Here is a 41,170-nt window from a genome sequence, read left to right as displayed (position 1 = left end):
CCCAGGTCGCCGGATTGCCCACCGTCGCCTGGCCCTTCCAACGCGACTTCGACTGGGCCACCATCCGCGCCGCCCGTCACTGGCTGCGCGAACACAAGCCGGCAGCCGTCCTCGTCACCACCGGACGCGACATCCGCACCGTCGGCTGGGTCGCGCGCCGGCGGCACACCCCCGTCGTCTGGCGCATGGGCCCCAAGCCCAAGGACAATCTCGTTCACCGCCTCACCGGCCGCCTGATTTCCCGCGTGATCGCCCCGTCGGAAACCGTCCGTCAGGAACTGCAACCCTTCGCCTGGCTGTGCGAGAAGATCACGGTCATCCCCAATGGCATTGCGCTGCGCCCACGTCCCTCTGAGGAGGCGATCGCCGCCGCGCGCTCCCTTCTGGGTCTGCCACCCGATACGTTTCTGTGCCTCTATGTCGGACGTTTGATGCCCGGCAAAGGGATCGACACTCTGATCTCCGCCTTCGCAACCGTCAGCCGTCGCCATCCCCATGCCCGCCTCTGGCTGGTGGGGACCGGCCCCGATGAGGGGAAAGTCCGCGCCCGGGTGGCCGCCCTCGGCCTGACCGGAACCGTCGCCCTCACCGGCTATTCCAGCGACCCAACGGTCTACTTCACCGCCTGCGACCTGTTTATTCTGCCATCGCGCTACGAATCCTTCAGCTATGTTTTGCTCGAGGCGATGCTGCACGCCAAGCCCTGCATAGCGACCCATGTCGGCGCCATCCCCGAAGTGGTCGGCGCCGATGCCGTCTGGCTAGTTCCGCCCGATAATGCCTCGGCGCTCGCCGACACCGTGATGCAACTCATCGGGTCTCCCGACCGTCGAAGAGAATTGGCCGAACGGGGACATGCGCGCGTGATCGACACCTTTGACCTGAACAAGACCGTCGATGCCGTCGAGGCACTTTTCGGCGAGCTGGGCGCAACCGCGACGTGATGGACCAGACGCCCATCGATCCGCTCACCGCGCAGTTGCGCGGGCGCCCACGCCCCCCGCGGGTCTCCGCCTGTGTCATCGCCCGCGATGCCGCCGCCACCATCGCCGCCACGCTGCAATCGCTGCGTTTCTGCGAGCAGATCATCGTTATCGTCGATGCCGCCACCACCGACAACACCGAGGCCGTCGCCCGCTCGCTGGCCAATGAGGTCGAACGCCGCCCCTGGGAGGGCTTCGCCCGCGCCCGCGCGTATGCGCTCGGCAAGGCCGCCGGCGAATGGGTGCTGATGATCGACGCCGATGAAGTCGTCACACCGCCGCTCGCCCAGTCGATCATCGAGGCGGTGACACGCGATCAGGGCGAATGCGATGGCTTCCTCGTGCGCCGCCGCACCCGCTTCCTCGGACGCTTCCTCGCTCATGGCGACTGGGGGCGCGATGTCATCCTGCGACTGGTGCGCCGCAGCCGTTGCGAAATCAACGACGCCCTGATCCACGAGTCGCTGAAAAACCCCGGACGCACCCGCATCCTCGATGGTCTCCTGCTGCATGAGGGCGAACGCACCATCGAGGAGCATCTGGCGCGCCAGAATCTCTACACCACGCTCGCCGCCCGCCAGATGCTGGCGCAGGGGAGAAGCGTCTCGGCCCTGGCGCTGGCGCTCAAGCCGCCCTTTCGGTTCCTGCGCTCTTACATTCTGCGCCTCGGCTTCCTCGATGGCTGGCCGGGGTTCGTCCAGGCCTGGTATTCGGCTGTATATGTCTTCACCCGCTACGCCAAGTTGGGCGAACTTCGCCGCCGGGCCGGGACCCCCTGATGCCGCACATTCTCTTCTGTGACAGTTCCGAGGGCTGGGGGGGCCTGCAACAGTGGATGCTCTCCGCCGCCACCGGCATGAAACGCGCCGGCTGGCGCGTGACCGTCGCCGGACGCGCCGGCAGCGTGCTTCTGCCGCGCACCGCCGCCGCCGGCATCCGCACCCTCGTCTGGCCCTTCCGCTGGGAACTCGACCTGCTCACCTTTGCCCGCGCCCGCGGCTTCTCCCGCGAAGACCGTCCCCAGCTGGCCGTGGTCGGCTCCGGACGCGACATCCGCTCGCTTGGGTTGGCCGCCCGGCAATTGGACATCCCGGTGATCTGGCGTGTCGGCGGACGCCCCAAATTCGCCTGGTTCCAACGTCTCACCCGCGACCGCCTGGTCGACCATGCGCTCGTTCCCTCCGAGTACTCGCGCGAGCTTTTGTGTCGGGCCGGCTGGAAGCCCGAGTCCATCACCGTCATCCCCAACGGCATCGTTCCGGTCGACCCTCTGCCTCCGGCCGAAGTCCTCAACCTTCGTCACCGTCTGGGAATCGTCGATCATGTCTTCCTGCCGCTGTTCGTCGGCAGTCTGCGACGTGTCAAGCAGGTCGATGTCCTCCTGCGCTCCTTCCAGATCGCGCTGAAGACACTGCCGCAATCCCGGCTGGCGATTGTCGGCAACGGCGTCAAGGAGAAGGAGCTGCAGGCCCTGGCATCGCAGTTGGGGATCGCGGCGCATGTCGATTTCCTCGGCTTCCGCAGTGATCCTGCCGATTTCCTCAACGCCTGCGATCTCCTGGTTCTTCCGTCTCGCGAAGAGACCTTCGGTTGGGTATTGTTGGAAGCGATGACCCGGGCCAAAGCGGTGGTCGCCTCCGATGCCGGGGCCATTCCCGAGGTGGTCGGACGCGACGAGGCCGGGCTGTTGGTCCCGTCGGGCGATGTCGCCGAGCTGGCCGCCGCCATCCAGTCACTCGGCGCCGCGCCCGCCCGCCGCGAACAACTGGGGCAGAATGGCGCGCGACGCGTGCGCGCGATGTTCACCGAGGATCTGATGCTCGAACGGCTCGAACACTACTTCCAGGGACTCCTGCCATGAAGATCCTCGTGTCGGCCACACTCGGCGGCGGCTCGGCCGGAACCTGGTATGCCATCGAGACCGCCAAACGCCTGCAGGCGCGCGGCCACCAGGTATGGTATCTGTCGCGACGCGGCCACTCCGCCCTCGAACGCGCCCGCGCCGCCGGTCTGCCGGTGATCGACCAGCTTGATTTCGAGGAGAAATCCCCCGGCCGCTTCTATCACAACCTGCGCGCCGTCACGGCGTTGATCCGCGAAAAGGGTCCCGATGTCGTCCTTGCCCATGGCGGCGAGGATCATGCTCTCTGGGGGCTGGCGAAAGCCCTGCGCGCGCCGAAGCTGACGGTCATCCGGGTACGCGCCCTCGATCCCAAGCCGCCGAAACGCCACCCGCTGGCGGTGTGGTTGCATCGACGCGCCACCGACCTGATTGTCACCGCCAACAGCCGCCACTTCGCCGCCTACCACAATCGCTTGGGCATCGCGCCCGAGCGCATGCGCATCATCGAAGCCGGCATCGAACCGGCTGATTACGCCGACCTGTCCGCCAATGCCCTGCGCGAAAACGGCCTCACTCTGCCCGAGGGGGTGCCGCTGGTCATCATGGTCGCCCGCTTCGCGCCGATCAAAGGCCACCGGGTCCTCATCTCCGCGGCCGGCATCCTCAAACGCCGCAACATTCCGGCGCACTTCCTGCTGGTCGGCTACCCCAAAGACTACACCGCCGACCAGTTCAAACGCTGGTTTGTCGAGGGCAACCTGGTCGATGACTTCACCGTGATCGACCGCCGCCTGCCGCGTCTGCCGGCCCTGTTGGCGCGCTGCGATCTCGGCGTGATTGCCTCGTTGGGCTCGGAGACTGTCTCGCGATCGTTGCTGGAGAACCTTGCGTCCGGCCTGCCGACCGTCGCCACTGATGTCGGCGGCATTTCCGACCTCATGGCCCGCGGCGCCTTCGGCGCGCTGGTCCCGCCCGACAATGCGCCCGCGCTGGCGGACGCCATCGCCGCCCTGCTCGCTGACGACAACCGCCGTCTGCGCATGGCCAGCGCCGCCCGCAACTATGTCCACTCCCACTGCACCTGGGACCAACGCCTCGACCAATGGGAGCAAACCCTCTACGAGACCGTCGCCCGCGTCCGCGGCGCCTCCCTGCCCACCCTGCAATCCGAGACTCCGCAAAGCGACCCCGCCGCCTAGCCCCAATCGTTGTTACCTCGCGTGCACGTGATGAAGAAAGAGCGTGCTCTTCGCCTCGCTACACCCCCGCGAGAGAAGGGGCTTTCAGCCCTTCGTCCGCGCACAACCGCCATTGCTGAAAGCCACCCGCCATCCCATCTTATCGATTCACCGTCGTCGACCGACGCGTCGAAAGGACCCACCCATGCCCTGGCTTCAACTCCTGATCGCCGCCCTCCTCGAAATCGTCTGGGCGGTCGGCCTCAAGTACACCCGCGGTTTTTCGCGCACAATCCCGTCCATGATCACCGTCGGCGGCATGCTCGGCTCATTCTACTTTCTCTCCCTCGCTGTGCGCGCCCTCCCGATCGGCACCGCCTACGCCGTCTGGACCGGCATCGGCGCCCTGGGGACCGCCATCTTCGGCATGATCTTCTTTCATGAATCCCGCGACCTGATCCGTCTGGCCAGCATCGGTTTGATTCTGCTGGGCGTGGTTGGCCTGCGGTTGTCCACGCGCTGAGCGCCCGGCCCGCCGGCAAGGGGCGGCTGTCATAACCACGGTTGTTCGCGTATACTTACAGAGACGTCCCGAACGGCCGATCTAAAGAATAATGAAGCCCGACTCGACCATCCCCAAACCCGACACCGGCGCCGCGATGCCGCGTCCGCTGGAGAACCGGCCGCCCGATCTGAATCTGGCCGAGTTCATCATCCGGGTGGAGGCCGAGAACGCCAACGTCGACATCCCGCTGCTGCGCCGCGCCTATGAGTTCTCGGAGATGGTTCACGCCGGCCAGAAGCGCGAATCGGGCGAACCCTACATCAACCATTGCCTCGCCGTGGCGATGATCCTCGCCGAGCAGCACCTCGACACCGCCACCATCACCGCCGGCCTGATCCATGACGTGGTCGAAGACACGCCCTACGGCATCGATGCCGTCCGCGAACGCTTCGGCGAGGAAATCGCCCACTTAGTCGACGGCGTCACCAAGATTTCCGGCGTCAAATACCAGAGCCACGCCGAGCAGCAGGTCGAGTACTTCCGCAAGATGCTGATCTCGATGGCGCGCGACATCCGCGTCATCATCATCAAACTCGCCGACCGGCTGCACAACATGCGCACTCTGGAATATCTGCCGGCGGCCAAACGCGAACGCATCGCCCTCGAAACCCGCGAGGTCTATGCCCCGCTCGCCCACCGCTTCGGCATGGCTAAGATCAAATGGGAGCTGGAAGACCTCTCGCTGAAGTACCTCCATCCCGACGCCTACCGCGACATCGCCGAGAAGGTCGAACTCAAGCGCGAGGAACGCGAGGCCTACATCCAGGAAGTCATCACGCCGCTGAAGGCCGGGCTGGACAAGGAAGGCATCCAGACCGAAATCTCCGGACGCGCCAAGCACCTCGACTCGATCTACCGCAAGATGGTCAAACGGCGCAAGGCCTTCGAGGAAATCTACGACCTGTTGGCCATTCGCGTGATCGTCCCCTACGAACGCGACTGCTACCATGCCCTGGGCGTGATCCACACCCTCTGGACCCCGGTGGTCGACCGTTTCCATGATTACATCGCCACCCCCAAGACCAACATGTACCAGTCGCTGCACACCACCGTGATCGGCCCGCGCGGACGCATGGTCGAAATTCAGATCCGCACCCGCGAAATGCACTACACCGCCGAGTTCGGAATCGCCTCCCACTGGCTCTACAAAGAAGGAAAAAAGGAGTTCGACCGCTCCGACCGCCAGATGTCCTGGCTGCGTGAGGTTCTCGAATGGCAGAAGGACACGCGCGATCCCAAGGAGTTCCTCGAGCTGTTCAAGACCGATCTCTTCCACGAGGAGATCTATGTCTTCACGCCCAACGGCGACCTGAAGCCGCTCCCGGCCGGCGCGACCCCCGTTGATTTCGCCTACGCCGTGCACACCGCCGTCGGCCACCGCTGCGTCGGCGCCAAGGTCAACGGACACATTGTCCCGCTGACTTACCAGTTGCACTCCGGCGACGAGGTCGAAATCATCACCAGCAACCAGATCCGTCCCTCGCGCGACTGGCTCTCCTTCGTGGTCACCTCGCGCGCCCGCTCCAAGATTCGCCAGCACTTCAACAAGGTCGAATTCGACCACTCGGTCGAACTCGGACGCGACCTGCTGGCCCGCGAGGCCAAACGCACCCGGGTGCCGATGCCCAACGAGTCCACCCTCCACCAGTGGGCGCTCGAGCTGAATCACTCCGGCGTCGACAGTCTCCTGGCCGCGCTCGGCTCCGGCATCATGGCCGCCAGCACCCTGCTCAACCGGTTCCAGCCACGGCCCGCCGGGCCCGAACTCCCCGCCGCCGCCGAGACCGTCGAACGCCCCCATCCCGTGCGCGGCGTCCGCATCCATAACCTCGACAACATGATGTTCCGCTTCGCCAACTGCTGCCAGCCGGTCCCCGGCGAAGCGGTGGTCGGCTATATCACCCGCGGACGCGGCGTCACCGTGCACCGCGCCAACTGCGTCAATGTCCTTGCCCTGCGCGACCGCGCCGAACGCAGAATCGAAGTCGAGTGGGATGTTTCCCCCGACCAGTCCTTCCTGGTCCGTCTCAACCTGACCATGGAAAACCGCAAACACCTGCTGCGTGACATCACCCAGGCCATCGCCGACGCCGAAACCGACATCCAGGGGGTCTCGCTCTCGGCCGACCGCGCCACCGGCATGGGCTCCATCGATATTCAGGTCCGCAACCTTCAGCACCTCTCCGACATCATGCGACGCATCCGCGGGGTCGCCGGGGTCCTCGGGGTCGAACGCGCCTCCGGCAAAGACGGCCAACGGAACCCCCGCCGCCCCCGTGATGTAGATTAGGATGCGCCCCGCTCGCGGACAGGGAATGTCCGGCGCCCTCATCGGTAATCAGTCCGGCAGGGGAGATCCCCGACGATTCGACTTGCCCCCGTCACGGACTGCACGCGCCGAGACATTCTGACGACAATCTGAAGTAGACCCGATGCGCCGCCTCCACCACCAGAATCCGTGCCGGATGGGCCGCCTGATCGCGGCCGCCCTCCTGGTGGCCGTCTGTGCCGCCCCGGTCGACGCGCAGTACTACTTTGGCAAGAACAAGGTTCAGTACACCGACTTTGAATGGCAGGTCCTCGCCACCGACAAGTTCGACATCTACTTCTATGACGCCGAACGCGAGCTGGCCGAAATCGCCGCCGAGGCGGCCCATGACTCCTACGACTACCTGGCCGACCGCTTCAACCACGAGTGCAACGACCGGATTCCGCTGATCATCTACTCGTCGCCGCGCTTTTTCACGCAGACGAACGTGATCTCGTCGCTCCTGCCCGAGAACGTCGCCGGATTCACCGAATTCTTCAAGGGGCGGGTCGTGCTGCCGTTCAACGGCTCCTATGAGGATTTCCGCCGCGTCCTGCAACATGAGTTGGTCCATGTCTTCACCTACTCGAAGCTGTCCGCGGTCGCGTCGAAGTACAAGAAGCTGAACGTTGCCGCGCCGCCGCTCTGGTTCACCGAGGGGATCGCCGAGTACTTCTCGCGGCCGTGGGAATCCGACGCCGAGATGATCTTAAGCGACCTGGTTCTGACCGGCCGCTTCTTCAACCTCGAACGCATCGACGCCATCGCCGGCACCTACCTCATGTACAAGGAGGGGGAGTCGTTTTGCCACTTCGTCGCCGAGACCTACGGCGCCGAGTACCTGATCTACCTGCTCGACAACTGCTGGCGCGCCCCCGACTTCTACGGCGTGGCAAGGTACACCTTCGGCAAGAGTCTGGAGGAGATCGGCCGCGAGTGGGAATATTGGCTGAAGAAGAAGTACTTCCCGACCATTCAGTCCCGTGAACTTCCCGACCGCGTCTACGAACCGCTCACCAAGCCCGGCTACAGTGTCAAACCGGTCCCGGTGCGGGCCATTGAGGGCGCCGACACCGTCGACCAGATCATCTTCAAGGCGAACCGCCTCGGCTACGCCGGCATTTACCGCACCAATGCCGCCCCCGGCGGCGCGGAACGCGACGTCGAGGTCCTGCTCAAAGGCGAGCGCTCGCCGCGCTTCGAGTCGCTGCACCTGCTGGGCTCATCGTTGGATGTCCACGATGGCCGGGTGGTCTTCTCCGGCCAGCGGCATGAACGCGACGTCCTCTATGAACTCGACGCCGCCACCAGAAGAATCGTCGGCGAGCACCGCTGGGATTCGCTCTACAATATCAGCTCGCCGCACTACTCCGCCGATGGACGGCGCGTCATCTTCGCCGGCTCCGGCAAGGACGGCGTCTATGATCTCTACCACCTCGATCTGGCCTCCGGCGCGCTCGACCGTCTGACCGATGACTGGTTTTTCGACATTGATCCGGTCTTTACCCCCGATGGATCGGCGGTTCTCTTTGCCTCCGATCGCGGCGCGCATGGCGCCCGGGGGTTTCTCAATCTCTTCCTCTATGATTTCAAGACCGGCCGCATCAGCCCCTACCTGACCGGCGCGCACAACCTGCGCGGCCCCTCCTATGCTCCCGACGGCGGGTCGATGGTCTACACCTCCGATGAGGAAGGGGTGCTGGACATCTACCGTCACTTCGCCGATGGCCGCCGCCAGAAGCTCACCCATCTGGCCACCGGCGCCTTCGATCCGCACCTGATGCCCGACGGCCAAAGCATCGTCTTCACCGCCTACCAGAACAGCGGCTTCCAGATCTACCGCATGGATCTGCCCGACACGCTGCCTTCCGAGCTTCTGGCCGCCGGCAATGGACCGTGGGAGCCCACCTGGCAGCCCGAGGCCGGCTCCGGCGAGATGACCAAAAGCGCGGTGAAATACGAACGTGATTTCTCCTTCGACATTGCCCAGTCGGCGGTCTCCTACGATGCCTTCTATGGCACCGTCGGCGGTTTCCAGACCGCGCTCACCGATGTCCTCGGCGACCACCAGTACTTCTTCCTGCTGGCCAACAACGCCGACACCAAGGATGAATTCCTCCAGAGCTTCAACGTTGCCGTCTCGTACTTCAACCGCGAGAACCGTCTCAATTACGGCTACGGCGCCTACCATCTGTTCTATGACTACAACGATCCGGTCGAAGGCCCGATCGAGGAACGGCAGATCGGCGTCGCCGGCTACCTCGCCTACCCGCTCTCGAAGTTCCGCCGCATCGAGAGTTCGCTGTACCTGCGCCACTCCGACCGCGCATCGATCCTCACCGACACGCGCAAGGCGGTGCTGGCCACGCAATTCCTCTCGCTGGTGCATGACAATTCGCTCTGGGATATCTCCGGGCCGATCGATGGCTGGCGCTTCATGCTCACCGCCGGCTACACCGCCGATCTGTCGAACTTCCGCAGTTTCAACCGACTGGTGATCGCCGACGCCCGCAAGTACTTCCGGCTCGGTCGCTACTCCGCCTTCGCCATGCGCCTGATGGGGCATTTCTCTTCCGGCCATGAACCGCAACGACGCTACTTCGGCGGCAGCTGGGACCTGCGCGGCTATGATCGCCGCGATGTCTATGCCCGCAATGTCGTGCTCGCCTCCAACGAGCTGCGCTTCCCGCTCATCGATGCGCTCTTCGTCGGTTTCCCGGTCGCCGATCTCGGCTTCCAGGCCATCCGCGGCGCGCTGTTCTTCGATGCCGGCAACGCCTGGGAGGAGGAATTCGGACGCATGGAGGGTTCGCTGGGACTCGGCGCCCGCGTCGCGCTCGGCTACCTGGTCGTGCTGCGCTTCGACTGGGCGCGGCGCACCGACTTCCGCACCATCGACAAGAAGACCCGCTTCGAGTTCTTCTTCGGGTGGAACTTCTGATGCGACGTTTCCTGCCTGCCCTCGCGCTGGCCGCCCTCGCGCTGGCCGCCTGCTCCGGCGGACGGCCCAAATTGTGGTATCCATCGCCCGGGGCCGCCGGCTGGCCGACCCCGCGCGCCGATCAGGCCAACTCCGGACGCGCCCCGCAGGCGCTGCCCGATGTGCCGTACACCGTCGCCTGGTCGGTCAAGACCGGCGGCGTCGCCGCCTCCGAACCGGTGGTGCGCGATGGACTGGTCTTTTTCCCCGGGCTGGACCGGCGCATCGAAGTCTATGACCTGGCCAGCGGGAAGAGGCGCTTTCGCAAGCGTCTCGATGGCCCGGTGCTGGGCGTGCTGGCCTTCGCGACCGACTTCGCGGTCCTCACCGATCAGGAGGACCGACGGTTCGTGCGCTTCGACATGAAGAAGGGGAAGGAACGCGCCGATTTCCGCGTGCACTCGGCCAGTGCCCCGCCGCGGTTGCTCAATGACTCCACGATCCTGATCTCGACCTGGAGTGCCCAGGTGCGCGCGCTGACGCCGCGGGGCGAGATCCTCTGGGAGACCGAGTGTGAGGGACCGATCCGCACCGCGCCGGCGGTGGTCGATTCGGTTGTCTATGCCGCCAGCGGACGCTCCCTCTTTGCGCTGGCGGCCGATGATGGCTCCATCCTCTGGCAGCATGGGGTCTCAGGAGCGATCGAGGGCGTGGCGGTCGATGGCGGCCAGTTGTTCTTCGGCGGCGCCGACTCGTTCGTCACCGCGCTGGATTGCCGCGATGGCCATCTGCTGTGGAATATCCGCCTCGGCGGCGGGATCTTCGCCACACCCGCGGTCGGCTCCGATCTGATCTATGTCGCCGCCAACGATGGCCGCATCACCGCGCTGGACCGTCAGAATGGCCAAATCCGCTGGGATTACGCGCTCGATGCGATCGCCAACCTCTCTCCCACCCTCAGCAACGATCTGCTCCTGGTCACCGCCCGCAACGCCCTGGTGACCGCATTATCCGCCGCCACCGGCGAGGTGGTCTGGGCCGACACCACCCTCTCCGGCCAGGCGGTCATCGCCCCGATCATAGCCGGCGACCGCATCCTACTGGCCGACTCCAAACGCAATCTGATCTGCCTCGCCCCTGCCACATCGACAGCCAACTGAACGGTTGTTATGCCATTGTGGCGCTATTTTCTGCCAAATATGTCATATTGGCCATGTTGGTCATGAGTCAATTGTCATATTCTATTACTCCCCAACGCCTTACGGGATTTGGCACGCCTCCTGCATACATGATGGTCGGAAGCGGCCGCAAGGCCGCATGGATGAGTTAACTCAGAAGAAAGGGGGTAATGCGTATGTCACTGGTCAAGTATGAACCCACGCGCAACGCGGTCCCGCTCTCGCGGGCCATCTCCAGCATCTTCGACGAGTTCTTTAACAACTCGCCGTTGGCCAATCTCGATCTGCCGGTCCTGAACATCCGGCCGTCGGTGGACATTGTCGAGGAAGATGACAAGGTTCTGCTGAAGGCCGACATGCCCGGCATGGAGAAAGACAACATCAAGGTTGTCGTCCAGGACGGCATCCTGACGATCGAGGGCGAGCGCAACGAGTCCCGTGAGGAGAAGCGCAAGGGCTACACCCGCACCGAGCGCTTCATGGGCACGTTCTCGCGCTCGTTCAACCTCCCGGCTTGGGCCGATGAATCCCGAGTGAGCGCCGACTATACCAACGGCGTCCTGACCGTCACCATCCCCAAGACCGAGAAGGCGATGCCCAAGCAGATCGAGGTCAAGGTGAGTTGACAACCCCTGTTCCGAGAAGGTCCCGCGGGGGCGCTCGGCTTCCGCGGGACCGCTCACATCAGGGGAAAGTGAGTGATGCCGATTGAATTCGAGCCGCTATTCCGATAACTTAATCATCTGCCGCGCCCGCCGGCGCGGGGGAGATGATCGCCATGCCGACCTACGACTATCGCTGCCGCGTCTGCGGCCACCGCTTCGAGGCCTTTCAGACCATGACCGAAAAGCCCCTGGCTGTCTGCCCCAATTGCGGCAAGCCGGATGTCGAACGGCTCATCTCGCCCGGCGGCGGCCTGCTGTTCAAGGGCTCCGGCTTCTACATCACCGACTACCGCAAGCCAGACTACAAGAACGATTCGAAGAAAGACTCCGGCGACTCGGGCGCGTCGAAATCCCCCGACACCAAACCCAAAGCCGCCATTTAATCAGCATTGTAAAACCACAAGTATTGCTCGCGCTGGCACGGTCCTCCCGGGGCGTGCGGCACGACGCGCTGTCAATGGCGTAAAGGATACGAGAGGAGTCGACCATGATCTCCTTGGACCGTTGGACCGACAACGCCAAACTCATCCTGCAGTCGATGCTGCAGTCCGCGCAATCGGCCGGGCACTCCGAGCTGACCCCGGCGCACCTGCTGTCCGCGTTGATCGATGAAGGCGGCATGGCCCGCGCCCTCCTGCAGAAGGAGGGCGCCGACCCCGACCGTCTGGCCGGCGAGTTAAGCGTCGCGCTGTCCCGGTTGCCGCGCGTCGAAGGCGCAACGCAGCCGCCGGGTACTTCCAGCGCGCTGGCGGCGATCTTCTCCGCCGCGCAGAACCGCGCCGGCAGGTCGGGGCATCAGTTTGTCAACGCCGCCCACCTGCTCTGGGCGGTTTTCGACAAGCCCGACCGCGCCATCCGCGATGCCCTCGCCGCGCTCGGCGCCGATGCCAACCGTCTCCGCGACGCCGTCGATGAGATGCTTAACCGCAAGGGTGCCGGCGAGGAAGGGGCGGAAAACCGCATGATGGCCCTCGATCGTTTTGGACGCGACCTCACCGCGATGGCCCGCGAGGGCAAGCTCGACCCGGTGATCGGGCGCGACGAGGAAATCCGCCGTGTGATGAAGGTCCTCTCCCGCCGCACCAAGAACAATCCGGTGCTGATCGGCGAGCCGGGCGTGGGGAAAACCGCGATTGCCGAAGGGCTGGCGCGCAAGATCGCCGCCGGCGATGTCCCCGAGCCGCTCAAGAACCGGCGCCTCATCGCCCTCGACCTCGGCGCGATGGTTGCCGGGGCCAAGTTCCGCGGCGAATTCGAGGAACGATTGAAGGGCGTGCTCGCCGAAGTTGAGGAATCGGCCGGCGGCATCATCCTCTTCATCGATGAATTGCACACCGTCGTCGGCGCCGGCGCCGCCGAAGGCAGCGTCGATGCCTCCAACCTGCTGAAACCCGCGCTCGCCCGCGGCCAATTGCGCTGCATCGGCGCGACCACAATCACCGAGTATCGCAAACACATCGAAAAAGACGCCGCCCTCGAGCGCCGCTTCCAGCCGATCCTGGTGGCCGAGCCGACCGTGCCCGAGACCATCTCGATCCTGCGCGGGCTGAAGGAACGTTACGAGCTGCACCACGGCGTCCGCATCCAGGACGCCGCCCTGGTTGCCGCCGCCACGCTCTCGGAGCGCTACATCGCCGACCGCCAGCTCCCGGACAAGGCGATCGACCTGATCGATGAGGCGGCCGCCGATCTGCGCATCCAGATCGACTCGCGTCCCGAGGAACTCGACCGTCTCGATCACCAGATCATGCAGCTGGAAATCGAACGCGAGGCGCTGCGCCGCGAGCCCGACGCTGCCGTCCGCCTGCGCCCGATCGAGGAGCAACTGGAGAGACTGAACGCTCAGCGTGTCGAACTGGAAAGCCGCTGGGCCGCCGAAAAGCAGTCCGTGCAGATCATCCGTGACGCCAAGGAAAAGATCGAACGCCTCAAACTCGACATGGAACTGGCCTCACGCCAGGGACGCTATGAGGATGCCGCCCGCATCCGTTACCAGGACATCCCCGACCAGGAACGCCTGATCAAAATCGAAACCGCCAAACTCCACCAGGGAACACACCGGGAGGGCGGCAACCTTAGCGAGGGCGGGGCGTCCGCCGAGCCGGCTCCTCAGGGCCGCCTGCTCAAGGAGGAGGTCGACGCCGACGACATCGCCGAGATCGTCTCCAAATGGACCGGCATTCCCGTCGAACGCCTCTCCACCAGCGAGATCCAGCGCCTGATTCATCTGGAAGAGGAACTGTCAGCCCGCGTGATCGGCCAGCCCGAGGCGGTCGCGGCCGTCGCGGGCGTGGTCCGCGCCTCGCGCGCCGGTCTCAATGAGCCCCACCGTCCGCGCGGCTCCTTCATCTTCCTCGGTCCGACCGGCGTCGGCAAGACCGAGCTGGCCAAGACCCTCGCCGCGACGCTGTTTGGCTCGGTCGAGGCGATGATCCGCATCGACATGTCGGAGTACTCCGAGAAACACTCGGTCTCGCGCCTGGTCGGCGCGCCGCCGGGGTATGTCGGCTACGATGAGGGGGGCCAGCTGACCGAGGCGGTCCGTCGCCGGCCTTACTCGGTTGTCCTGTTCGATGAATTGGAGAAAGCGCATCCCGAGGTCTTCAACATTCTCCTGCAGGTTCTCGATGATGGCCGTCTGACCGACAACAAGGGGAGAACCGTCTCTTTCGAGAACACGATCCTGATTATGACCTCCAACCTCGGCGCAACGGAGATCGCGCGCGCGTCGCAGGACTCGCTCACCGAAGAATCCCGCCGCGCCGCCATCCGCGAGGGCGCCATGGAGGCGCTGCGCCGCGCCGTGCGCCCGGAATTCCTCAACCGCATCGACGAGATCGTGGTCTTCAATCCGCTCTCGCCCGAAGCGATCGAGCAAATCGCCGAACTGCAGTTTGCGGCGTTGAAGTCGCGCCTGGCCGAGCAGGGGATCACCGCCGAGCTCTCGAGCGCCGCCCGCGCCGCGCTGGCCGCGCGCGGCTACGATGCCGTCTATGGCGCGCGTCCGCTCCGCCGTCTGGTGCAAAAGGATGTCGCCCAGAAGATCGCAGCCGCGCTGTTGCGCAACGAGTTCGGCCCCGGCGATCACCTGACCGTCGATTTCGAGGACGGCGACTTCATCATCCGAAAGACCTCACGCCCCGAACCCGACGTCATCGACGCCGAAGTGATCGGCTGACCGAAATACCGCACACAAACAGGGGCAGGTCGCCGACCTGCCCCATTCACCACGCGAATATCCCCATTCCGGACAAGGGGCTTTTGGCCCCTTGCCTCCACCGACCCGACACGTCCCGCTTTGTCATTCCGAACCCCGCCGCTCTCTGGCGGGGGGAGGAATCTGCTGTTCCGCAGCGCGAAAGAGAACAGATTCCTCTCCGCCGGCGGCGGATCGGAATGACGTTGCCTCGTCGGGTGGTGACGACTGAGTCTCGCCGGCTCCTCCCATCACGGACACGGATTGCAGAATTCCACCGCCGCATTCGCGTTCCGGAACGCCACATTGACCAGATGCGTGACATCGAAGATGTTGGTCACCCCGTTGCAATCGACATCGGTGGTGGTGTACGGACACAGCGGATTTGAATCGCCGATCGGCGCCGCGTTGCGAAACGCCACATTGACCGCATGCGTTACGTCAAACACATCGGTCACCCCGTCGCAGGCCGGATCGGCGGCGCAATTGCACGGGCACGACGAAGGCGACGCCTCGTTGGAAGGCGACCCCTCGTTGCCGGAGAAATCGACCGCGCTCACCCGGTAGTAGACCGCGGCCGCCGAAGGCGCGTTGCTGTCCACAAAGCTGGTGTCCGAGGTCTCCCCGATGACCTTGTTCGGATCCAGGGCGAATCCGGGCACGGTGTCACGATAGACGCGATAGTAATCAAAGTCGGCGGTCGCGGACGACTTCCAGTCCAGATCAACATCGGACCCGCTGAAGGCGGCGATCAGGTTGGTCGGCGGCGCCGGCGCGAGGTTGTCCAGCGAGTACCCCGAATCCACCGGCGAATCGAAGTGGTCAACCGGGTTTTCCCCGATGCCGCTGACAAAAAAGACCGTCCACCACATTCCGTCGGCGATTGTCGAATCGCGCAACGTCGGCACAACCGTGCTGTACAGACTGTCTCCGCGCGCCGGCACCGACATCACAAAGTCCCACACTCCGGGCGGCGTCGACTTGCGCGCATAAGGATCAACGGACTTCGACGACAGATTGCCGTCCACACGGCGATAGATGGCGAACTCCTGAATGAACCCGTCGTTGGCCGGAATGTCCGACCACTGAATCCGCATCTGCTTTCCCTGATCGTTGGGAATGTCGGCCAGCATGGTGATCTCCTCGGACGCGCCCCACATCAGGGCATAGGCCGATCCGGCAAGCAGGTCCGTATTGACCGTGGCCCGCGGCTCGCCGATGAGAAACTCGTCGCGCCCGTCTCCGTTAACGTCCCCCATCCTCGCGACATGGAACCCGTAGAGCCCCAACTGTTGCGATCCCAGACTGTGATGGAGAATCGCCCCATCCTTCAGCGAGTAGATCATCGTCGCGCCCGCCTGCATCAAGCCCCCGACTTCGGTTCCGGGCGCCGTGATCATGGCGTCATTGAGACCGTCGCCGTTGACATCCGCCGGCGCGACGGCGTAGCCGAAGGAACTTCCCGGCATGCCGTCAAATCGACGGAGCAGCGCCCCGTCGAACCCTGAGAAGACGTACGCAGCGCCTGTGTAATTGCGGTAGTAAGGCGCCCCGACGATGAAGTCACGGTACCCGTCGCCGTTGACATCGCCCATGCCGGCGATGGACTGCCCCAGGTTCGCGCCGATTGAATCGCCGGTGACGTAGTGCAGAATCGCTCCGGTCAGCCCGGAATACACGTAAGCCGCGCCGCGGCCGGAGCCGCCGTATGGCGCTCCCGCCATGAAATCCGCCCTCCCATCGGCATTGACATCTCCGGCTCCGGCGACCGACAACCCGAGATTCACATACATCGAGTCACCATACTTTCGATGGAGCAGCCCGCCCCCGGCCCCCGAGTACACGTAGACATTGCCCGCGCTCTGCGCCGCGCCGGAATCCGCATAGGGCGCGCCCACCACATAATCGGGAATGGCGTCGGCGTTGACGTTCCCGGCGCGCGCCACCGACCACCCGAAATTGTCATCGGCCGCGCCGCCGTCCTTTTGCTGCAGCAGGATGCCGTTCATGCCGGAGTAGAGGTACACCGAACCCGCGTCGGTCAAGCCGCCCGGATCGGCGTACGGCGCCCCCACCAGGAAGTCGGCACGGGCATCACCGTTGACATCCCCCAGCATCGCCACCGACACCCCGACAACCTCGGCGGAATCCGTGCCGTTGATCTGGTAGAGCAGGCTGCCGTCCAGGCCCGAGTACACATGCGCCGAGCCGGCATTGATGACGCCGTTGGGCGAGGCCAGTGGCGCGCCCACGATGAAGTCCGGCACGCCGTCGCCGTTGACATCCGCGCCCCCGTCCACGGAGTATCCCATTAAGACGGTATCCGCGTCGCCGTTCTTCCGGTAGAGCAGCGGGGAAGGGTACGGAACGCCCATTCCCTCCGTCTCCGCCGCGCCCTTGGGCGTCGCGTCGGCCGCCACCGGCTTCATGCCCGGCAGAAGTGGCAACAGCGGTCCGGAGCCCGCATACGCTTCCGAAGCAATGATCGAAATGAGCATTCCAATCAGGGTCAGCGTCTTCACTGCCCTCCGAACACTTCGCCTGTTCATGATGCACTCCTTTCCAGGCGTGTAATGGTGAGGGTACCTGGACCTGTTGACCTGCTTTGTTGTCACAGCACGGGTGAAGCGCGATTACCGGGATGACTGTTCGACCGGAAAGCGGACGAAATTCGTCATACTTTAATGGTAAAACCCCGCCACAGGGCCGGGCAAGGACAATTCTGGCCATCCTCCGGCCCCGGATGCCGGCTTTCACGGCGCGGAAACCGGCGAGTGTGGGGGTATTCCCATAGTCCGGCCCGCGCTCGCCCCCCGCAACTTGACCGCATTACGCGCTAAATTCCCCCACCAATCCTCCGATACCAGTCTAAGAACCCCCGCCACTCGCGGGAGTCCTGTTCCATGCGGCCCAAGGGCGGGCCGTGACCACGAATTCATGGGGACTTGAGGGGACTTGATGCAAACAAGGAGCGGCGAGATGCCACGGAGCGACTGGGCGTGCGCGGGACGGATCGGACGCGCGCTATGGATCGGAGTGCTTGCCTTCGGGTTGGGCGCCTGTTCGGGCGTCAACAAGACCGACACCACCGCGACACTGCAAGGTGTCGATGTCACCCCCGCCATCCTGGCCGAGGGGGAAACCGCCGTCGTTGAGGTGCTGGTCACCAACGCCAACAGCGAACCGCTCGCCGACGCGACCGTCTACCTGTTCGCCAATCCGAACACCGGCGGCGTGTTCAACTCCAGCGTCGTGGTCACCAACGACGAGGGGTTGGCGTCGACCATCTTTACCGCCACCACCGCGGGCAGCGTTCGCATCAGCGCCCGGGTCGAAGGCGACCAGACCACGCTCTATAAGGACATCATCGTCGAAGAAGACATCGGCGGCGGCGGCAACACCGACGGCCACATCGTGCTGACCGTCACTCCGGCGCTGGTGCAGGCCGATGGCCTCTCCACCGCGACCATCAACGCGCTGGTTTCCGATGGCAGTGGCAATCCTGTCGGCGACGGCACCGTCATCAAGTTTGTCGCCGGTGAAAAATTCATGGATGTCAACGGCGACGGCATCTGGACCAACAGCGTCGACACGCTGATCTACGATCTGGATTCCGATGGTCTCTGGGATCCGATCGGCGCCATCGAGCCGACCGTGACCACCACCGGCGGCCAGGCCGTGACGACCTACACCGCCGGCTCGACCGCGGGCGTGGTTTACATCAAGGCCACCGGCGGCCAGCCCGGCGCTCACTTCTCGGCGGAAGTCTCGCTCTCGCTGACCTCCAATGATTCGGTGCACTCGATCGTGCTCACCCCCGGCTGGCAGACTGTCCAGGTGCGCGGCACCGGCGGCATCGAGTTTGCCCCGCTGACCGCGGCCACCTTCGACGCCAAGGGCAATCCGGCGCCGCAGGGCCGTGAGGTCGAGTTCCTCATCACCGCCGGTCCCGGCGGCGGTGAGGCGATCAACGGCGACCCGGTCGGTCCGGTCAAGGCGATCACCGACGCCAACGGCGTGGCGACCGTCACGCTCAATGCCGGCAGCGCCTCGGGTACCGTGCGCGTGTTGGCCCGCTCGGGCGCGGTGGTCTCCGCGGCCAGCCATCTGGTCATTCGTTCCGGCCCGCCGGCCTACCTGTCGCTCGGCGCCGCCGATTGCAACGTCCCCTCGTGGGAAGTCGTCAACGCCACCAACGACATCGTCGCCCTGGTCGTCGACCAGTGGGGCAACGAAGTCCCCGACTCGACCGCCGTCTGGTTTGGCTGCGAGCAGGGCCTGATTGAGGGTGCCGACGTCACCAATCCGACGCTCACCCAGCGCGGCACCGCCGGATCGACCTGGCATTCCGGCGCGCCGAAAAACGACGGCTATGTCTGGTACTGGGCGCAGACCGCCGGCGGCCAAGTGGCCGACACCAGCGTCTTCATCGAGTCCGGCCCGGCCGCCTTCGGCCAGTTCCTCGCCTATCCCGACACGCTGTTGGCCGACAACCGCGACAAGGGCGAAGTGGTCATCGATGTCCGCGATGGCAACGGCGTCTTCGTCGATGACAACACCACCGTCGAAGTCGAAGCCGACATCGGCACCATCGCCGATGGCGTCGCCCGCGACGGCTGCCATTCGTCCGTCTATGTCGGCGACTACGTCGCCGGCGTGCTCGATCGCGATTATGTCGTCACCGTCCCCGACTCGGGTGTCGGCGCCATCGCCACCATCCGTGTGCGCTCGGGTGGCGTGTTCGGCTACAACGATCAGGTGCAGGTGGTCCTGCTGACCGGCACCGCCTACTCCAAGACCTCGATCGTCGATGTCCCGTCGAGCATGGTCTATGGCACCAGCGCCCCGATCGAAATCCAGATCAAGGACCGCTGGGGCAACCCGCTGGGCGGCCATTTGGTTGAGGTGAGCTGCAATTCCGGCGGCACCATCACCGGATCGCCGCAGTACACCAACGAGTATGGCATCGCCGGCGGATATGAGTTCTTCGCCAGCAGCAACCAGAGTTTCTCCGAAGCGCTGATCGTGGTCCGCGACCTCGATCCCAACTTCGGCGGCATCACCATCACCAAGAAGGTCACGCTCGAAGAATAGCCAGTGTTCATGGTGGGGGGGCAGGGACGCTCCAGAACGGCAAAAGGCCGGGGTCTTGGATAAGACCCCGGCCTTCGCCGTTGAGGGCTCTGCCTAAACCTGGCCACAAGGGGCAGGTCTCAGACCTGCTCCCACCACTCTGAATCGCAATCCAAATTCCCGCTATACCATCCCGATCCGCCGCCGGCGGCAAGGGATCTGCTTTTTCTGCCGTCGGTCAAAAGCAGATGCTTCGCTGCGCTCAGCATGACAAAGTCAATGAACCTATGCGAGTCTGAGGCCCGCCTGCGCTCATCCATGAATTCCAGCCAATCGCTCTTGTGGAGGGCGAGGCTCCTGCCGAGCCTGCTCTTTGGCTCCCGCAATGTCATCCCAATCCGCCGCAGGCAGAGAGGGATCTGCTTTTTCTGCCGTCGGTCAAAAAGCAGATGCTTCGCTGCGCTCAGCATGACAAAGTCAAGGAACCAGCGCGGGTCTGAGGCCCGCCTTCGCCATACCAAATCCCGTCATCCCAAGACCCGGCGCTCTTTGCCGGGTCTTGGGATCTTTGTTGTTCGTGCAGAGGAACAGGCTCTCAACCTGATCCGAGCCCACCTCTGCCGCGCTCACGGACAGACCCCATCCGGCAGGGGCACATCCCCGGTCACATGATCGATCAGGTAAACCAGATCCCGGATGTCCACCACACAATCCCCATTCACATCCGCCGCCGATTCATAGAGCAGATACCCATCCCGGTACAGGTAATCGATGAGGAAGACCACATCGGCGGGCGTCACCGCCCCGTCGTTGTCGGCATCGCCCCGCGCCGATGGCACCCCGTATCCCATCCGCCCGAGAATGGCCGTCAACGCCGCCCGCGCATCCTGTTCATCCATGTACGACAGGGGAAAAGCGAAGACCACCAGCGTCCGTTGGGGATCGCGTGCCCGCACTGCCACCGCCTGGCCCTGCAGCGGCGAATGCGCGCTGTCCCTGGATACAAACGTGTAGAGTACTTCTCCCTGGGCGGTGTCGATTTCGAAGAAGCCCACAAACGGCACCGCGTTGCCTGGATGCGGCAGCGCCGGGTTGAGCCCCCAGCCGGTGCGGGAGGCATCGACGGCGAGGCGCGGCAGACGCGGGTCGGCCGGCGCCGCCGCGACAAACTCGGCGTTCATCCGTGTGGGCCCGGCCAAAAGCGATGCCGGATAATACACCCGCCGTATCCCGGCCAGTGCCCCCAGCGATCCCGCCGGCACCGCCACCGTCTCCGCCTGAACGCCCTCAAAGTTGAACAAGTCGCGTCCCGACAGAACCGTCACACCCCGCGCGTTCGAATACACCGCCAGCAATTCCTCCTCGCCGCGGCCCATCGCCCCGCGTCCGTCGGCGGTCACCACCGTCAGCGGATGCGGATCAAAATCCACCAGCGTCAATGGAGGGTCGCCGGTCGCGAAGTCGCGATATAGACTTCCCGAAAGCAGACGCTCCCACACCGCGCGGGTCGAATCACGGTCGGTCAGCGAGAATGCGTTGGCCAGCGTATAGTCGAAAATCTGCGGCGGCCCATCGAAGTCAAACGCCACACCCACCGTTGCCGGCGAGGGATAACTCTCGTTGGCCAGCGACGAGAGCGCCGTCACCCGGTACTCGTATAGCGTCGCCCCGGCGACATCCTGATCGGTGACGCGTGTGGCCGTGTCGGTCGTCGCGATCAGCTCCCAGTCGCCACCCGGCGCGCGTCGGTAGACACGGTACCCGCTGATGTCATCCTCGGCGTTCGGCGGCCAGTGCAGATGGATTTCATGCCGCTGCGCCAGCGCAATCGGACGCGCCGGCGTTTTCGGGCGGTCGGGCAGGAGACTGTCGCTAATCGACTCCGGTCCGATGATCCCCGGACGGCCCATGCAGGCGACGGTGTAGTAGTACGTCTTCGAACGATCCAGCCCGACATCGACAAACGATGTGTCAAGGCCGGCGCTGAATGTTCGTCGATCGCTCCCGTCGCCGGCGCGGCGCTGCACGCGGTAATACGTCAACCGATCGGTGTGCCGCGCGCTCCAGGTCAGCACGCCCGAAGTGTCATTCCATCCCGCCACGTCAAACGTGCGCGGCGGCGCGATTGGCAGAAACGAGAAGGCGCTGTCCCAGGCATGACGCTGGTCGAGCGCGTAATACTCCAATTGGCTGATGCCCAGCCCCTGCAGGTATTTCGACGGATCCCGCGGGTCAAACAGCGTTTTGAAATTCAACGGCTGCGTGTGACCGTAGGGAGCCACCATCCACACCCAGTGCACCACCAGCGAATCCCCCGGCGCCAGGGTCGTCGCCCCCACCGTATGCAGAAACCGAATGTCGAACCCGTCGGCGAAGTCGACCGCGATCGAGTCATGCGTCGGCGCAATCCAGCCCTCGGCTGACCGGTCCACCGCCGCGTACGGTTGCGCATAGTCCAGCTCGCGGTTGGCCATGCGGCGGTAACGGTAGGCATCCGTCACGTCGTAGCCGCGCCCGCCGAAGATGTTGGTGTCGCCCGGCGCGCGTTGCGGCCCCCAGTCATAGGGGTCGCGCAACGATGGCACCCACCAGTTGAACGATTCCCCGGTCAGACGCGGGAAGCCGCCCAGGTACATCGAGCCGAACATCCGCCGCGGCGACCGGGCATCGAAATGATCGGTCGAATCCGGGTCGCCGTCGTTGTCCGCCGCCCAGGCCACCGAGACTTCGGTGCTCTGGTCCCCCTGCACGATGCTGCGTCGTGTGTGCCCGACCACATCATCCATCCAATAGTCTTCGGTCTCGGCATGTCCGATGTCGGGATCGCACATCCAGCCCACCCACAGACTCTCGATGGGCACGGTGCCGATGTTGGTGATCACCAGCTCCTGGAACAGCGCGCCATCGTGCAATTGCGCGCCTAAAGTGTAGGTCTTCTGGCGCACCCGCACCGGCAGGGGACGGTGCGGGCCGTCATAGGGATCATCGCGCACCGTCTCCGGGTCGGTGGTCGTGTCGCCGTAGATAAAGGTCCATTCATCATCCCCGAGCCGATCGGAGTAGACCGGCGGGTCATAGTTGTCGGCGTACAGCTCGTGCGACTGCCCGAAGCCCAGCGATCCGCTGGACACCAGCGTGTCGCCGCCGACAATCCCGCCGATCCACAGCCCCGCCTCGTACATGTACTCGATCCGCGAATGCGCCGGCGATTCGAGCACCGGCACCAACGCGCCGGCGGAATCGCGCAGCCGCTCACGCACCGTGCCGAAGTAGCCGTAATTGGTTGCGGTCGCGCGCAAATATCCGGTATCGTGGATGCGCCAGACAATGTTGGTGTCGAATCCCGCCACCCCCGCCGCCAACGGCAGGGGAGAGGCGGAAGTTGCCGGTGTACGCCCCCATCCCGCCGTGCTCCATCCCGGCAACAGCGCCAGCAATGTCAGTAAGATTCGCCGCACAGCCATACGTTTCAGAAGATGCGCTTCAACCCAGCTTGCCATGCGGAGCGCCGCAATGCATCTGCTTTTTCCCGGTTCGAAGGAAAAGCAGATCACTCTCCGCCGGCGGCGGATCGGGACGACGTAGCGGAAGTCAAAGAGCAGGCTCGGCAGGAGCCTCGCCCTCCACAAGAGCGATGGGCTGGAATTCATGGATGCGCGCAGGCGGGCCTCGGACTCGCCCTGGTTCCTTGACTTTGTCATGCTGAGCGCAGCGAAGCATCTGCTTATGCCTGTTCGGCAGGAGAAGCAGATACCCCCGCCGCCGGCGACTCGGGATGACAATTCACTGTTCAGCTGGAACATGGTCTTACAACCGGCCCACCCGACGTATTACCCCCGGCCACAATCTATCATCCCGCCGCATCTTCTCCAACTCCCGCAATTCGGCTCTCTTCGCCGCACCCGCCCCAACCGTCATTCCAAGCCGTCCGGCAAAGAGAGCCGGACGGCTTGGAATCTTTGTTTCCCCGCACAAAGTGATTGTCTCCCCGCGCGCGCCGCCGATAATTCAATCCAAACCCGGAGCGTCGCTTATGTACTCCCACAGCCGTCTGTCCACCTACGAAAACTGCCCGCGCAAATTCGCCTTCCGCTATGTCGAACAGGTGAAAGTCGCGCAGGAGACCACCGCCGAGGCCTTCATGGGCTCGATGGTCCATGACACCCTCGAACAACTCTACAAGTGGGTGGAAATGGAGCGCACCCCCAAATGGGAGGACCTCAACGCCTTCTACGAGGACGCCTGGACCAAGGGGTGGAACGAGAACATCCTGATCGTGCGCGAGCATTTGACCGGCGAGGACTACAAGAACCTCGGCCGCCGCTGTGTCATGGACTACTTCAAGAAGTTCTATCCCTTCCGCGATGCCCGTGTGCTTGGCCTCGAGGAACGGCTGGTCTTCGATCTGGACCCCTCCGGCCACTACAAGATTCAGGGGTTCATCGATCGGCTGGCCGAAGCCGAGGATGGCGCCATTGAAATCCATGACTACAAGACCAATCAGCGCATGCGCACCCAGGAGGAGGTCGACCGCGACCGGCAGCTGGCGCTCTACCAGATCGGCATTCAGCGCCGCCTCAACGATGTGAAGAACGTCCGCCTGATCTGGCATTACCTGCGCGCCAACCGCTCGCTGGTCTCGACCCGCACGCCGGACCAGCTCGAGGAACTGCGCTTCGACACCATCCGTCTGATCGACACCATCGAGGAGGCGAAAGTCAAAAACGACTTCCCGCCTCACGAGTCCATGCTCTGCGACTGGTGCGAGTTCCGCGAGTTGTGTCCCGCCAAACGCCACGCGGTCGTGGTCGCCGCCATGTCCCCGCAGGAGTTCGCCGCCGATGACGGCGTCAAGCTGGCCGACCAGTATGCGCAGGCCCGGCGCCGTCTCGATCAGGCCGAGCAGAGAGTCGAGGAACTCAAGCAGCAGATCGTCGACTTCGCCGCCCGCATGAACTTCACCAAACTTCAGGGGCATGGCGTGCAGGTCTCGGTCACCCGCTCGCCGATCTGGAAACTGCCCGCCACCGATGACCCCCAACGCAAGGTCCTCGAAGGCCTCGTGCGCGATTCCGGCCTCTGGGACAAGGTTTCCGACCTCTCCAAATCCAAACTGACCAAGACTATCGACTCCAAATCCTTTGACCCCGTTTTCCGCGACCAAATCCAGCGCTTCCTCACTCGCGACATCCAGACCACCGTCCGCCTCTCCATCAAAGAAGGCAACACCGTCGAAGACGGCCCCGACCCGGGATGATCGGCGATTGGCGATTTTCGATTGACGATTGGAGGACTGGGGAGTTGCGTGTATGAATGCGGATGTGTTCAAGGCGCGGACTCTGGAATTTGCTTTGGCGGTTGTCCGGCTGTGCGAAGCGCTGCCGAAGTCGCGTACGGGTGATATCATCGCGCGACAGCTGCTGCGCTGCGGGGCATCCGTCGGCGCGAACTACCGCGCCGCATGCCGGGCCAGGTCGCGCGCCGATTTCATCGCAAAATTGGGCATCGTAGAGGAAGAATACGACGAATGCCTGTACTGGATGGAGCTGCTGACCCGCGCCGGCCTGGTGGAGAATCGCCAGCTCGACACTCTCATGCGAGAAGCCAATGAAATCCTCTCCATGGTGATCGCCTCAAAGAAGACCGCCCGCACTCACACTCAGAGGTAGCCCCCAATCGCCAATCGCCAATCGAAAATCGTCAATCGCCAATCAACAAAACGGCCCCGCGGGTGCCGCGGGGCCGTAGGTTCTCACGGAGAGTTGATCCTATTTACGATTTGTCACCATTCTTCTTCGTGTCGGTCGCCAGAAGCTTCTTATACTCCTCCTTGTTAATGAGCAGCTCCTTGGCCTTGGCGACATACGGATCATCCTTGAGGATGACGCCTTCGTAATATCCGCGCTCGCCGTACACCTTGTTCAGGATCGCCCGCTTGATCTCGCGCTTGAGCACATCGGCGCTCTCGGTGAAGGCCAATTCCTTTTCCTTGGCCACCAGCGCCTTCATCTGATCCAGGGCCGACTGGTAAATCGCCAGACGTTCCGGATCGTCTTTCAATGCGTCGCGCATCTTGTCCAGTTCGACTTCGGTGTCGGTCTTGTAGTCGAACTTGTTCTCCTCCAGGTAACGGCGGAAGTCGGCCAGCACCTCGTCCGATGCCTCGAACGAAAGCGGGATGTTCGGGTTCTTCGACGAGTAATAGACGGCGTAATTGAAGAATTTGCCCTGCCGCCACAGGTTGATCTCCAAGGGCCGCAACAATTCGCGCTCGATCAGCACATCCGGCACAATTCCGCCGCCGCCATAGACCTTGCGCCCCTTGTTGGTGTAGTAGACCTCCGAGTCGTCCTTCTCCACCACGTTGGAATGCCCCGAATCCTCTTCGCCGGTGGCTTCCTCGTCGGCCATGTTCGGGTGCTTGGTGGCGCGCGATGGCTTCTGAATCGAACGTCCCGACGGCACGAAGTAGCGCGCCGTGGTCAGTTTCAGCGCCACATCCTCGGTGTCGGGCAGACGGAACACCTGCTGCACCAGCCCCTTGCCGAAGGTCGTGTTGCCCACGATCAGCCCGCGGTCCCAGTCCTGGATCGCGCCGGAGACAATCTCCGAGGCCGACGCGGTCCCGTCATCGACCAGCACGACCAGCGGCATGTCGGCCGCGATCGGCTGCTCGGTCGAGAAGTACTTGCGCTGCGACTCGGGGTCGCGCCCTTGCGTGTAAACGATCAGTCTGTCCTTCTCGAGGAACAAATTGGCGGTCTTGACCGCCTGGTCCAAGAGCCCGCCGCCGTTGTAACGCAGATCGAAGATCACGCTCTGCGCGCCCATGCCCTTCAGCGCGATCAGGGCATCCTGCAGTTCCTTGTCGGTGCTCTCGGAAAACTTGTTGAGCCGCAGATAGCCGATCTTGTTGGCCTCGTCGGCCATGCCATAATACGGCACCGACTTCAACTCGATCACCGCGCGCTCGACCACATACTCCAGCGGTTCGGGCAACCCCACCCGGTTGATGGTGAGGGAGACCTTGGTCCCCGCCGGACCGCGCATCAACTTCGACGCCTGCTCGGTGGTCATGCCCACCGCATTCTTGCCGTCGATTGAGATGATTCGGTCCCCCGCCTGCAGACCCATCCGCTGGGCGGGCGTGCCCTCGATCGGCGAGACCACGGTCACCGTGTCCTCGCGCAGATCGATCTGCATCCCCAACCCCTCGTACTTGCCATGGGTCGATTCCATCAGACGGTCGTAGTTCTGCTGCTCCATCAACACCGAAAACGGATCCAGCACATCGAGCATCCCGCGGATGCCGGAGTAGATCATCTCCTTGGTGTTGATCGTATCCATGTACGCCGACTGGATGCGATAGGAGATGTCGGTCAATAGCTTCGAATACTTATAGAGAGTCTCACGGCTGGCGCCCGACGTGGACGGCCCGCGGTCGGTGTCGACCGGTTGACGGTCCGCCTGCGCCCACAACGCCTCGCGGTGCGGCGTGGCCTCGCCCGATCCGACAATCCAGATCGTGACGGCCGCCAGCACGCCGAGAAACAAGGTGTACACTCGGAAGCGACGATCATGCGTCATGACAAACTCACCTTGGTTTGGGTCCCATTGCCCCGCTCATGCCGCCCTCCCGGCGGCCTGCTCTCTGCTTCTACGATGACAGGATGTGCTTTGTTTTGCAACCATTTATCTCCGTCATGCACACTTCCACGACACACACCCGCCAGATTCTGTTCCACCGGTTCCTAAGCGCAATCTCCCTGCCGGATCAACCCGGGTCGCGTCAACTTACGGCCCCTGCGATTACCGGCCAACTGACCGGCCCATCCCCGAGACGCGTCACAAAGACGGCCTTGCACTTCATACGCGCCCACCGCCGGGCTGTTCCCGTCTTTCTTCAATCCGCCCTTAGGGTTCCATGAATTGCTGCAGATACGACATCCCCGAATCAACCGGCGAGCGTTTCAGATACTCACGCGTCGCCGCCACCGCCGCCGCCCGGTCATTGGCATCGGCGGCCAGATAGACCAATTCGAGATAAGGGGGAGCCAGGCTGGAGTCCAACTCGATGGCCCGTTCCGCCGCGGCCTTGGCACGGTCCGCCTGACCCAGATTGCGATAGACCGTCGCCAGATAGAAGTGCGCCAGCGAGTGACGCGGATTGTTCACCAGCGCCGCCTCGAACGCGTTCCGCGCCGCCTCATACTGTTTGGTGGCCACATACGACATCCCGAGGAAGAAAGACGCCCATCCCGACGTCGGGAATTGCTCCTGCCACATCCGCGCCACCCGCGCTCCGTCCTCCCAGCGCAACTTCGCCTGATAGAGCCGCACGCAGCGCAGGTAGACATCCTCCACCCGTGCGCCGCCGACCATCGCCCGCTCGAGGTGCTCCAGCGCCCCGTTCGTATCCGCCTTCTGTTCGGCGATGATCGCGCGGTAATAGTAGGCCTCCTGCTGATTCGGGTCGCGCGCGATGCTCACCCGTGCCAGCGAGTCGGCCGCCGCCTCGTCTTTCAGCCACAGATTGGCGAACGCCAGGACATTGAGTTCATTGATCTTGAGCGTGCGCACACCTTCCAGACGCTGCATCGTGGCCCTCGCTTCCTCCCAGCGTTGCAGCGAGGAATAAGTCAACCCCAGCTGCTCCAGCGCCTGCGCATCGTTCGGCGACAGTTCCAGCGCCTTCTCGAAACAGGCCGCGGCGCTGTCGTATTGCTGCAATTGCCAATGCAGACTGCCCAGGTTGCGCCAGGAGTTCACATCGCGCGGCTGCCAGATTGAGCGCTTGCGCAGGTGCTCGATGGCGGTCTGACGGTCGCCGGTCAGATGGGCCAGCACATACGCCCACGACATCAGCCGCTCGCCACGGTGGAATTGCTGCGTGTAATGCGGATCCTCGCGCACCAAACGGTCCACACGCGCCACCACCGCCCGCTCATCGCGCGCGCCCCACACAAACGCCCCGCTGTGGACCAGCGCCAGCGCCCCGATCATCACCCACTGCGCCCGCACACCCCCCGTCGCGGTCGTTCCACGCGCCAGCTGCGCCGCGCCCAGAATCGACAACGGAATGCCGTAGACGCCGATCAGGTCCCAATCGCGGAACGCGCCGATCAACGGATCCACCCAGAACGAGAAAAACCACAAGGAGGCCGCCGCCACCGCCAGGATGCCCAACGACGTGTCCAGCGGCTTGCGACCCGCGCCCGCCAGCCAGGCCAGCAAGCCAATCACCCCGATCGGCGCGGCAAACAATAGCAGATTGACCGTGTCGGACAGATGCGGCAACCCGAAGGCCGTGTACGAGGTCTCCTCCGATGCCCAAAGCGGCACAAAGATGCCGGGCTTCACCGTCGAAAAGACCGCGCCCGCGATGCCCCAGCCGACAAAGCCGATGAGGAAGAGCGCCCCCGCACGGCGCGGCAGGAGCCCGCTTACCGTGCGCTTGCCGAAGAGGACCCACAAGAGCGCTGGCAGAAACGCCACCGCCAACAGATGCAGGACACAGCCCAGTACCCACAGCGCCGTCGCCCACAGAAGCCGGCTCCGCAACAGGAAGAGCAGACTCCAGAGCAGCGCCGCGCCGACCAGCGAGTAGGCCTCGACATGCCCGAACCAGAGCGCCGCCATCCCACTGGAACAGCCGGCCCCAATCACCATCCAACGCGCGCCGCGGTCCTTCGGGTAGAGGTGCCGGGCGATCGTGGCGATCGCCGCCAACATGGCGACTCCCGCCGCCGCGCTGAGAAGGGCATAAGCGGTTTCCGGCGATCCGCCCAAGGGCGCTACGATGGCTTTGAAGACCAACCAGTGCACCGTCAGGTCGCCGCCCATCAACGCCAGATTGCCGCTGATGTCGGGGAATCCGCCGGCCAGATAGCCGCGAAACGAGTACCCGTCGCCGTAGGCATACCCCCGCATGCGGAAGAGGAGAAACAACGCCGCCGCCGCCGCCAGGAAGCCCCACGATGCGCCCCGTGGCCACACCCGACGCTCCATCGTCGCCGCCACTCGCTCCGCCACCCCCGGGAACACCGCCACCGCCACCAAAAGCAACAGCAACGACCGGCCCCACAACGGCAACTCGGCCCAATAGTCCAGTCCCCAGGTCCAGATGCCGGGACGCCACGCCGTGAGGAAATGGACCAGCGCCAGCACCACGATGCCGCCCACCAGCCAGTCGAAGGACCACCCGGACACCGCGACAGGCACAGGGGCTGGCTTTTTCGTCATAGATAGGAAAGATACACCAACACTGCACTGACGGCAACGATCCTCCCGCCCCGCCTGTTGCCGTCCTTGCCGCCCGATCCACCATTCAGGCAGAAGGCGGGTAAAGACCCGCCTTTGCCAGACCATCTGATGACGGATCGCGGCCCTCACGGACACGGCTGCGGCACGCCGGCGCGAAAGGCGAATTCCACCACCTTGATCACATCGAGAATGTTGTACTCTCCGTCGCAGTTGGCGTCGACACGATCCGGCGGCGTCGGCAACGGCACCGAGCGGAACAGGTGATCGACCGCCAGCGTGACATCGATCACCGTATGCGCGCCGTCATAGTCGATGTCCCCGGGCAGGACAAAGAGATTGACCATGCCGGCGTTGTAGGTCGGCACAAAGTCCAGCACCGGCGAGCTGAACTTCAGCTGCAGTTGCGAAATCCCCAGCGTCGCCGTGTCGACGGTGATGAAGTTGGCCGGGTTCACGTTGCTTTTCATCTTAAACCACAGCCGCGCGATCGGCCCCGCGCCTGGCGCCAACGGGGCCGGGGAGCCATTCTGATTGTTGTCGGCGCGCATCCGCATGCACACCGCGCCGGTGGTGCGCGCGTCGTACACCAGTTGCTTGTACTCGAAATAATCCGTGCGGCATCCGGTCGTCACCATCGAGTCCAGCGTGGCCGAGCCGGGAATGTTGGTGGCCCGCAACGGCAGTATGATCTCCTTCACCGGCTGGAAGTTGGTCGCCCAGACATCAACCGCCACCACCGTGCCCGCCGGCGCGACCGTGTCGACCGCCGCCAGCGTCTCCGCCAGCGCCGCGATGTAACTGACCTTCTGCTTGAGCCCGGTCCCCAGCGCCGTCTGCGTCCGCAGCGTGACATCCCACAGCCCCGGACCGTAGACATGCGACGGGTTCTGGATCAAGGCCGAGTCTCCGTCGCCGAAATACCATGTCCACCCCGTCGGCGGCGTAAACGAACTGTCGTAGAACTGCACATACAAAGGCGCCGGTCCCACGCGCGGATCGGCCGCGAAGTTGGTCGACGCCAGATTCTGCAGCGAGTTGTTGAGGTTGATTCGCCCCGATCCCAGCATCCCGACATAGGCCGGATTGAGCGCGTCGATGTTGTCGGCTGTGCCGATAATGATGTCGAACACGTCCTGACGCGTCAGCGACGGGTTCAACGATCGGATCAGCCCCACCTGACCGACCACCTGCGGCGCCGCCATCGAGGTCCCGCTGAACCGCGCGTACGTCGGCGAGTAGTGGTTCGACACGGTGCTGTAGATCGAGGAGCCCGGCGCCGCGACATCCACCTGCGGCCCGTAATTGGAGAAACTGGAACGGGTGTCGTTGGAGGTCGTCGAGGCCACGCACAAAACGTCGGTACGGTTCTGCAGATAGCCCGTGACGCCGCCGTTGTCGTTGCCCGCCGCCGCCGAAATCACCAGCTCGTGCGCCACCGCGCTGTCGGTTGCCGCCTCGATGCCGCCGCCGGTCGACGATCCAAAGCTGTAATTGATCGCCGTCGCCCCGTTGCGGTAGGCGTAAGTGAACGCCTGCGCGACATAGCTCATGTGCGTGCGGCCGTTCTCCTGGCCGCCGTCGTCAAACGAATAGCCCATGCGCAGGCACATGATCCGGCAGCCCGGCTCGCTCACTCCGAATCCGCCGGCCACCCCCGACACCCCGACCGTGTTGTTCGTTGTCGCCGCGATCGTGCCCGAGGTGTGCGTCCCATGCCCGTTGAAGTCGTTGGGATCATTGTCCTGGATCGCCCCGTCCTCCCCCGGCCAGACCAGACTGCCGCTGGTGACAAAGTCCCAACCGATCAGGTCATCGACATACCCGTTGCCGTCATCGTCAATGCCGTTCATGTCCGAGGGATCCATCACCACCCGGTCACCGTCCAGGTCCTCGCCCGGGTTGATCCAGACATTGGCGTTTAAGTCCTCATGCGACCAGAGCACCCCGGTGTCGGTATCGGCGAGGATGATGTCGGGACTGCCGACCGTCTTCTCCCACGCCTCCGGCGCGTCCATGTCACGGTCGCTGCCCTGATTGAGTTGGAACATCTGCGGATACAGCGCATCGTCGGGCGTGCGCATGATATAGGCGAAGTAATCGAAGTCGACTCGCTCAACCTCCGGCAGCGCCTCGTACTCGGCGGCCAGTTTGTCGAGATCGGCGGACGGATCGAAGTAGAGCAGATGCCAGCGGTCCATCGGCGATTGGCCGGCGGCCACCGACTTGGCGCTCGCGCTGCCGCGCGGAAAGAGGGGATAGTAGTCGCTCATCCCGTGCTTCACATTCAACTGATCCACCGCCGGCACACCCATGGTCGCGCCGTTGCTCTGCAGCTTGTTGCCAAAAGGCATGTACCCCTCGGCCAGCTGGATCACCAACACGCCGGGGATCCGCTCCCCCTGCGACGGGTTCACATGGCCGTCGTCACGCACCGTCGCCACTCCCGGCGCCGCCCACAGGAAGACCGCCACACACAAACAGACCGCCGGAAGCATTCGCTTCAGCATCACACACTCCTCAGGTTTTCTGGTCTCGATGGGGCACCGGCCGAATCGCAGGTACGTACAGCCGCGGGGCAAACACGATGGACAGCCCGCAAATCCAATATACCAGACGATTTATGTGCGTCAACGCCCCACGCCTCGCTTCGGTGACATTTCGCAGTCATCGGTCGCATCTCTGCGCAGGGTTTTGCGCATCTCGAACTCAGACCCGTCGCGCCCGGTTTACCTGCGACGCTTGCGACCCCTTGCCCGAATGCCACTTAGCGCGCCGTGACCCAAATGCGCCCCGTTGGCCTGCCGCTTGCATGGAGGGGAGAAGCTTCCCGCCGGATACAAAGCCGGGGGCGGCCACATAATTGTCGTTTGACAATTCGACCGCGAAGATGTTAATTAACAACGTCTTTGCCGGACCGTAAACGGTTTGAGCCACAGGAGGTTTTAGCGCACCACTTCGATTGATTCTTCACACTCTCGCCATTAGGGGCAGGGGTGTGGTACACCAAAGAATCACCGTCCCGGTTTCGGGACCAAATCATGGTGCGCGTCAACCGCTACATCCTGGCGTTCTGCTTGTCCGCTCTTTGCGCGGTCCGCGCGCAGGCATCGCTTTACGATGACTGCTCGATCCTCTCCCGCTCCGAGTCCGAAATCCAGTTTGTTTACCGCACCGGCGCTCCCGTTTGGGCGAACAACGCGCAGGGTGTCTATCTCGACATCGCGAATGCCGCGCTCGACGCGCGCTCCGGGTTGCCGCAGGTTCCCGGACGCATCATCTACATTGCGCTGCCCCCTGGCGCCGATCGCGTCGATGCAACCCTGCTGAATGTCGGCACAAGTCGCCGCCTGACCCCGCCCCGGCCATTGTCGCTTGAAGCTCCGGCCTGGCCCTATCCCGACACCCGCCTGGTCGTCGATGACCTGTTCACCCTGCATGGTGTGCGGGTGGCGCGTCTCATTCTGCATCCGGCGCTGTATGCCGATCCGCAGGGCGCGCTCGATCTGACCGATGCCATGACGGTCTCTGTGCGTTTTTCCGGCGGGTCATACGCGGGCGCGCCGTTGCCGTCGCGCGATCCCTATGCCGCCATCCTCGGTCAATTGCTTCTGAACCCCGAAGACGCGCGCGTCGACGCCGAACGCAATCTGGCCAAACCCGCCGTCGAAACCAACCCCTTCGCCGGCGGCGCGCAGTGGGTGTCGCTGCGCACCCGCGGCGACGGCGTCTTTGTCATCACACCCAGCATCCTGCGCATGGCCGGCGTGTCGCTCAACGGCGTCAACCCCGCCGGGATGCGTCTTTTCGCCGGCCCCGGACGACAACTGTCCACCAAGGTCGCCGATCCCGCCCCGACGCTGCGCGAGGCCGCCATGCTCTGGCAGGGCGACGATGACGCCGCCTTCGAAGATGGCGAGCAGTTCCTCTTCTGGGGCGATGGCCTCAACCGCTGGGATGTCGATTCGCTCGGCAATCTCGTCGATGTCGTGCACCGCTACGACCGCGACAATGTCTACTGGCTGGCGCTGTCGCATTCCGCTTCGACCCCGCCGCTGCGCGTCGAATCGCTCTCGGCGCCGCCCGCGCCGGGCGCCCTCGATCAGTTCACCGGCATCGTCCGCGCCCGCCACGAGGAGGACACCATCCTGCGCATCGCCTCCTCGGGATTCATTGAGAGTTATTACACGCGCTACTTCCGCAATCGCCGCGTCGGCGCGATCACCTTCTACGAGGCCCGCAACGCCGCCCCGGGGTTGCCGGCGCTCATCGAGATGGGCACCTGGGCCGGCTTCGCCGCCGACTACCATCCGCGCCTGCGCATCGCCGGCCAGACCGTCTTCCCCGACGTCGTCGCCGAGCGCAAGGGGGAGGACCGTTCCACCCTCTCGACCTTCCGCCTGGCCGCCTACGATCCGAATGTTGACTATGAGCTCTTCTTCGATGCGGCCAACACCGCCAGCTATTACCTCGACTTCTACACGATCGAATACCACCGCCGCCTCGAGATGGCCGCGGGAGCGTTCAAGTTCGCCGCGCCCGACACCACCGCCGCGCTGAACTTCACCATCGCCGGCGGCGCGTCGGCACAAGTCTGGGACATCTCCGATCCGCAGCGTCCGCGCGCCGTCATCGACGCCGGCCGTGACGGCAACGACCTCCGGTTTGGCGCCGCGCTGGCCAAAGGCCGGCGTCGCCTGTTCTATGCCTTTGTCAACGCCTCGCTGAAGACACCGCGGGCCGTCGCACCGGTCACCGTGGTCGACCTGCACACTCCGTCCACCGGCGCCGACTACCTGGCCATAGGCCCGCGCGCCTTCGGCAACGCCACCGCCGATTTCCTCGACTACCGCGCCGGGACCGACAACCTCGTCACCCGCTATGTCGCCGTCGAGGATATCTACAACAGCTTTGCCCTCGGCCCGCAGGACCCCGTCGCCATCCGCCGCTTCCTGCGCCACACCCACTACCACTGGCCCGGCCCGCAGCCGGTCTTTGCGCTCCTGGTCGGCGATGGCACCAACGACTTTCTCAACAACACCCGCGCCAATTCGGTCAACTATGTCCCGCCGTACATCGTGCGCGATGACGCGGTGGTCTCCGATGAGAGCTACGTCTATTTCACCGACCGCGCCGTGCTCGACGCCGAAGGCGACACGCAGGCCAATCCCTTTCCCGACATGTTGATCGGGCGCTGGCCGGTGCGCAACTCCGCCGAAATCGCCGCCATCACCGCCAAGATCAAACGCTACGAATCCGCCGAGAACCTCGGCCCCTGGCGCTCGCGCGTGATGATGGTCGCTGATGACGAGTACGGCGAGCGCGACAATCTCTCCGTCTGCGAGGGCTTCCACATCCGCGACGCCGAGGCGATCGCCAACGCCTACATCCCGCCGCGCATCGACGTGCAGAAGATCTATCTGACCGAATACCCCTTCGACAACCCCTCCTGCGTCGATCCGGCCGCCACCGGCTGCCGCAAGCCCGCTGCCAAGGAGGCGGTCGTCGCGGGACTCAACGAGGGCGTCTTAGTCTTCGACTTCCTCGGCCACGGCAACCCCGATGTCATGGCCCACGAGCGCGTCTTCGAGCGCACCGTCGATCTGCCCCGGCTGACCAACGGGTCCACACCCCATGCGGTGCTGACCTTCTCCTGCTCGATCGGTTTTTTCGATGACCCGGTCGACGAAGGAATGTCGGAGGAATGGATTCGGATGCCGGAGGGCGGGGCCGTCGCCGTGATCTCCGCCACCCGCCTGTCGGGGGCGCTGGCCAACGCCGATCTCAACGAGGTGGTCTTCGATTTGCTCTTCAAACGCGGGCTGACCGGCATTGCCGCCGCGCTCTACACCGGCAAACTCACACGGCAGTATTTCGAGTTGAATTGCCGCCTGTTTGAAAACTGCGACACGCCCCCGTGCCCCTGCGCCAATGACCGCGGTTATATCCTCTTCGGCGATCCGGCGCTGAAGCTCGGCCTGCCCACCCGGCGCGTCAACTTCGCCTCGCTCTCCCCCGACAGTCTGACCGCGCTCGCACCGGCGGCGGTCACCGGGACCGTCACCGATGCCGACGGCAATCTCCTCGTCGGATTCAACGGCGCGATGTCCGTCACCGTCCGCGATGTCCCGCGCCGCCGCCATTACACTTACTGCACCGACGATACGATCAACTACCAGCTCTCCGGCGGCACGCTCTACCGCGGGCAGGTGCCGGTGCAAAACGGCCGCTTTGAATTCAGCTTCATCGTGCCCAAGGATATCGCCTACGGCCAGACCGGCGCGCGCGTCATGGGCCATGCCGTCGCCGCCGCCGAAGTCGCCGGTGGCGCGCTCGATTCCATCCCGCTGGCCGTCTCCGCCGGCGCCGTCAACGACACCGCCGGACCCGCCGTGGCGCTGCGCACCGATAAGGGAGAGGTCATCGTCGATGGCTTCCATCTCCCCGAGGATGCCGCACTCGAAGTCGCCGTCGATGACCCCTCCGGCATCAATCTCACCGGCTCCTCCGGCCACCGCTTCGAGGTCTTCGTCGATGAGGCCCAAACGCCCTTCGCCGATCTGACGGACCTCTTCGTGTACGACCCCGGCTCACCCAACAAGGGCAAAGCCCAATTCAGCATCGCCGGCCTGACACAGGGTGCGCACCGCCTTCAGCTCAAAGTATGGGACAATGCCAATAACTCGACCGCCTCGGATTATGATCTTCAAGTCGTTGCAAAAGAAACGGATATCGACTTTCGCTTAACTGAATTCTTGAACCACCCCAACCCCCTGTCCGACCTGACGACCTTCTATTTCCGCGCCACCCGTGCCATTACTTCTGCCCGCATCCGGCTCTTCACGCTCGCCGGACGGTTGATCTGGGAGGCCGATGCCCAGGATGGACTGACGAGTTGGGACGGACGCGACAACACTGGCGACCGTGTCGCCAACGGCGTCTACCTCGCTCAATTGGAAGCCGTTGGACAAGTGCTGGCCGATGACGGTCAGATTGTCGATAAAAAGGCCTATAGGGAGATGAAAGTCGTCGTGTCGCGCTGATCTGAACAATCAGGTGAATGCGCGACACTAAACAGTTCGCAAATAATCAGTTCGTCGCCCGCCGGAGAGTGCTTGCACCCCTTCGGCATAGAACCAAAGGGAAGGATCAACCGATGCTGAAAACCCAACACCTCGCCGTCGCGATTCTGATCGTGGCCTGCGGCCTGATGCTTTGCCCCGTGGAAGCGCAGGCCCAGGTCAACGCCGGCGTGCTTTTCCTCCGCATTCCCACCGGCGCGCGCGCCGCCGGCATGGGCGGCACCTTTGTCGCCATGGCCGATGACGCCACCGCCACGCACTGGAACCCGGCCGGCCTCGGCGCCTACCCGCTCAACACCGAATGGAGCGCCTACCCGATGAACGCCGGCGGCGTGGTGCTCGACGCCGTCGCGCTCAAAAACGGCCTCCCCTATGACAACTTCCAGGCCTACGATCTGTGGATCCTCACCGATCAGGGCCTGCGCGTCTTCCGCCTCAAGGGCGGCGAACCGGATCGCATCCGGCTGGAAACCGAAAACGTCGGCTCGCTCGGGGCGGCCATTCGCCGCTATGCGCCCTTCCTCTCCGAGGAAGACGCCGACGCCATCGCCCGCCAGTCGGTCGCGGCGCAGGCCGGCATCACGGCGCAGGAAATGGAGAGCTTCATCACCCGGCTGGCCGAGGCCACGCCCGAGGGGTACCGTGATCGCACCATCCTCGAAAACGTCGGACGCGAATTCCGCGTCGCCTTCAACGAAGGACGCGTCGACACCGAACATCTGATGGAACTGCGCGCCGCGATCGCGGCTCTGCCGCCCTCCGGCCCGGTCACCGAGGAGACGCAATTGGATCGCGTGCGCTTCGCGATGGAGCGCTCGATCTCGCCCATTCTGCCGGCGGCGATCGACGTGCGCCTGACCGACCTTTTGCGCGCGCCGATCAATGCCATCGCCGGCGACGGCGAAGTCCTCTATGTCGCCTCCGCCAACGGCGTCGTCGCCTTCGATGGCGCCCGCTGGGAGCGCGTGCCCGCGCCCGCCGGCATTGAGGAATGGGACAAGACCGTCGTCAACTGCCTGGCCGTCACCAGCGGACGCCGTCTCTGGGTCGGCACCAACGACGGCATCTTCGTGCGTCACTCCGGCCAATGGTCGTCGCTGGGCGCAAGCGAAGGCCTCCCGTCGATGCGCGTCCTGAAGGTCGCCCTCTCCGATGCCACCCGCGGTTGGGTGGTCACCGACAAGGGGCTAGCGCTCTACAACGACGGCCGCTTTGTCGCCAATTCCGTCATCACGATGAGCGTCGGCGAGACCCTCGAGCAGGCCATCGGCCAGTGGATGGACTCGCAGGATGAGGTCGCCATCGCCCGTGTCGCCGCCGAAGTGCGCGCGCTCAACGGCCTCGGCGCCGAGGCCGCCCCCGCCGCCGGCAACAACGCCTCGATCCCGTACTCGCTCGGCTTGCGCGGCGACATCACCGCGCTGGCCCTCGACGGCTACGACCGTCTCTGGGTCGGCACCACGCTCGGCACTTTCCGTTACGCCCGCGGCCGCTGGACCTCCTTCGGCTACGAAGCGATGACCGTCCCCGAGGCCACCACCGCGCAGGCGATCGCCGAGTCGCGTCTCGGCAATCGCGCCACCCCCGACCGGGTGAGCCGTCTGACGGAGTACATCACCAGTTACAACAAACTCGAGGGCGGACGGGTGGAGGCGGGACGCACCATCTATGTCTATCGCAACCCGGCCGGCTCGCGCGTCACCGACATCGTTGGCTCCGGCGACCGCCTCTATGTCGCCACCGAGGTCGGCCAGCTCGAAGTCGACAACGGCGAGTGGGGACGCTACTACCATGCCGACCTCGACCGCGATCAGGTCGGCGCCATCTGCGAGCAGGGCGGCGACTACTGGTTCATCACCAACGAGCGCGTCGTCATCTACCAGCGGCCGCACAAGGAAGTCTCGTTCATGTATGCCCCCTGGCTGCCCGACTTCAAACTCGATCTGTATTACATCTTCCCGAGCGTCGTCACCCACATCGACGGCATCGGCACCATCGGGCTCTCGCTGCCGTTCCTCTCGTTCGGCGAGATCGAACGCCGCGACGAGCTCGGCAACATCGGTGCCTCGTTTAACTCCTTTGACATGGCCGCCACCGTCTCGTATGGCACCCGCCTGACCCCGTCGCTGGCCGCCGGGTTGTCCGCCAAGTTCATCTACTCGCGCCTTGCCGATCAGGGCGCCGGCGCCGAGATCGGCTCCGGATCCGGCAGCGCCTTCGCCATGGACGCCGGTTTCCTCTACAAGACGCCCTGGAAACGCCTCACGGTCGGCGGCGCCCTGACCAACCTCGGCCCGAATATCTCCTACATCGATGCCCAGCAATCCGACCCGCTGCCGCGCAACCTCGCGCTCGGCGTCGCCTACCATCTCTGGAGCTCGCCCTTCAACAACCTGATCCTCGTCGCCGACCTGAACAAGGAGATCGTCAACATCGGCGAGAGCGACCAGTCCGAACTCAAGCAGATCATCTATAACGCCGGCTTCGAGTACCGCTACGGCTCGTTCTTCTCGGGGCGCGCCGGGTACATGTACGACGAAGACGGCGAGGTCAAGACGCCGACCGTCGGCGCGGGCATCTCGTTCTCCAACCTGCGCCTCGATTTCGCCTACATCCCGTCGTCCAAGGACCTCCCCTTGGCCAACACGCTCTTTTACAGTCTCTCAGGACGGTTCTAACGGTGGCGACACGGCCAACTGATCATTTCCACTTCGGGCGGGCGATCCACTGCGGCGGACGGCCGCGCGGACCCATCATGCGCAAGGAATCCTCCTTGCGACCGGGGAGGGCGGGGCTTCTGCCGAGCCTGCTTTTGGTTCCACTGATCATCGTGCTCTCTTCGATCCATGTCGGCGCCGCCGGGGGCATCCTCCCGATCTCCCGCGCCCGACTCGTGGTCGACTCGACCGTCAACCGCGCCGATCTGCCGCGCTGCCTCTGTCCGGGAGGGCCATCGCAACGCAATCTTCTCGGTCTGGAACGTCCGACGCCGCATGCGCTCGGCAAACGCGCGCTGGCCGATCCGGTCACGCTGCGTATCCTCGCCATCCGCGTCGAGTTCCCCTACGAGGAGTCCGATGATCCGCTGACCACCGGACGCGGCCGCTTCGATCTGCGCGACACGACCATCTTCTTCGATTCCGCCGGGCACAGCTTCGACACCAGCCCGCACAATCGCCGCTACTTCGCGGCCCATCTGCGCGCGCTCAACGCGTACTGGAATGTCGTCTCCAACGGCCGTCTGTCGCTGGAATCGCATGTCTTTCCGGTCGCCGAAGACAGCGCCTACCGTGTGCCGCAACCGACCGGCTTCTATGGCCGCGAGCGCGATGGCGACTCGGGGCTGGTCTTCGGGCTGCGGCAGTTCATTGAGGATGCCGCCAACGCCGCCGCCGCCGATCCTGCGATCCGCTTCGCCGACTACGATGGCGTCATCATCTTCCACGCCGGTACCAGCCGCCAGTTCGACGTGCTCAACGATTCGCCGCATGATCTGTTTTCGGTCTTCATCCGCCGCGACGATCCGGTCATTCTCAACGGCGGCGCCGACACTCTCGGCGAAGCCATTCTCGTGCCGGAAACAATCAGTCAGGACGGACGCATCGGCGTGCTCAATGGCGTGCTGGCCCACGAGTTTGGCCACCAACTCGGACTGGTCGACCTCTACAACACCTTCAACTTCACCACCCAGGTCGGCAACTTCAGTCTGATGGATAACAACGCCAACGATGTCGGCATCGAGACCGAAGTGGAAGGCCAGCGCCGTATTCTCTTCGGCGCGGTGCCGGTCTTCCCCGATGCCTGGTCGCGCGCGTATCTGGGATTCGTCGATGTTCTCACCGTCACCGACTCCACCCCGGTGACGGTCTGGACCGCTGAGGAGGAGGAACTGGCGCCCTTCAACCGTCAGGTCTGGCGG

22 protein-coding genes are annotated in these 41,170 nt (G+C 64.2%); 17 read left to right on the top strand and 5 right to left on the bottom strand.

From position 1 onward, the window contains the following. The 11 genes from VNN55_10825 to VNN55_10775 form a co-directional block, all read left to right on the top strand. Positions 1-944: glycosyltransferase (locus tag VNN55_10825; GenBank protein ID HWO58048.1), on the top strand; the 944-nt coding region annotated here is incomplete at its 5' end. Next, positions 944-1,762, top strand: a complete 819-nt coding sequence (locus VNN55_10820; protein HWO58047.1) for a glycosyltransferase family 2 protein — start codon at positions 944-946, stop codon at positions 1,760-1,762. The genes VNN55_10825 and VNN55_10820, both read left to right, overlap by 1 nt. After that, positions 1,762-2,844: a glycosyltransferase family 4 protein gene (locus tag VNN55_10815; GenBank protein ID HWO58046.1), complete on the top strand. Its 1,083-nt coding sequence runs from the start codon at positions 1,762-1,764 to the stop codon at positions 2,842-2,844. Before VNN55_10820 ends, VNN55_10815 begins: the two co-directional genes overlap by 1 nt. Next, positions 2,841-4,025: a glycosyltransferase family 4 protein gene (locus VNN55_10810; GenBank protein HWO58045.1), complete on the top strand. Its 1,185-nt coding sequence runs from the start codon at positions 2,841-2,843 to the stop codon at positions 4,023-4,025. The genes VNN55_10815 and VNN55_10810 overlap by 4 nt, the downstream gene beginning before the upstream one ends. A gap of 184 nt (positions 4,026-4,209) precedes the next feature. Further along, positions 4,210-4,527, top strand: coding sequence for a quaternary ammonium compound efflux SMR transporter SugE (sugE, locus tag VNN55_10805; GenBank protein HWO58044.1), 318 nt, complete (start codon positions 4,210-4,212; stop codon positions 4,525-4,527). Positions 4,528-4,618: 91 nt separating this feature from the next. Next, complete coding sequence (locus VNN55_10800) at positions 4,619-6,859, top strand: bifunctional (p)ppGpp synthetase/guanosine-3',5'-bis(diphosphate) 3'-pyrophosphohydrolase (protein ID HWO58043.1); 2,241 nt, start codon at positions 4,619-4,621, stop codon at positions 6,857-6,859. A 142-nt stretch (positions 6,860-7,001) separates the two neighbouring features. Further along, the gene (locus VNN55_10795; protein HWO58042.1) at positions 7,002-9,818 is read left to right on the top strand and encodes a BamA/TamA family outer membrane protein; all 2,817 of its coding nucleotides are present in this window, start codon (positions 7,002-7,004) and stop codon (positions 9,816-9,818) included. Further along, complete coding sequence (locus VNN55_10790; GenBank protein HWO58041.1) at positions 9,818-10,957, top strand: PQQ-binding-like beta-propeller repeat protein; 1,140 nt, start codon at positions 9,818-9,820, stop codon at positions 10,955-10,957. The genes VNN55_10795 and VNN55_10790 overlap by 1 nt, the downstream gene beginning before the upstream one ends. A gap of 194 nt (positions 10,958-11,151) precedes the next feature. After that, positions 11,152-11,601 carry an Hsp20/alpha crystallin family protein gene (locus VNN55_10785; GenBank protein ID HWO58040.1) on the top strand — a complete coding sequence of 150 codons (450 nt, stop codon included), beginning with the start codon at positions 11,152-11,154 and terminating at the stop codon, positions 11,599-11,601. A 152-nt stretch (positions 11,602-11,753) separates the two neighbouring features. Next, complete coding sequence (locus VNN55_10780; protein HWO58039.1) at positions 11,754-12,023, top strand: zinc ribbon domain-containing protein; 270 nt, start codon at positions 11,754-11,756, stop codon at positions 12,021-12,023. A 104-nt stretch (positions 12,024-12,127) separates the two neighbouring features. Continuing rightward, positions 12,128-14,818, top strand: coding sequence for an AAA family ATPase (locus VNN55_10775; GenBank protein ID HWO58038.1), 2,691 nt, complete (start codon positions 12,128-12,130; stop codon positions 14,816-14,818). 269 nt (positions 14,819-15,087) lie between these two features. Here the strand turns inward: VNN55_10775 and VNN55_10770 are convergent, their stop codons facing one another. Continuing rightward, positions 15,088-17,358 carry an integrin alpha gene (locus VNN55_10770; GenBank protein HWO58037.1) on the bottom strand — a complete coding sequence of 757 codons (2,271 nt, stop codon included), beginning with the start codon at positions 17,356-17,358 and terminating at the stop codon, positions 15,088-15,090. Positions 17,359-17,815: 457 nt separating this feature from the next. On the opposite strand from VNN55_10770, the gene VNN55_10765 reads away from it, so the two are divergent. Beyond that, positions 17,816-19,930, top strand: coding sequence for a hypothetical protein (locus tag VNN55_10765; GenBank protein ID HWO58036.1), 2,115 nt, complete (start codon positions 17,816-17,818; stop codon positions 19,928-19,930). 605 nt (positions 19,931-20,535) lie between these two features. Here VNN55_10765 and VNN55_10760 read toward each other — a convergent pair. Further along, the gene (locus VNN55_10760) at positions 20,536-23,367 is read right to left on the bottom strand and encodes a dockerin type I domain-containing protein (GenBank protein ID HWO58035.1); all 2,832 of its coding nucleotides are present in this window, start codon (positions 23,365-23,367) and stop codon (positions 20,536-20,538) included. Positions 23,368-23,942: 575 nt separating this feature from the next. Here VNN55_10760 and VNN55_10755 point away from each other — a divergent pair. Both VNN55_10755 and VNN55_10750 read left to right on the top strand, forming a co-directional pair. Further along, positions 23,943-25,166, top strand: a complete 1,224-nt coding sequence (locus VNN55_10755; GenBank protein ID HWO58034.1) for a PD-(D/E)XK nuclease family protein — start codon at positions 23,943-23,945, stop codon at positions 25,164-25,166. A 52-nt stretch (positions 25,167-25,218) separates the two neighbouring features. Beyond that, positions 25,219-25,578 (top strand): four helix bundle protein, encoded by a 360-nt coding sequence (locus tag VNN55_10750; GenBank protein ID HWO58033.1) that lies wholly within the window; start codon positions 25,219-25,221, stop codon positions 25,576-25,578. A 103-nt stretch (positions 25,579-25,681) separates the two neighbouring features. On the opposite strand, the gene VNN55_10745 is transcribed toward VNN55_10750, so the two are convergent. The 3 genes from VNN55_10745 to VNN55_10735 all read right to left on the bottom strand — a co-directional run bounded on the left by VNN55_10745 (position 25,682) and on the right by VNN55_10735 (position 32,679). Further along, a complete protein-coding gene (locus VNN55_10745; protein ID HWO58032.1) occupies positions 25,682-27,496 on the bottom strand; it encodes a S41 family peptidase in 1,815 nt (604 codons plus the stop codon). Between the two features lie 327 nt (positions 27,497-27,823). After that, positions 27,824-30,130, bottom strand: a complete 2,307-nt coding sequence (locus VNN55_10740) for a tetratricopeptide repeat protein (protein HWO58031.1) — start codon at positions 30,128-30,130, stop codon at positions 27,824-27,826. A 167-nt stretch (positions 30,131-30,297) separates the two neighbouring features. Further along, positions 30,298-32,679, bottom strand: a complete 2,382-nt coding sequence (locus VNN55_10735) for a S8 family serine peptidase (protein ID HWO58030.1) — start codon at positions 32,677-32,679, stop codon at positions 30,298-30,300. Between the two features lie 531 nt (positions 32,680-33,210). On the opposite strand from VNN55_10735, the gene porU reads away from it, so the two are divergent. The 3 genes from porU to VNN55_10720 all read left to right on the top strand — a co-directional run. Further along, positions 33,211-37,212: a type IX secretion system sortase PorU gene (gene porU, locus VNN55_10730; protein HWO58029.1), complete on the top strand. Its 4,002-nt coding sequence runs from the start codon at positions 33,211-33,213 to the stop codon at positions 37,210-37,212. A 113-nt stretch (positions 37,213-37,325) separates the two neighbouring features. Continuing rightward, entirely contained in the window at positions 37,326-39,929 is a 2,604-nt protein-coding gene (locus tag VNN55_10725; GenBank protein HWO58028.1) for a PorV/PorQ family protein, read from the top strand. 77 nt (positions 39,930-40,006) lie between these two features. After that, positions 40,007-41,170 (top strand): hypothetical protein (locus VNN55_10720; GenBank protein HWO58027.1); only part of this gene is annotated, 1,164 nt, incomplete at its 3' end.

The sequence above is a fragment of the bacterium genome (assembly GCA_035559435.1).
Classification (GTDB): domain Bacteria; phylum Zixibacteria; class MSB-5A5; order WJJR01; family WJJR01; genus JACQFV01.
The sequence above is the reverse complement of the archived record's forward strand: the minus strand, read 5'-3'. Positions and strand labels throughout refer to the sequence as shown.

What these genes read in the sequence shown, in the direction of transcription:
- VNN55_10820 (HWO58047.1), top strand. Translation starts at nt 944, where the DNA reads ATGGACCAGACGCCCATCGATCCGCTCACCGCGCAGTTGCGCGGGCGC.
- VNN55_10815 (HWO58046.1), top strand. Translation starts at nt 1,762, where the DNA reads ATGCCGCACATTCTCTTCTGTGACAGTTCCGAGGGCTGGGGGGGCCTG.
- VNN55_10810 (HWO58045.1), top strand. Translation starts at nt 2,841, where the DNA reads ATGAAGATCCTCGTGTCGGCCACACTCGGCGGCGGCTCGGCCGGAACC.
- sugE (HWO58044.1), top strand. Translation starts at nt 4,210, where the DNA reads ATGCCCTGGCTTCAACTCCTGATCGCCGCCCTCCTCGAAATCGTCTGG.
- VNN55_10800 (HWO58043.1), top strand. Translation starts at nt 4,619, where the DNA reads ATGAAGCCCGACTCGACCATCCCCAAACCCGACACCGGCGCCGCGATG.
- VNN55_10795 (HWO58042.1), top strand. Translation starts at nt 7,002, where the DNA reads ATGCGCCGCCTCCACCACCAGAATCCGTGCCGGATGGGCCGCCTGATC.
- VNN55_10790 (HWO58041.1), top strand. Translation starts at nt 9,818, where the DNA reads ATGCGACGTTTCCTGCCTGCCCTCGCGCTGGCCGCCCTCGCGCTGGCC.
- VNN55_10785 (HWO58040.1), top strand. Translation starts at nt 11,152, where the DNA reads ATGTCACTGGTCAAGTATGAACCCACGCGCAACGCGGTCCCGCTCTCG.
- VNN55_10780 (HWO58039.1), top strand. Translation starts at nt 11,754, where the DNA reads ATGCCGACCTACGACTATCGCTGCCGCGTCTGCGGCCACCGCTTCGAG.
- VNN55_10775 (HWO58038.1), top strand. Translation starts at nt 12,128, where the DNA reads ATGATCTCCTTGGACCGTTGGACCGACAACGCCAAACTCATCCTGCAG.
- VNN55_10765 (HWO58036.1), top strand. Translation starts at nt 17,816, where the DNA reads ATGCCACGGAGCGACTGGGCGTGCGCGGGACGGATCGGACGCGCGCTA.
- VNN55_10755 (HWO58034.1), top strand. Translation starts at nt 23,943, where the DNA reads ATGTACTCCCACAGCCGTCTGTCCACCTACGAAAACTGCCCGCGCAAA.
- VNN55_10750 (HWO58033.1), top strand. Translation starts at nt 25,219, where the DNA reads ATGAATGCGGATGTGTTCAAGGCGCGGACTCTGGAATTTGCTTTGGCG.
- VNN55_10745 (HWO58032.1), bottom strand. Translation starts at nt 27,496, where the DNA reads ATGACGCATGATCGTCGCTTCCGAGTGTACACCTTGTTTCTCGGCGTG.
- VNN55_10735 (HWO58030.1), bottom strand. Translation starts at nt 32,679, where the DNA reads ATGCTGAAGCGAATGCTTCCGGCGGTCTGTTTGTGTGTGGCGGTCTTC.
- porU (HWO58029.1), top strand. Translation starts at nt 33,211, where the DNA reads ATGGTGCGCGTCAACCGCTACATCCTGGCGTTCTGCTTGTCCGCTCTT.
- VNN55_10725 (HWO58028.1), top strand. Translation starts at nt 37,326, where the DNA reads ATGCTGAAAACCCAACACCTCGCCGTCGCGATTCTGATCGTGGCCTGC.